The 56,601-nt window shown below is 72.0% G+C and carries 51 protein-coding genes, 1 rRNA gene and 1 pseudogene (1 of these 53 only partly in view); 38 read left to right on the forward strand and 15 right to left on the reverse strand.

The genetic code is table 11. From position 1 onward, the window contains the following. Both rrf and ACWCPI_RS31900 read left to right on the forward strand, forming a co-directional pair. Positions 1-93, forward strand: a 5S ribosomal RNA gene (gene rrf, locus ACWCPI_RS31895); the annotation flags it as partial. Between the two features lie 1,116 nt (positions 94-1,209). Next, a complete protein-coding gene (locus ACWCPI_RS31900; protein ID WP_451041551.1) occupies positions 1,210-1,968 on the forward strand; it encodes a hypothetical protein in 759 nt (252 codons plus the stop codon). A gap of 55 nt (positions 1,969-2,023) precedes the next feature. On the opposite strand, the gene ACWCPI_RS31905 is transcribed toward ACWCPI_RS31900, so the two are convergent. Continuing rightward, positions 2,024-3,316 carry a DUF1015 domain-containing protein gene (locus tag ACWCPI_RS31905; RefSeq protein WP_451041427.1) on the reverse strand — a complete coding sequence of 431 codons (1,293 nt, stop codon included), beginning with the start codon at positions 3,314-3,316 and terminating at the stop codon, positions 2,024-2,026. 71 nt (positions 3,317-3,387) lie between these two features. Between ACWCPI_RS31905 and ACWCPI_RS31910 the strand changes: the two genes are divergently transcribed. The 4 genes from ACWCPI_RS31910 (at position 3,388) to ACWCPI_RS31925 (ending at position 7,604) form a co-directional block, all read left to right on the forward strand. Beyond that, positions 3,388-4,416 carry an HAD hydrolase-like protein gene (locus ACWCPI_RS31910; RefSeq protein ID WP_451041428.1) on the forward strand — a complete coding sequence of 343 codons (1,029 nt, stop codon included), beginning with the start codon at positions 3,388-3,390 and terminating at the stop codon, positions 4,414-4,416. Between the two features lie 97 nt (positions 4,417-4,513). Continuing rightward, on the forward strand, positions 4,514-5,557 hold the full coding sequence (locus ACWCPI_RS31915; protein ID WP_451041429.1) for a FecCD family ABC transporter permease: 1,044 nt from the start codon (positions 4,514-4,516) through the stop codon (positions 5,555-5,557). Between the two features lie 116 nt (positions 5,558-5,673). Further along, positions 5,674-6,720 carry a FecCD family ABC transporter permease gene (locus ACWCPI_RS31920; protein WP_451041552.1) on the forward strand — a complete coding sequence of 349 codons (1,047 nt, stop codon included), beginning with the start codon at positions 5,674-5,676 and terminating at the stop codon, positions 6,718-6,720. After that, positions 6,717-7,604, forward strand: coding sequence for an ABC transporter ATP-binding protein (locus tag ACWCPI_RS31925; protein WP_451041430.1), 888 nt, complete (start codon positions 6,717-6,719; stop codon positions 7,602-7,604). The genes ACWCPI_RS31920 and ACWCPI_RS31925 overlap by 4 nt, the downstream gene beginning before the upstream one ends. On the opposite strand, the gene ACWCPI_RS31930 is transcribed toward ACWCPI_RS31925, so the two are convergent. Continuing rightward, on the reverse strand, positions 7,588-7,935 hold the full coding sequence (locus tag ACWCPI_RS31930) for a sterol-binding protein (protein ID WP_451041431.1): 348 nt from the start codon (positions 7,933-7,935) through the stop codon (positions 7,588-7,590). The genes ACWCPI_RS31925 and ACWCPI_RS31930 overlap by 17 nt on opposite strands. A 42-nt stretch (positions 7,936-7,977) precedes the next feature. Between ACWCPI_RS31930 and ACWCPI_RS31935 the strand changes: the two genes are divergently transcribed. The 6 genes from ACWCPI_RS31935 (at position 7,978) to ACWCPI_RS31960 (ending at position 14,232) form a co-directional block, all read left to right on the forward strand. Continuing rightward, positions 7,978-8,325, forward strand: coding sequence for a hypothetical protein (locus ACWCPI_RS31935; RefSeq protein WP_451041432.1), 348 nt, complete (start codon positions 7,978-7,980; stop codon positions 8,323-8,325). A gap of 54 nt (positions 8,326-8,379) precedes the next feature. Continuing rightward, on the forward strand, positions 8,380-9,195 hold the full coding sequence (locus ACWCPI_RS31940) for a TlyA family RNA methyltransferase (RefSeq protein WP_451041433.1): 816 nt from the start codon (positions 8,380-8,382) through the stop codon (positions 9,193-9,195). Beyond that, positions 9,192-10,097 carry an NAD kinase gene (locus ACWCPI_RS31945; protein ID WP_451041434.1) on the forward strand — a complete coding sequence of 302 codons (906 nt, stop codon included), beginning with the start codon at positions 9,192-9,194 and terminating at the stop codon, positions 10,095-10,097. The genes ACWCPI_RS31940 and ACWCPI_RS31945 overlap by 4 nt, the downstream gene beginning before the upstream one ends. Positions 10,098-10,329: 232 nt before the next feature. Beyond that, complete coding sequence (gene recN / locus ACWCPI_RS31950; protein WP_451041553.1) at positions 10,330-12,048, forward strand: DNA repair protein RecN; 1,719 nt, start codon at positions 10,330-10,332, stop codon at positions 12,046-12,048. A 34-nt stretch (positions 12,049-12,082) separates the two neighbouring features. Then, positions 12,083-12,847 carry a hypothetical protein gene (locus tag ACWCPI_RS31955; protein WP_451041435.1) on the forward strand — a complete coding sequence of 255 codons (765 nt, stop codon included), beginning with the start codon at positions 12,083-12,085 and terminating at the stop codon, positions 12,845-12,847. Between the two features lie 248 nt (positions 12,848-13,095). Then, on the forward strand, positions 13,096-14,232 hold the full coding sequence (locus ACWCPI_RS31960) for a glycosyltransferase family 4 protein (RefSeq protein ID WP_451041436.1): 1,137 nt from the start codon (positions 13,096-13,098) through the stop codon (positions 14,230-14,232). Between the two features lie 31 nt (positions 14,233-14,263). Here the strand turns inward: ACWCPI_RS31960 and ACWCPI_RS31965 are convergent, their stop codons facing one another. The 3 genes from ACWCPI_RS31965 to ACWCPI_RS31975 all read right to left on the reverse strand — a co-directional run bounded on the left by ACWCPI_RS31965 (position 14,264) and on the right by ACWCPI_RS31975 (position 19,448). Continuing rightward, positions 14,264-15,925 (reverse strand): PucR family transcriptional regulator, encoded by a 1,662-nt coding sequence (locus tag ACWCPI_RS31965; RefSeq protein WP_451041437.1) that lies wholly within the window; start codon positions 15,923-15,925, stop codon positions 14,264-14,266. A 239-nt stretch (positions 15,926-16,164) separates the two neighbouring features. Next, positions 16,165-17,547 carry an FAD-binding oxidoreductase gene (locus tag ACWCPI_RS31970; protein ID WP_451041438.1) on the reverse strand — a complete coding sequence of 461 codons (1,383 nt, stop codon included), beginning with the start codon at positions 17,545-17,547 and terminating at the stop codon, positions 16,165-16,167. 98 nt (positions 17,548-17,645) lie between these two features. Next, positions 17,646-19,448: a glycoside hydrolase family 15 protein gene (locus ACWCPI_RS31975; protein WP_388812851.1), complete on the reverse strand. Its 1,803-nt coding sequence runs from the start codon at positions 19,446-19,448 to the stop codon at positions 17,646-17,648. Positions 19,449-19,941: 493 nt separating this feature from the next. Here ACWCPI_RS31975 and ACWCPI_RS31980 point away from each other — a divergent pair, with 493 nt between their 5' ends. The 13 genes from ACWCPI_RS31980 to ACWCPI_RS32040 all read left to right on the forward strand — a co-directional run bounded on the left by ACWCPI_RS31980 (position 19,942) and on the right by ACWCPI_RS32040 (position 34,201). Beyond that, entirely contained in the window at positions 19,942-21,630 is a 1,689-nt protein-coding gene (locus ACWCPI_RS31980; RefSeq protein ID WP_451041554.1) for a CTP synthase, read from the forward strand. Between the two features lie 83 nt (positions 21,631-21,713). Then, positions 21,714-22,340: an NUDIX domain-containing protein gene (locus tag ACWCPI_RS31985; protein ID WP_451041439.1), complete on the forward strand. Its 627-nt coding sequence runs from the start codon at positions 21,714-21,716 to the stop codon at positions 22,338-22,340. Between the two features lie 196 nt (positions 22,341-22,536). Beyond that, positions 22,537-24,624 carry a tetratricopeptide repeat protein gene (locus ACWCPI_RS31990; RefSeq protein WP_451041440.1) on the forward strand — a complete coding sequence of 696 codons (2,088 nt, stop codon included), beginning with the start codon at positions 22,537-22,539 and terminating at the stop codon, positions 24,622-24,624. A gap of 134 nt (positions 24,625-24,758) precedes the next feature. Then, the gene (gene ald / locus ACWCPI_RS31995; RefSeq protein WP_451041441.1) at positions 24,759-25,883 is read left to right on the forward strand and encodes an alanine dehydrogenase; all 1,125 of its coding nucleotides are present in this window, start codon (positions 24,759-24,761) and stop codon (positions 25,881-25,883) included. Between the two features lie 400 nt (positions 25,884-26,283). Further along, on the forward strand, positions 26,284-27,420 hold the full coding sequence (locus tag ACWCPI_RS32000; RefSeq protein WP_078504310.1) for a ParA family protein: 1,137 nt from the start codon (positions 26,284-26,286) through the stop codon (positions 27,418-27,420). Further along, positions 27,405-28,004 carry a hypothetical protein gene (locus ACWCPI_RS32005; protein WP_451041442.1) on the forward strand — a complete coding sequence of 200 codons (600 nt, stop codon included), beginning with the start codon at positions 27,405-27,407 and terminating at the stop codon, positions 28,002-28,004. The genes ACWCPI_RS32000 and ACWCPI_RS32005 overlap by 16 nt, the downstream gene beginning before the upstream one ends. A gap of 18 nt (positions 28,005-28,022) precedes the next feature. Then, entirely contained in the window at positions 28,023-29,165 is a 1,143-nt protein-coding gene (locus ACWCPI_RS32010) for a segregation/condensation protein A (RefSeq protein ID WP_451041443.1), read from the forward strand. Then, entirely contained in the window at positions 29,162-29,815 is a 654-nt protein-coding gene (gene scpB, locus ACWCPI_RS32015) for an SMC-Scp complex subunit ScpB (protein ID WP_451041444.1), read from the forward strand. The genes ACWCPI_RS32010 and scpB overlap by 4 nt, the downstream gene beginning before the upstream one ends. Beyond that, positions 29,815-30,942: a pseudouridine synthase gene (locus ACWCPI_RS32020; protein ID WP_451041445.1), complete on the forward strand. Its 1,128-nt coding sequence runs from the start codon at positions 29,815-29,817 to the stop codon at positions 30,940-30,942. Before scpB ends, ACWCPI_RS32020 begins: the two co-directional genes overlap by 1 nt. Before the next feature lie 109 nt (positions 30,943-31,051). Further along, a complete protein-coding gene (locus tag ACWCPI_RS32025; RefSeq protein WP_451041446.1) occupies positions 31,052-31,615 on the forward strand; it encodes a TIGR03086 family metal-binding protein in 564 nt (187 codons plus the stop codon). A 91-nt stretch (positions 31,616-31,706) separates the two neighbouring features. Continuing rightward, a complete protein-coding gene (locus tag ACWCPI_RS32030) occupies positions 31,707-32,429 on the forward strand; it encodes an NUDIX hydrolase (RefSeq protein ID WP_451041447.1) in 723 nt (240 codons plus the stop codon). Next, positions 32,426-33,448 carry an ADP-ribosylglycohydrolase family protein gene (locus ACWCPI_RS32035; protein WP_451041448.1) on the forward strand — a complete coding sequence of 341 codons (1,023 nt, stop codon included), beginning with the start codon at positions 32,426-32,428 and terminating at the stop codon, positions 33,446-33,448. Before ACWCPI_RS32030 ends, ACWCPI_RS32035 begins: the two co-directional genes overlap by 4 nt. A 3-nt stretch (positions 33,449-33,451) precedes the next feature. Continuing rightward, positions 33,452-34,201 carry a nucleotidyltransferase domain-containing protein gene (locus ACWCPI_RS32040; RefSeq protein WP_388812761.1) on the forward strand — a complete coding sequence of 250 codons (750 nt, stop codon included), beginning with the start codon at positions 33,452-33,454 and terminating at the stop codon, positions 34,199-34,201. Here ACWCPI_RS32040 and ACWCPI_RS32045 read toward each other — a convergent pair. Together ACWCPI_RS32045 and ACWCPI_RS32050 are read right to left on the reverse strand one after the other, a co-directional pair. Then, on the reverse strand, positions 34,127-34,870 hold the full coding sequence (locus tag ACWCPI_RS32045; protein WP_451041449.1) for a nucleotidyltransferase domain-containing protein: 744 nt from the start codon (positions 34,868-34,870) through the stop codon (positions 34,127-34,129). The genes ACWCPI_RS32040 and ACWCPI_RS32045 overlap by 75 nt on opposite strands. 21 nt (positions 34,871-34,891) lie before the next feature. Next, complete coding sequence (locus ACWCPI_RS32050; protein ID WP_451041450.1) at positions 34,892-35,314, reverse strand: Rieske (2Fe-2S) protein; 423 nt, start codon at positions 35,312-35,314, stop codon at positions 34,892-34,894. Positions 35,315-35,538: 224 nt separating this feature from the next. On the opposite strand from ACWCPI_RS32050, the gene aroH reads away from it, so the two are divergent. From aroH to der, 5 genes are all read left to right on the forward strand, one after another. Then, on the forward strand, positions 35,539-35,901 hold the full coding sequence (gene aroH / locus ACWCPI_RS32055; protein WP_451041451.1) for a chorismate mutase: 363 nt from the start codon (positions 35,539-35,541) through the stop codon (positions 35,899-35,901). Further along, positions 35,898-36,983 (forward strand): prephenate dehydrogenase, encoded by a 1,086-nt coding sequence (locus ACWCPI_RS32060; RefSeq protein ID WP_451041452.1) that lies wholly within the window; start codon positions 35,898-35,900, stop codon positions 36,981-36,983. The genes aroH and ACWCPI_RS32060 overlap by 4 nt, the downstream gene beginning before the upstream one ends. A gap of 137 nt (positions 36,984-37,120) precedes the next feature. Then, the gene (cmk, locus tag ACWCPI_RS32065; protein ID WP_451041453.1) at positions 37,121-37,807 is read left to right on the forward strand and encodes a (d)CMP kinase; all 687 of its coding nucleotides are present in this window, start codon (positions 37,121-37,123) and stop codon (positions 37,805-37,807) included. 56 nt (positions 37,808-37,863) lie between these two features. Next, complete coding sequence (locus ACWCPI_RS32070) at positions 37,864-38,451, forward strand: lysophospholipid acyltransferase family protein (protein WP_451041555.1); 588 nt, start codon at positions 37,864-37,866, stop codon at positions 38,449-38,451. Positions 38,452-38,532: 81 nt separating this feature from the next. Further along, positions 38,533-40,011, forward strand: a complete 1,479-nt coding sequence (der, locus tag ACWCPI_RS32075) for a ribosome biogenesis GTPase Der (protein ID WP_451041454.1) — start codon at positions 38,533-38,535, stop codon at positions 40,009-40,011. A gap of 48 nt (positions 40,012-40,059) precedes the next feature. Here der and ACWCPI_RS32080 read toward each other — a convergent pair whose 3' ends face one another. Both ACWCPI_RS32080 and ACWCPI_RS32085 read right to left on the reverse strand, forming a co-directional pair. Continuing rightward, positions 40,060-40,410 carry a hypothetical protein gene (locus ACWCPI_RS32080; RefSeq protein ID WP_388812782.1) on the reverse strand — a complete coding sequence of 117 codons (351 nt, stop codon included), beginning with the start codon at positions 40,408-40,410 and terminating at the stop codon, positions 40,060-40,062. Positions 40,411-40,500: 90 nt separating this feature from the next. Beyond that, complete coding sequence (locus tag ACWCPI_RS32085) at positions 40,501-41,283, reverse strand: hypothetical protein (protein WP_451041455.1); 783 nt, start codon at positions 41,281-41,283, stop codon at positions 40,501-40,503. 540 nt (positions 41,284-41,823) lie between these two features. On the opposite strand from ACWCPI_RS32085, the gene ACWCPI_RS32090 reads away from it, so the two are divergent. Further along, on the forward strand, positions 41,824-42,501 hold the full coding sequence (locus ACWCPI_RS32090; protein ID WP_451041456.1) for a LysM peptidoglycan-binding domain-containing protein: 678 nt from the start codon (positions 41,824-41,826) through the stop codon (positions 42,499-42,501). A gap of 102 nt (positions 42,502-42,603) precedes the next feature. Further along, positions 42,604-43,158: a transglycosylase family protein gene (locus ACWCPI_RS32095; RefSeq protein WP_451041457.1), complete on the forward strand. Its 555-nt coding sequence runs from the start codon at positions 42,604-42,606 to the stop codon at positions 43,156-43,158. Here the strand turns inward: ACWCPI_RS32095 and ACWCPI_RS32100 are convergent. From ACWCPI_RS32100 to ACWCPI_RS32110, 3 genes are read right to left on the reverse strand one after another with little or no spacing between them, the layout of a single operon-like run. Beyond that, positions 43,094-43,768 carry an ABC transporter ATP-binding protein gene (locus ACWCPI_RS32100; RefSeq protein WP_451041458.1) on the reverse strand — a complete coding sequence of 225 codons (675 nt, stop codon included), beginning with the start codon at positions 43,766-43,768 and terminating at the stop codon, positions 43,094-43,096. The genes ACWCPI_RS32095 and ACWCPI_RS32100 overlap by 65 nt on opposite strands. Beyond that, positions 43,765-46,566, reverse strand: a complete 2,802-nt coding sequence (locus tag ACWCPI_RS32105; RefSeq protein ID WP_451041459.1) for an ABC transporter permease subunit — start codon at positions 46,564-46,566, stop codon at positions 43,765-43,767. The genes ACWCPI_RS32100 and ACWCPI_RS32105 overlap by 4 nt, the downstream gene beginning before the upstream one ends. Continuing rightward, positions 46,566-47,042, reverse strand: coding sequence for a hypothetical protein (locus tag ACWCPI_RS32110; protein WP_451041460.1), 477 nt, complete (start codon positions 47,040-47,042; stop codon positions 46,566-46,568). The genes ACWCPI_RS32105 and ACWCPI_RS32110 overlap by 1 nt, the downstream gene beginning before the upstream one ends. Before the next feature lie 164 nt (positions 47,043-47,206). On the opposite strand from ACWCPI_RS32110, the gene ACWCPI_RS32115 reads away from it, so the two are divergent. From ACWCPI_RS32115 to ACWCPI_RS32130, 4 genes are all read left to right on the forward strand, one after another. Further along, positions 47,207-47,776: a hypothetical protein gene (locus tag ACWCPI_RS32115; protein WP_451041461.1), complete on the forward strand. Its 570-nt coding sequence runs from the start codon at positions 47,207-47,209 to the stop codon at positions 47,774-47,776. Next, the gene (locus ACWCPI_RS32120; protein WP_451041462.1) at positions 47,751-49,046 is read left to right on the forward strand and encodes an ABC transporter substrate-binding protein; all 1,296 of its coding nucleotides are present in this window, start codon (positions 47,751-47,753) and stop codon (positions 49,044-49,046) included. Before ACWCPI_RS32115 ends, ACWCPI_RS32120 begins: the two co-directional genes overlap by 26 nt. A gap of 71 nt (positions 49,047-49,117) precedes the next feature. After that, a complete protein-coding gene (locus ACWCPI_RS32125) occupies positions 49,118-49,561 on the forward strand; it encodes a hypothetical protein (RefSeq protein ID WP_451041463.1) in 444 nt (147 codons plus the stop codon). Positions 49,562-49,568: 7 nt separating this feature from the next. Beyond that, entirely contained in the window at positions 49,569-50,609 is a 1,041-nt protein-coding gene (locus ACWCPI_RS32130; RefSeq protein WP_451041464.1) for a helix-turn-helix transcriptional regulator, read from the forward strand. Here ACWCPI_RS32130 and ctaD read toward each other — a convergent pair. Beyond that, positions 50,608-52,182: pseudogene (gene ctaD, locus ACWCPI_RS32135) on the reverse strand (aa3-type cytochrome oxidase subunit I); the annotation flags it as partial. The gene ACWCPI_RS32130 and the pseudogene ctaD overlap by 2 nt on opposite strands. Positions 52,183-52,627: 445 nt before the next feature. Between ctaD and ACWCPI_RS32140 the strand changes: the two are divergent. After that, positions 52,628-52,843: an I78 family peptidase inhibitor gene (locus tag ACWCPI_RS32140; RefSeq protein ID WP_451041465.1), complete on the forward strand. Its 216-nt coding sequence runs from the start codon at positions 52,628-52,630 to the stop codon at positions 52,841-52,843. A gap of 89 nt (positions 52,844-52,932) precedes the next feature. On the opposite strand, the gene ACWCPI_RS32145 is transcribed toward ACWCPI_RS32140, so the two are convergent. Together ACWCPI_RS32145 and ACWCPI_RS32150 are read right to left on the reverse strand one after the other, a co-directional pair. Next, positions 52,933-53,943 carry a phosphatase PAP2 family protein gene (locus tag ACWCPI_RS32145; protein ID WP_451041466.1) on the reverse strand — a complete coding sequence of 337 codons (1,011 nt, stop codon included), beginning with the start codon at positions 53,941-53,943 and terminating at the stop codon, positions 52,933-52,935. Positions 53,944-54,180: 237 nt separating this feature from the next. Continuing rightward, positions 54,181-55,371, reverse strand: coding sequence for a mannosyltransferase family protein (locus ACWCPI_RS32150; RefSeq protein WP_451041467.1), 1,191 nt, complete (start codon positions 55,369-55,371; stop codon positions 54,181-54,183). A 262-nt stretch (positions 55,372-55,633) separates the two neighbouring features. Here ACWCPI_RS32150 and ACWCPI_RS32155 point away from each other — a divergent pair, with 262 nt between their 5' ends. After that, positions 55,634-56,601, forward strand: partial view of an MFS transporter gene (locus tag ACWCPI_RS32155; RefSeq protein ID WP_451041468.1) — the 5' portion only. 634 nt of this gene lie beyond the right edge of the window; only the first 968 of its 1,602 coding nucleotides appear in the window; it begins with the start codon at positions 55,634-55,636; its stop codon lies beyond the right edge, outside the window.

The following is a 56,601-nucleotide window of genomic DNA, read 5'->3' on the forward strand; positions in this document are numbered from 1 at the left end:
ACGCCCGGTTACATTCCGAACCCGGAAGCTAAGCCTTACAGCGCCGATGGTACTGCAGGGGGGACCCTGTGGGAGAGTAGGACACCGCCGAACAATCTTTGGGAAGGACCCCTGGTCACCAGCGTTCAGCTGGGACCAGGGGTCCTTTCGTTTTTACAATGCTTGCGGTACCGAAGACAGGAGCCACCGATGTCCACCAACTCTCCCGACGACCGACCGGAGCGCGACCAGCGGCGACGGGACAGTGGTGACCGCGACAACCGCGGCGACCGGGGTGATCGAGGCGGTTTCCGCCGCGACAACGACCGCGGTGGCTACGGCCGTCGTGATGACCGCCGTGGTGATGACCGCCGTGGTGACGATCGTCGTGGTGGCGACCGTGGTGGATTCCGTCGCGATGACCGCCGTGACGATCGTCGTGACGACCGCCGCGATGGTCGCCGTGACGATCGTCGTGGTGACGAGCGTGGTGGCTTCCGGCGGGATGACAACCGGGGTGGCGGCTACGGCCGGCGTGACGACCGGGGCGGCGACCGACGTGAAGGCGATCGTGGGTCCCGTCCGGCGTTCCGCAGGGACGACCGTTCCGGTGGGCCGCGCCGTGACGATCGCGACCGTGGCTTCCGGCGTGAGGGCGACCGTCCGTCCTTCCGCCGCGATGACCGCCGCGATGACCGCCGTGACGATCGTCGTGGTGACGAGCGTGGTGGCTTCCGGCGTGACGACACCCGGGGTGGCGGCTACGGCCGGCGTGATGACCGTCGTGACGACCGCCGAAGTGATGAGCGCCGTGACGGCGACCGCGGTGGCTTCCGCCGTGACGACCGGGACCGTGGGTTCCGTGGTGATGACCGCGAGCGGGGCTTCCGTCGTGACGACCGCGACCGTGGGTTCCGCCGCGAGGGCGACCGTCCGTCGTTCTCTCGCGACGACCGTGGGGAGCGTCGTGACGACGGGCGCGGTGGATTCCGTCGCGATGACCGCCGTGACGACCGCCGTGACGACCGTGGCGGGTTCCGGCGGGACGACAACCGGGGCGAACGCGGGGGCTTCCGGGGGCGGGACGACCGTGGCGGTCGTGGGCCCCGTCGCGATGACCGAGGTGGGCGTCCCGGCGGGTTCCGTGGGCGTGACGACCGTCGGGACGACCGGCGCGGTGGTGGCCGGTTCCGTGACGAGCGGGACCGGGATCGCGAGCCGATCAAGCGGCTGCCGATCCCCGAGGACGTCACGGGCGACGAGATCGACAAGGACGTACGGCAGGAGCTGCAGAGCCTGCCCAAGACGCTCGCGGAGGACGTCGCCAGGAACCTGGTGATGGTCGCGCGGCTCATCGACGAGGACCCCGAGGGCGCTTACGGCTACTCCAAGGTGGCGCTGCGGCTGGCGTCGCGTGTCGCGGCCGTGCGAGAGGCGGCCGGGTTCGCGGCGTACGCGAACCAGAAGTACGGGGAGGCGCTCGCCGAGTTCAGGGCAGCTCGGCGGATGACCGGCAACACCGAGCTGTGGCCCGTCATGGCCGACTGCGAGCGCGGGCTCGGGCGTCCGGAGAAGGCGCTGGACATGGCCGGGGCGCCCGAGGTGCACAAGCTGGACAAGGCCGGGCAGGTCGAGATGCGGCTCGTCGCGGCCGGTGCCCGGCGTGATCTTGGGCAGCTGGACGCGGCCATCGTGACGCTGCAGAGCCCCGAGCTCGCCTCCAACGCCGTACAGCCGTGGACCGCGCGGCTGCGATACGCCTACGCCGACGCGCTGCTTGCCGCCGGGCGTGAGGGTGAGGCGCGTGAGTGGTTCGCCAAGGCCGTCGAGGCCGACAAGGACGGCAGCACGGATGCCTCCGACCGGCTCGCCGAGCTGGACGGTGTCGAGTTCGTCGACGCCCTCTCCGAGGACGAGGGCGAGGACAAGGGCAGCGGTGACGGTGCCGCTGAGGTTCAGGACGGCCCGGCCGAGGGTGACAGGGACTGAGCGACGCTTCAGGTGAGGGGCGGGATCCCGGGCAGGGGTCCCGCCCCTTCTGCGTTCACAGGTCCAGCGTGCGCAGCACCAGGCCGGAGGCCGGCTTGGGGCCGAACGAGGTCGACTTGCGGGGCATGGTGACACCTTGCCGTGCGAGGTCGCGTACGACGTCTTCGCGGACCGGGTGCATCAGGACGGCCGTACCGCCGTCGCGTTCGGCCTTGCGTACGGTGGCCGCCGTGTCGTGGATGTAGGCGATGCGCGTGGGATCGTCCTCGGGGATGTGCCAGATGTGGGCGAGGAGCGCGGAGTGCAGGACCGTCGCGTCCAGGGTACGCCAGGCGGCGGGACGGCCGGCCGGGACCGTGCGGGCGAGGAGGGCCGGGTCCGGGCGGTCGATCAGGTGGAAGGCGCCGTCTCCGGCGAGGAGGTAGGCGTTGCCGGCGCAGGCCGCGTCGGCCAGCGTCTCCAGGGCCTTGCCCAGGGGGACTTCGAGGCGCTGTATGCGAAACAGGCCGTCGAGGGCGGCCAGGGCCTCCGGCACCGGCAGGCCGTGCAGGAGACGGTGGATCGCGCGGACACGGAGGGGGTAGCGGGCCGTGTCGACCAGGAGGACCAGGCCGTGGTCCCAGGGGCCGGGCGAGGGGTGCTCCGCGCGTAGACGCAGATAAGTGGCCCAGCGGTGGTGGCCGTCGGCGATCAGGGCCTGGCGGCGGCTCAGGTCCGACCGGATGTGGGCCAGGTCGGTGGGGTCGGTGATCGACCACAGGCGGTGGCTGAAGCCGTCCTCGGTGGTCGTGGCCAGGAGCGGAGGGGCCTCGACCGTGCGCTCGATGACGGCGGTCGTGTCGGCCGCCGTGCCGTCGCCGCGGTATGTGAGGAGCAGTGGTTCGAGGTTCGCGGACGTGGCGCGCATCAGGGCGGCCCGGTCGGCGACCACGTGCGGCATGACGTCCTCGTGCGGGAGGACCAGGCCCTCCGACGGTTCCGAGACGCGCAGGGCGCCGATGACCCCGCGCTGCAGCATGCCGTCGCCGTCGCGCTGCTCGTAGACGTAGAGGCAGGGCTCCGGGTCGGCGGCCAGGACGCCTTCGGAGAGCCAGCGGCGCAGGGTGGTGGCCGCCTGCTCGTTGCGGGCGCTGGGCGTGGCCGCCTGGGGGAGGATCAGGCGGACGATGTTGTACGGGTCCGCGTCCTGGAGATGGTGCAGGCCGTCGGGGCGGACGACGACGTCGTACGGAGGGGATGTGACGGCGGCCAGGCTGCCGACCCGGTCGGGGTCGTAGCGAAGCCCTCGGAACGGGGTGAGTTCGAGGCCTCGGCGCGCCGTTGCTTCCGGGTGACCTGCTGTGTTCATCCCGGCATCGTACGGGTGTCGGTGGCATGGGGGATGATCGGGTGAAGCCGTCGAACGAGGAGCGATGCCGAATGAGCCAGAGCGTCAGGACGAGGCCGGAGGGCAGTGGCAGGGCCCTGAGCGAGGCGTACGACACGGCGCTGCTCGACCTCGACGGTGTGGTGTACGCGGGCGGCAGCGCCATCGCTCATGCCGTGGAGTCGCTCGCGGTCGCCCGTGAGGGCGGGATGCATCTCGCGTACGTCACGAACAACGCCTTGCGGACCCCGGACGTCGTGGCCGGGCATCTGACGGAGCTGGGGATACCGACGGGGGCGGACGACGTCATCACCTCGGCGCAGGCGGTCGCGCGGCTGATCAGCGAGCAGGTGCCGGCCGGGGCACGGGTCCTGGTGATCGGCGGGGAGGGGCTGCGGGTGGCGCTGCGGGAGCGCGGGCTGGAGCCGGTGGAGTCGGCGGACGACGACCCGGCCGCGGTCGTCCAGGGGTACGGCGGGCCCGAGCTGCCGTGGGGGCGGTTCGCCGAGGCGTCTTATGCCGTGGCGCGCGGGGTGCCGTGGTTCGCCTCCAACACCGATCTGACGATTCCGAGCGGGCGTGGGATCGCGCCGGGCAACGGGGCGGCGGTGGAGGTGGTGCGGATAGCCACCGGTGCCGAGCCGCAGGTGGCGGGCAAGCCGTTGCCTCCCATGCACCGGGAGACGATCCTGCGGACCGGGGCCGAGCGTCCGCTGGTGGTCGGCGACCGGCTGGACACGGACATCGAAGGGGCGTTCAACGGCGGTGTCGACTCCCTTCTGGTGCTGACCGGCGTGACCGACGGTGCCCGGCTGCTGGCCGCGCCGCCGCAGCACCGGCCGACGTATGTCGACGCCGATCTGCGCGGGTTGCTCACCGGGCAGCCGGAGGTCGTCGCGGACGGGGAGGGGTTCCGGTGCGGTGGCTGGACGGCGACCGCCGGTGCCGAGCGGCTCGAACTCGACGGTGAGGGGGAGAGCTTGGACGGGCTGCGGGCGTTGTGTGCGGCGGCCTGGAGCGCGGCCCGTGAGGGTGTGTGCGCGTCGGAAACCGGGAAGGCGCTGGCTCGGCTGGGGTTGTGAGCGGTCCGTGTGCCCGCGGCCAAGGCGATGACCTGCGCCTTGGGGCGGGTGCGGAGCGGGATCGTGCCGGATTGGCAGGGTAGGCTAACCTAACTGCGTGTTGGTCGACAGTCCCCCCGAAGAGCGCGCGGAGTCCGTGTCCGCGCCCCCAACCCGACGGCTCGTACGTGCCGTTGGGCTGCTTGTCTCTGTCCTGATCCTGGTGGTCGTCGCGTTGGCGAGCATCGCGATCGGGGCGAAACAGCTGTCCATCGGGGAGGTCTGGCACGGACTGTTCGACGCCTCGGGGACGTACGGCGACGTGGTGGTCGACGACCGGATCTCGCGTACCCTCCTCGGGCTGCTGGCCGGGGCCGCCCTCGGTCTCGCCGGGTCCGTGCTGCAGGCCCTCACCCGGAACCCGCTCGCCGATCCCGGACTGCTCGGCATCAACGCGGGCGCGTCGGCCGCGGTCGTCACCGCCATCACCTACTTCGGTGTCACGAGCCTGAGCGGGTACGTCTGGTTCGCCTTCCTCGGCGCGGCCGCGGTCGGCGCCATGGTGTGGTTCCTCGGCGGCAGCCGGGGCGCCACACCGGTACGGCTCGCGCTCGCGGGTACGGCGATCAGCGCGGCCCTCTACGGCTATCTCCAGGCCGTGATGATCATGGACAACGCGGCGCTGAACAAGATGCGCTTCTGGACGGTCGGGTCGCTGTCCTCGGCGACGGACGCGACCATCGAGCAGGTGCTGCCGTTCCTCGGGGTCGGCATGATCCTCGCGCTCGCCCTCGCCCGGCCGCTGAACGCCATGGAGATGGGCGACGACACGGCCAAGGCGCTCGGGGCCGACCTGAACCGGACCCGGGTGCTGTCCATGCTCACGGCGACCGTGCTGTGCGGGGCCGCGACCGCCGCCTGCGGGCCGATCGTGTTCGTCGGTCTCATGGTGCCGCACGTCGTGCGTTCCTTCACCGGGCCCGACCTGCGCTGGATCCTGCCGTACGCGGCCGTCCTGTCGCCGGTGCTGCTGCTCGGTGCCGATGTCCTCGGCCGGCTCGTCGCCCGGCCTTCCGAGCTCCAGGTCGGCATCGTCACCGCGATCCTCGGCGGCCCGGTCTTCATCTTTCTCGTACGACGGCGGAGGACGGCCCAACTGTGAGGACCGTACGCAGGAGCGAGGCGGAGAACGAGGCGGAGAACGGGGCGCGGAGCGACGTGAAGGCCGACGTGAAAGCCGATGTGAAGAGCCGGCGGAAGGGTGAGGCCGGGACCGTGGTGAAGGCCGCCCGGCGCGGTCGTGCCGTACGGACCCCGGGCGGGTTGTCCGTCCGGCTGGACGTCCGGGCCCTGATCGCCGTCGTCCTGCTGCTCGTCGCCGCGCTCGGCGCGAGTGTCGTGCTGATCGGCACCGGCGACTTCCCGATCCCGGCGGGCGACGTACTCAGGACGCTGGCCGGCGACGGCAACGCGGGACAGGAGTTCATCGTCAACGAGCTGCGGCTGCCGCGTGTGCTCGTCGGGCTCCTGGTCGGTGCCTCCCTCGGCCTGGGCGGCGCGCTGTTCCAGGCGCTGTCCCGCAACCCGCTGGGCAGCCCCGACATCCTCGGCCTCGGGCAGGGAGCCACGGCCGGGGCGCTCGTGGTGATCGTGGTGTTCTCCGGCAACGCCACCCAGGTCACCACCGGAGCACTCGTGGGCGGACTCGCCACCGGGTTCGCCATCTATCTGCTCGCCTGGAAGCGAGGCGTGCACGGCTATCGGCTGGTCCTGGTCGGCATCGGCATGTCCGCGATCATGACGGCGGTCAACGGCTATCTGCTGACCAAGGCCGACCTGGTCGACGCGGCCCGCGCGGTGGTGTGGATGACCGGGTCCCTCAGTGGCCGGGACTGGGCCCAGGTCTGGCCGCTGCTCGCCCTGTGCGCCGTCCTCGTACCGCTCGTCCTCGGCAACGCGCGCGGGCTGCGGATGATGGAGATGGGCGACGACATCTCGTACGCCCTCGGCGTGCGCGTCGAGCGCACACGGCTGCTGCTGATGCTGGCCGCCGTGCTGCTCACCGCGGCCGCCACCGCCGCCGCCGGCCCCGTCAGCTTCGTGGCGCTGACCGCGCCGCAGCTCGCCCGTCGCCTGACCCGCTCACCCGGCCCCAACCTGCTGCCCTCGCTGTGCATGGGCGCCGCCCTCCTCGTCACCGCCGACTGGATCTCCCAGCGGGTCTTCGGCGCCGACCAGTTGCCCGTCGGCGTGGTCACGGGCGTACTCGGCGGTGTCTATCTGCTCTGGTTGCTGGTCACCGAGCGCAGGGCGGGCCGCATATGAGCGCCGGCAGCCGCACGAACAGCGGGCCGAAGACCGGGCTGAACCATCGAAGGAGCACTGTGAACCGCCTGTCCGCCGACAACGTCACCCTCGCCTACGACCAGCGGGTCATCGCCGAGCAGTTGTCGGTGGAGATACCCGACAACTCCTTCACGGTGATCGTCGGTCCGAACGCGTGCGGCAAGTCCACGCTGCTGCGGGCGCTGTCGCGGATGCTCAAGCCCAGTCAGGGGCGGGTTCTGCTGGACGGGCAGGTCATCCAGTCGATGCCGGCGAAGAAGGTCGCCCGCACCCTGGGTCTGCTGCCGCAGTCCTCCATCGCACCGGACGGGATCACGGTCGCCGATCTCGTCGGCCGCGGCCGGTACCCGCACCAGGGGATCCTGCGGCAGTGGTCGACCGAGGACGAGCGGGTCGTCCAGGAGTCGATGGAGCAGACCGGGGTCGCGGAGCTCGCGGATCGCTATGTCGACGAACTGTCGGGCGGTCAGCGCCAGCGGGTGTGGATCGCGATGGCGCTCGCCCAGCAGACCCCGCTGCTGCTGCTCGACGAGCCGACGACCTACCTCGACATCCAGCACCAGATCGACGTCCTCGACCTGTGTGCCGAGCTGCACGAGCAGCAGGGCCGCACGCTGGTCGCCGTGCTGCACGACCTCAACCACGCCGCCCGGTACGCCACCCACCTCATCGCCCTGCGCGGCGGCACCGTCATCGCCGAGGGCGCGCCCGACGACATCGTCACGGCCGAGCTGGTCGAAGAGGTCTTCGGGCTGCGGTGCCAGGTGATCGACGACCCGGAGACGGGCACGCCGCTGGTGGTGCCGGCGGCGCGGCAGGCCCGCAGAGAGGTCGAGAAGGTCGCGGCTACAGAAGCTTCCTGAGGGCCAGCAGGTCGCGTACGCCCGCGTGCAGCTTCACCCGGCCCGCACCCCAGGCCCTGGCGAAGTGCAGCTCACCGGCGACCAGGGCCACCAGGTCGTCGCCGGTCATGCCGAGCCTGATCTGGGCCTTCTCGCGGGGCGGGCCCTGGAGCGTGTCGTGGACGTGGATCCGGCCGCCCGACATGCGGCCGGCGAACGTGACGTCCAGGTCCGTGATGTGGCAGCTCACCGAGCGGTCCAGGGCCGCGGCCGCCCCGACGTCCCCTTCGGCGTGCTGCATGTTCTCCGAGAGCTTTTCGAGTGCGGCGCGGCACTCCTCGATCGTGGCCATCGCGATCGACGGTACCCCAGCGGTTCGGGGTAGCGTCTGGGCATGAGCGACACGGTTCCGGAGACGGAGATCCCGCAGGCGGCGGCCGAGGCCGAAGCGGCGGCCGGGCCCGCGGCCGATGCGGCCGACGGGGTGGAGACGGTCGACGCGGTGGAACCCGAGTACGACCCCGCCGCCCCCGCCCCGCTGAACGTCCCCCGCACGCCCACCGGCAACGCCGTCGTCGACGCCCAGCTGGAGAGGCTGGGTGATGCCGACCACCTGGCCACCGACGGGCATGTCGAGGTGTACGAGGATGTACACCGGGGGCTGCGTGACGCGCTCACAGCACTCGACGCCCGCCCGGGACCACCGGCGCCCGCCCGCCACCCGGCCACCACCCCACCGTGAGACCCTTCGGGTCGCACCCATCGATGCCGTACGGGAACAGGAGCTGAACCGAAAGTGGCAGGAGTCGCACGCCGTCGTCTCGACGCGGAGCTGGTCCGCCGGAAGCTCGCGCGCTCGCGTGAGCACGCCAGCCAGCTGATCGCCGCCGGGCGGGTCTCCGTCGGCAAGACCGTCGCGACCAAGCCGGCCACGCAGGTGGAGACCGCGGCGGCGATCGTGGTGGCGTCCGACGACAGCGATCCCATGTACGTGTCGCGGGGCGGCCACAAGCTCGCGGGCGCGCTGGCGGCCTTCGTACCCCGGGGGCTGGTGGTGGAAGGGCGCCGGGCGCTGGACGCCGGGGCGTCCACCGGGGGTTTCACCGACGTCCTGCTGCGGTCGGGGGCCGCGCACGTGGTCGCCGTCGACGTCGGGTACGGGCAACTCGCCTGGACTCTCCGCAGCGATGAACGCGTCACCGTCAAGGACCGTACGAACGTACGCGAGTTGACGCTCGAAGCGATCGATGGGGAACCAGTGGATCTTGTCGTGGGGGATCTGTCCTTCATCCCGCTCGGACTGGTGCTGCCCGCCCTTGTGCGGTGTGTGAAGCCGGACGCCGACCTGGTGATGATGGTCAAGCCGCAGTTCGAGGTGGGGAAGGAACGTCTGGGCAGCGGTGGAGTGGTCCGCAGCGCCCAGTTGCGGGCCGAGGCCGTGCGCGGCGTGGCCGAGAGGGCGTGGGAGCTCGGGCTCGGGGTGAAGGGGGTCACGGCCAGTCCGTTGCCCGGTCCCTCCGGGAATGTCGAGTATTTTCTGTGGCTGCGTGCCGGGGCGCCCGCCCTGGACCCGGCCGACGTTGACCGTGCAGTGGCGGAGGGGCCGCGTTGACACAGGACCGAGCTCGTACTGTTTTCCTGCTCGCCCACACCGGGCGGCCCGCGGCCATTCGCAGCGCCGAGCTGGTGGTCAAGGGACTGCTGCGGTCGGGGATCGGCGTGCGTGTCCTGCAGGCGGAGGCCGAGGACCTGCCGCTGCCGGACGAGGTGCAGCTGGTCAAGGAGGCGACTCCGCAATGCCTCGACGGGTGCGAGCTGCTCATCGTGCTGGGCGGTGACGGGACGCTGCTGCGGGGCGCCGAGTTCGCGCGGGCGTCCGGGGTGCCGATGCTCGGGGTCAACCTCGGGCGGGTCGGGTTCCTCGCGGAGGCCGAGCGGGACGATCTCGACAAGGTTGTCGACCGCGTGGTGTCCAAGGCCTACGAGGTCGAGGAGCGGATGACCGTCGACGTCGTCGTGCACCGCAACGGCGACATCGTGCACACCGACTGGGCGCTGAACGAGGCGGCCGTGCAGAAGGCCGGCGCCGAGAAGCTGCTCGAAGTCGTGCTGGAGATCGACGGGCGGCCGGTGACGGGGTTCGGCTGCGACGGGATCGTGCTGTCCACGCCGACCGGGTCCACCGCCTACGCCTTCTCCGCGGGCGGGCCGGTGGTGTGGCCCGAGGTGGAGGCGTTGCTGATGGTGCCGATCAGCGCGCACGCCCTGTTCGCGAAGCCGCTGGTGACCTCGCCGGACTCGGTGCTCGCGGTGGAGGTGCTGCCGCACATTCCGCCGGGCGTGCTGTGGTGCGACGGACGGCGGACGGTGGAGCTGCCGCCGGGGGCGCGGGTCGAGGTGCGGCGGGGAGCCGTGCCCGTGCGGCTGGCCCGGTTGCACCACGCCTCCTTCACGGATCGGTTGGTGGCGAAGTTCGCGTTGCCCGTCTCCGGGTGGCGCGGGGCGCCGCACTAGCGGGTGTCTCCAAGGCCCTGAGCGGTGCCCGGTCCGGCGGGAGCGTGTGCCGGGCGCCGTGGGTGCTGTGCGGGACCTTGGCATCACCCCTCGGCCCCTGAGAACGTTGCACTCGCCTGGGTGACATGTGAAGCCGATCCGTATTCGTCACCAGGAGCTTCACCCGACTGGGACCGGGGGGCGTCGCACTCCCGGCTCCTGACCTCGTAAGGTCGTGTCCGTGTTGGAGGAGATGCGGATACGGTCGCTCGGAGTCATCGACGACGCGGTTGTCGAGCTGTCGCCCGGATTCACCGCCGTCACGGGTGAGACGGGTGCGGGCAAGACCATGGTGGTCACCAGCCTGGGCCTGCTGCTCGGCGGGCGGGCGGACCCGGCGCTCGTGCGGATCGGGGCGAAGAGCGCGGTCGTGGAGGGGCGGATCACCGTCGCCGCGGACGCGTCCGCCGTGGTGCGGGCCGAGGAGGCGGGGGCCGAGCTGGACGACGGCGCGCTGCTGATCAGCCGTACCGTTTCCGCCGAGGGGCGCTCCCGGGCGCATCTCGGCGGGCGCAGCGTGCCGGTCGGACTGCTCGCCGAACTCGCCGACGACCTGGTGGCCGTGCACGGGCAGACCGACCAGCAGGGCCTGCTGAAGCTGTCCCGGCAACGCCAGGCCCTCGACCGGTACGCGGGGGACTCCGTCACCGTGCCGCTGGCCAAGTACACCGAGGCGTACCGGCGGCTGCGGGCCGTCTCCGCCGAACTCGACGAGATCGTCACGCGCGCGCGTGAGCGGGCCCAGGAAGCCGACATGCTGCGGTTCGGGCTGGAGGAGATCGCCGGTGTCGAGCCGCGGGCCGGGGAGGACGTGGAGCTCGCGGAGGAGGCGGAGCGGCTCGGGCACGCCGAGGCACTGTCGTCGGCCGCCACGGCCGCTCACGCCGCCCTCGCCGGCAACCCGGAGGACCCCGAGGGCATCGACGCGGCGACGCTCGTCGCGGGCGCGCAGCGGGCCCTGGAGGCCGTGCGCTCGCACGACCCGGCGCTGGCCGCCCTGGCCGACCGGATCGGGGAGATCGGGATCCTGCTGGGCGACGTCGCAGGAGAGTTGGCGGGGTACGCCGACGATCTGGACGCCGACCCCTTGCGGCTCACGGCCGTCGAGGAACGGCGGGCCGCGCTGACCGCACTCACGCGCAAGTACGGCGAGAACGTCACCGCCGTGCTCTCCTGGGCCGAGGAGAGCGCCGCGCGGCTGACCGAGCTGGACGGCGACGACGAGCGGATCGAGGAGCTGACCGCCGAGCGGGACGCGCTGCGTGCCGAGTTGGGCGGGCTGGCGCAGGCGCTGACCGACGCGCGGGCGGAGGCCGCAGAGCGGTTCGCCGCCGCCGTGACGGCGGAGCTGGCCTCGCTCGCCATGCCGCACGCGCGCGTGTCCTTCGACATCCGGCAGACCGAGGACCCTCAGGGCGTGGAGGTCGGCGGGCGGACGGTCGCCTACGGTCCTTCCGGCGTGGACGAGGTCGAGCTGCTGCTCGCGCCGCACCCCGGAGCGCCGCCCCGGCCGATCGCCAAGGGAGCGTCCGGCGGTGAGCTCTCGCGCGTGATGCTCGCCGTCGAGGTCGTGTTCGCCGGGACCGATCCCGTGCCGACGTACCTCTTCGACGAGGTCGACGCCGGCGTCGGCGGCAAGGCGGCGGTGGAGATCGGGCGGCGGCTGGCCCGGCTGGCGAAGAGCGCGCAGGTCGTGGTCGTGACCCACCTGCCGCAGGTCGCCGCTTTCGCGGACCGGCAGTTGCTGGTCGAGAAGACCAACGACGGGTCGGTCACCCGGTCCGGTGTGAAGGTCCTGGAGGGCGAGGAGCGGATCCGGGAGCTGTCCCGGATGCTCGCCGGCCAGGAGGACTCCGAGACCGCGCGGGCCCATGCGGAGGAGTTGCTGGAGGCGGCTCGGGCGGACGCGTAGGGGGCCGGCCGGGGGCCGGTCGTAGGGTGGCCGCATGATCCGACGCGCCCCCGGGACCACCGCCTTCGCCCTTTCCGCCGGCTTCACCCGTGCCGCCGTCTTCGCCCTGCGTGCCAAGACTCCCGGTGGCCGTGACCGCTGGGAGCGGAAGAACTACGCCGGTCGGACCGTGGAGTTGTACGCCGGTGCCGCCGCCGCCCTGTCGGCCGCGGTGGGCGCGGGGCGGGCACGGCCGGCCGCCGGGCTCGCCGTCGCCGTCGCGGGAGCCTGCGGGGCGTACGACGATGTCGCCGGGGCCGGTGACCCCCGGCGTGGGTTCCGGGCGCACCTGACCGCCCTGCGGGACGGCGAAGTCACCAGCGGGGCGGTCAAGTTGCTCGGGATCTCCGCCGCCGGGCTCGTCGCGGGCGCCTTCCTGAAGGAACGGCCCGTGGACCGGGTGCTCGCGGGCGTGGTGATCGCCGGGGCCGCGCACTTCGTCAACCTCGTGGACGTACGCCCGGGCAGGGCCGCGGCGGCGGTGCTCGGGCTCGGGGCGCCGGGGCTGCTGCGTCCCGGGTCCGGTGCCGCGATCGCCGCCACCGCCATGGGTGCCGCGGCGGCCGTGCTGCCCGATGACCTCGGTGAGCGGGCGATGCTCGGCGACACCGGTGCCCATGCGCTCGGCGCGGCCCTGGGCGCCGCCGTCGTCGCCGGGAACGGGCGGGCCGGGCTGGCCGCGCACGCCACCGCCCTCGTGGCCGCCGCGGTGTACGGCGACAAAGTGAGCGAGGCGGCGCGGGCGCTGGGCGGACGGTGACGGCCGCGACCGTTCTCCCCGTTCGAACGGAACCCGGCGATCTTCACCCACGTGGGTGACACCCCGCGTGGTACCGCCCGTCTCCCGCCCGCTTCCCGCCCTCCCGCGGTTCCCGGAAGGACCGCGGCTCCTGGCATCCTTGGCGTTGAGACGTCGTACGCGGGGGGATTTCCGCGGTACACCCCCTCCGCCCGATCCTTCTGTACGTTCTTCGTGACCGCCCGACCCGAACCAGGAGCCCCGGCCACGTGACCCCCGTGAGCAGCCACTCACCGCACGGCCAGTCCTCGCTGCGCACCGTGCAGGTGCTGGGCGGCGGCAACGCCGGCAGCAGCGCGCATGTGCGGTCGCTGGCCTCCGGGCTGGTCGCGCGGGGCGTGCGGGTCACCGTGTGCGCCCCTGCGGAGGCCGATCACCTCTACGACTTCACGGGCGCCGGCGCCGAACACGTGCATGTTCCGCGCAGCAGCGATCCTGCCTCCGTGGCCGCGCTGCGGGCCGCGTGCGCGGACGCCGACCTGGTGCACGCGCACGGGCTGCACGCCTCCTTCCGTACGGTGCTCGCGCTCAGCGGGCGACGTACCCCGCTCGTCGTCACCTGGCACGACCGCGCGCATGCCGAGGGCGCCCGAGCCCATCTCGTACGGCTGTTGGAGCGGCGGGTCGTCAAAACCGCCTCCGTCGTGCTCGGGACCACCTCGACGCTCGTGGACCGGGCCCGTCGGACCGGTGCCCGCGACGCGCGCCTCGCCGCGGTGGCGATGCCCGCGCCCCGCGGTGTCGTCGAGGACGACGACCCCGACCGGCTGCGGCCCAAGATCCGCGCCGAACTCGGGGCCACCGGACGCCCGTTGCTGATCGCCGTCGGCTCGCTGGAGCGGCATCGCGGGTACGACGTGCTGCTGGACGCCTCGCGCGCGTGGCTGCGGCTGGATCCCGTGCCGTTGGTCGTGATCGCGGGGGAGGGGACGCTGCGGGCGGCCCTTCAGCGCCGGATCGAGGACGAGGGGCTGCCCGTGCGGCTCATCGGACGGCGCGACGACGTCTTCGAGCTGCTCGCCGCCGCCGACACCGCGCTCCTGCCCAGCAGTTGGGAGTCGCGTTCGGTGCTGGCCCAGGAGGCCCTGCGTGCGCGCGTGCCGCTCGTCGCCACCGACGTGGGCGGTATGCCGGAGCTCGTCGGCGACGCCGCCGAACTCGTCCCCTACGGCGACCCGCAGGCCCTCGCCGAGGCCGTCGTACGGCTGATCGGCGATCCCGAGCGCCAGGAACTGCTCAGGGAGCGGGGCACGCGGCAGGCGGCCACCTGGCCCACGGAGGACGAGACCGTCGCCCAAGTGCTCAGTGTGTACGACGAGTTGACGCAGCCGCAGCCCATGATCTGAACGGCGTCCGACGACGACCGCCCGCCCCCGGCTACGGCACGTGCCGCCGGGCCCGCAGAGCCAGGCTCAACGCCAGTACCGTCTGCGGGTCGTCGAGGTCCGTGCCGAGCAACTCGCCGATGCGGGCGAGGCGGTTGTAGAGCGTCTGCCGGTTGAGGTGCAGCTCGCGGGCCGTCTCCGCCTTGCGGCCCGCGTGCGCCAGGTATGTCTCCAGGGTGGGCAGCAGAGGCGGTCTGGAACGGTCGTCGTGGTCGCGGAGGGGGCCGATCGCCCGGTCCACGAAGGCGGCGAGGTCCGGGTGGTCGCGCAACCGCCACAGCAGCAGGTCGATGTCCAGACGCCGGGCGTCGTACCACGGGCGGTCCGACAGGCCCTGTGCCGCCGTCGCCGTCTCCGACGCGTGCCTGAGACCCGCCGAGGCCGCCGCCCAGCCCCCGGCCACCCCGACGACCACGACCGGCGGCTGCGCCCCGGGCCGCTGGATCCCGGCGCGCTCCACACCCGCCCGCAGCGCCGCCGCGACCCGGTCCGCGACCGTCGGCCGCTCCGACTCCGCGCGCAGGCCCAGCAGCACCAGGACACGGCCCTCCACCGGTCGTACGCCCAGCAGCACCGGGACCCCGACCGAGGACAGCTCCTCCGCGACGGCGCGCGCCAGCACCGCCCAGCCCCCACCCGGCGACAGCACGTCCCCGAGCCGCATCACCACCGGCAGCAGAGGGCTGTTGCCCGGCTTGAAGCCCAGGACGCGCGCCTGGGCCGGGGCGTCCTCGGCGGTGACGCGGCCCTCCGCGAGGTCGGTGAGGAAGTCGCCGCGCCCGCGTGCCGCGAGCTCCTCCTCCTGCCGCGCCTGCATCAGCACCACGGCCAGGATGCCCGCCGCCCGCTCGGCGGCCATCCGGTGGACGGGCGCGAGCGGCCCCCGCACCGGAAGGAGCACGAGCCGTGCCCGCACCGAGCCCGCGCCAGGGCCGCCCCCCGGCACCTCGACCAGGACCGACCCGGCAGGCGGCGGTGCGTCCTTGTGCTGCCCTCTGAGCCCCTCCCACACCTGCAGCGGATCGGCGCCCTCGGGGCCCGCCCCGGCGGCGTACAGCAGCAGGCCGTCGGTCGTCTCCAGGAAGACCGGGTTGCCGCAGAAGTCGGCGAGGATGCCCAGCACCTGGGGCACACCGCCACCGCCGAGCAGGGCCTGCGTGCACCGGCGGTGCACCTCCTCCGCCCGTTGCAGCAGCGCGTAGTGGCCGTTGACGATCTCGGTGTGGATCTCCTCGGTGACCGTCACGAAGGGCACCTCGCGGTGCAGCTGGACCAGTGGCAGGCCCGCCGTGCGGGCGGTGTCGACCAGTGCGGCGGGCAGACGTGCGAAGCGGGGACCGAGCTCCACGACGAGGGCCGCGATACCGCGCTCGGCCAGGGTGCGTACGAACGCCCGCTGGTCGGCGGGGCGGGTGCCGAGGCCGTATCCCGTGGTCAGCAGCAGCTCGCCGCCCTTCAGCAGGGAGGCGATGTGGGGAACCTCGCCCGCGTGCACCCAGCGCACGGTACGCCCCAGCCGGTCGGCGCCCGCCAGGACCTCGGGGAGCCCGCTGCGCAGACCGGGCAGCTCCAGCGCCCGCCGCACGGTGATCCCCGCTCCCTGGCTGCCGAATCCGCTGTCAGTGCCGCCCGTACCGCCCGTACCGCTGTCCATGAGGCGGACGCTACCCGCGGGCGTGCTGCCACGACATCTCCGGAGGGCCCGGGAAGAGGATCACCGGCTGCCGCGGGCGCGGTGGCCGCGGTCCCGGCCCGTTCGCCGGGGTAGCGGCGCCGGCATGGACCGTGGGCGGGTGAGGGGCCGACCCGGGGCTCCTTCGTGCTCGCCTCGGCGATCGGGCGGCCCGCCGAGCGGCGTCCGGCGGTCCCGGCGGGGAGCGACGCCGACGGCGCTCAGGCCGGCCTGATGTTGTGGTTGAACCGGAAGACGTTGTCCGGGTCCCACCGCCGCTTCAGATCCGCCAGCCGCCGGGTGTTCTCCGGTCCCAGACCGGCCACCACGCGTTCCGCGCCCTCGTCGCCGATGAAGTTCAGATACACCGCGCCGGTGCTCCACGGCCGCACGTCGGCACGAACGGAACGGACCCACCGGACGCACCGCTCGTCGTCCGCGGGGTCCTGCCACATGCCGTAGGGATGGATCGCCCAGGGCGCGTCCCGGTAGGGCACCGGGTACTCGTGCGGTCCGGCGGCGATCGCGCCGCCCTGCGGGAAGAGGACGTGCTGGGTGCCGGTCGGAACCGGCATGGACCGGGCCTCGGTGCAGTAGACGTCCACGAACTCGTCCGGGGCGCTCGCCAGGTACTCGGCCGACCAGTAGTGCCGCATGCCGGGCGGATCGTCGATCATGCACTGGACCTCGGCGTACGGCATCGCGCCGACGATCTCGGCCTCGTGCGTCAGGGCCAGCAGAGGTTCGGCGTACTTGCGCATGACCTGCTCGGCGCCGGCGTACGTCAGCAGTACACCGCACACCAGGGAGCCGACCAGGGACGGCGGTACGAAGTCCTCGGGCGGCCCGGTGAAGTGCAGGACGCCGCCGCCCACCTCGTCGGGGCCCGACTCGATCACGTCGCGGAAGGTGCGGACGGCCTCGGGCGCGAGGTCCGGCCGGTACAGCACCATGGCGATGGCGAACTCGGGCAGTTCGTGCAGCTTCAGGGTGAGCGCGGTGGCGATGCCGAAGTTGCCGCCGCCGCCGTGCAGGGCCCAGAACAGCTCGGGGTTCTCGTCCGCGTTCGCGTGGACGCGCTCGCCCTCGGCGGTGACCAGCTCCACACCGAGCAGATTGTCCACCGCGAGGCCGCAGCAGCGGTCCAGCCAGCCGGTGCCGCCGCCGAGGACGAAACCGCCGACGCCCGTGGTGGAGGCCCGGCCGCCGGTCGTGGCGAGGCCGTACGGCTGGGTGGCGCGGTCCAGGTCGCTCATCGTGGCGCCGCCCGCGACCCGTACCGCCTCGGCCGCCGGGTCGACGGTGACCGCACGCATGTGCCGCAGGTCGACGACCAGGCCGTTGTCGTTCAGCGCCATGCCCGCGACACTGTGCCCGCCGCCGCGCACCGCGATGGTGAGGTCCAGATCCCGGCCGAACCGCACGGCCCGTACGACGTCGGCCTCGTCCACGCACTGCGCGATCACCGCGGGTCGCCGGTCGATCATGGCGTTGAAGACGCCCCGGGCGTCGTCGTAACCGAAATCCCCCGGGGCGAACACATCACCGGAGAGATCCTCGCGCAGCGCGGCGAGGGCCGCGCCCGCCTTCGAGCGGGAAGCCATGGCCGCCCCCTTCCGACAAGCGGCAGGGCAAGGGGCAATCTGCTTCCAGGCTAGGCGGGCGCCTCACGTCCGTCCTGCCGAGCGCGGTGGTGGCCCGCTCAGCCGCCGTACGCCCCGGACGCCGTCAGCCGCAGGGCGGTGTCGATCAGCGGGACGTGGCTGAAGGCCTGCGGGAAGTTCCCGACCTGGCGCTGACGGACCGGGTCCCACTCCTCCGCGAGCAGACCGAGGTCGTTGCGCAGCGACAGCAGCTTCTCGAACAGCTTGCGGGCCTCGTCGACGCGGCCGATCATCGCCAGGTCGTCGGCCATCCAGAACGAGCAGGCCAGGAAGGCGCCCTCATCGCCGGGGAGCCCGTCGACGCCCTCGTCCTCGCCCTCCGTCGGGTAGCGCAGGATGAAGCCGTCCGTGGTGGACAGCTCGCGCTGGATCGCCTCGATCGTGCCGATGACCCGCTTGTCGTCCGGCGGCAGGAAGCCCATCTGCGGGATCAGCAGCAGGGACGCGTCCAGCTCCTTCGAGCCGTACGACTGCGTGAAGGTGTTGCGCTCCTTGTCGTAGCCCTTCTCGCACACGTCCCGGTGGATCTCGTCGCGCAGTTCCTTCCAGCGCTCCAGCGGGCCGTCCGCGTCACCGGACTCGATGAGCTTGATCGTCCGGTCCACGGCGACCCAGGCCATCACCTTGGAGTGCACGAAGTGGCGGCGCGGGCCGCGCACCTCCCAGATGCCCTCGTCCGGCTCCTGCCAGTGGTCCTCCAGGTAGCGGATCAGCTTCAGCTGGAGCAGCGAGGCGTAGTCGTTGCGGGCCAGGCCGGTCATGTGGGCCAGGTGCAGGGCCTCGGTGACCTCGCCGTACACGTCCAGCTGGAGCTGGTGCGCGGCGCCGTTGCCGACCCTGACCGGCGCGGAGTTCTCGTAGCCGGGCAGCCAGTCCAGCTCGGCCTCGCCCAGCTCGCGCTCACCGGCGATGCCGTACATGATCTGCAGGTTCTCCGGGTCGCCCGCGACCGCCCGCAGCAGCCACTCCCGCCAGGCGCGCGCCTCCTCGCGGTAGCCGGTGCGCAGCAGCGAGGACAGGGTGATCGCCGCGTCACGCAGCCAGGTGTAGCGGTAGTCCCAGTTGCGGACGCCGCCGATGTCCTCGGGCAGGGAGGTGGTGGGCGCCGCGACGATGCCGCCCGTCGGGGCGTACGTCAGCGCCTTCAGGGTGATCAGCGAGCGGATGACCGCCTCGCGGTAGGGGCCGTGGTACGTACAGTGCTCGACCCACTCGCGCCAGAAGTCCTCGGTCGCCACCAGCGACTGCTCCGGCTCGGGCAGCGCCGGCGGCTGCTTGTGCGACGGCTCCCAGGAGATGGTGAACGCGATGCGCTCACCCGGGGCGATGGTGAAGTCGGAGTACGTCGTCAGCGACTTGCCGTAGGTCTCGGCCTCCGTGTCGAACCACACCGAGTCCGGGCCGGCGACCGCGACGGTGCGCCCCTCGTGCTTGTGCACCCACGGCACGACCCGGCCGTACGAGAACCGCATCCTGAGCGCCGAGCGCATCGGCACCCGGCCCGAGACGCCCTCCACGATCCGGATCAGCTGGGGAGCGCCGTCACGCGGGGGCATGAAGTCGGTCACACGGACCGTGCCGCGGGGCGTGTCCCACTCGGACTCCAGGATCAGCGAGTCGCCGCGGTAGCTGCGCCGGGCCGCGGTGGGCGGCGGGGAGTCGGAGGCGTGCGCGGGGCCGAGCCGCCAGAAACCGTGCTCCTCGGTGCCCAGCAGGCCGGCGAAGATGGCATGCGAGTCGAAGCGGGGCAGGCACAGCCAGTCCACTGTGCCGTCCCGGCAGACCAGTGCGGCGGTCTGCATGTCTCCGATGAGTGCGTAGTCTTCGATGCGCCCGGCCACGTGCAACTCCAGTCGAACGGCCACGTCACCCCCTCAAGACAAGGGGGCTCTCGCTAGTGCGGTCAAGGGGTGGTTGTAATGCGTCGTTGAGCCGTGAAGCAAAGCAGTCGCCTGAGCCGTGAGGCAAAACGACAGTCTCTTCTTGACAATCTCTGCTCAACGAACTGACGAGCTCTCGTTGTTCCGGTGTGACGGGCGGGGGTGGTGCCGTGTTTGCCGGCCGGGCTCGGCAGCGAATGTCCGAGCAGGATACGACGCACGTAGATGATCTGCGTGCCGCTCCGGACAACCCGGGTAAGCCGAACGGGTGAGCAAGGGGTGACCGATGCGCGGGAAACCGGTGAAGCGTGCGGATCCGTGGCGAGTCGTGTGCGGAGCGTGGCCGGAAGCCATCGGTCGTAGTCGCTGATACCCTGGTAGCCCGTGGACCGGTGGGCGTGAAGACCCCCGAACCGCACTTCAAGATCGCGACCACGGGAGCCCCCTCTTGGCCATGCCGCCCGCTGCTTTTCGAAACAGCACAGCCACGACGACCAAGCACATCTTCGTCACCGGGGGTGTCGCCTCCTCGCTCGGCAAGGGCCTGACGGCCTCCAGCCTCGGCATGCTGCTCAAGGCGCGGGGCCTGCGCGTCGTCATGCAGAAGCTGGACCCCTACCTCAATGTCGACCCTGGCACGATGAACCCGTTCCAGCACGGTGAGGTGTTCGTCACCAACGACGGCGCCGAGACCGACCTGGACATCGGCCACTACGAGCGCTTCCTCGACCGCGACCTGGACGGATCGGCGAACGTCACCACCGGCCAGGTGTACTCCACGGTGATCGCCAAGGAGCGCCGGGGCGAGTACCTGGGCGACACCGTGCAGGTCATCCCGCACATCACCAACGAGATCAAGCACCGCATCCGCCGCATGGCGACCGATGAGGTCGACGTCGTGATCACGGAGGTCGGCGGCACGGTCGGCGACATCGAGTCGCTGCCGTTCCTGGAGACCGTCCGGCAGGTCCGTCACGAGGTCGGCCGTGACAACGTCTTCGTGGTCCACATCTCGCTCCTGCCGTACATCGGCCCCTCGGGTGAGCTGAAGACGAAGCCGACCCAGCACTCGGTTGCGGCTCTGCGCAACATCGGTATCCAGCCGGATGCGATCGTGCTGCGCTGCGACCGCGAGGTACCGACCGCGATCAAGCGCAAGATCTCCCTGATGTGCGACGTCGACGAGGCGGCCGTGGTCGCCTGCCCCGACGCCCGCTCGATCTACGACATCCCCAAGACGGTGCACGGCGAGGGCCTGGACGCCTATGTCGTCCGCAAGCTGGACCTGCCGTTCCGTGATGTCGACTGGACGACCTGGGACGACCTGCTCGACCGCGTCCACAACCCCGACCACGAGATCACCCTCGCGCTGGTCGGCAAGTACATCGACCTGCCCGACGCCTACCTCTCGGTCACCGAGGCGCTGCGCGCCGGCGGCTTCGCCAACCGCGCCCGCGTGAAGATCAAGTGGGTCACGTCCGACGACTGCAAGACCCCGGCCGGGGCCAGGCAGCAGCTGGCCGACGTGGACGGCATCTGCATCCCGGGCGGCTTCGGCGACCGCGGTGTGCTCGGCAAGGTCGGCGCGATCAAGTACGCCCGGGAGAACAAGATCCCGCTGCTCGGCCTGTGCCTGGGTCTGCAGTGCATCGTGATCGAGGCGGCCCGCAACCTCGCCGGCATCTCCGACGCCAACTCCACCGAGTTCGACCCGGCCACCGGCCACCCGGTCATCTCCACCATGGCCGAGCAGCTCGACATCGTCGCCGGTGAGGGCGACATGGGCGGCACCATGCGGCTGGGCATGTACCCGGCGAAGCTGGCCGAGGGCTCGATCGTGCGCGAGGTGTACGACGGCAAGGAGTACGTCGAGGAGCGGCACCGCCACCGGTACGAGGTCAACAACTCCTACCGCGCGGAGCTGGAGAAGCAGGCGGGCATCGTGTTCTCGGGGACGTCGCCCGACGGCAAGCTCGTCGAGTACGTGGAGTACCCGCGGGACGTCCACCCCTACCTGGTGGCCACCCAGGCCCACCCCGAGCTGCGCTCCCGCCCCACGCGCCCGCACCCGCTGTTCGCCGGGCTGGTGAAGGCGGCCGTCGAACGCCAGCAGGCCGAGGGCACGCACAAGAACTCGAAGTAACACGAGAGTTGTACGGTGACCGGGGTGCAAACCTTCAAAGGTGGGCACCCCGGTTTTTCTTTGCGCACGTGGAAAGGCAGGGCATGACGATCAAGGACACCCCGCAGGAGTGGGAGATCCGGGCGACGAAGACCCCCTTCGTGGGCAACAAGACCTCCGTGCGCACGGACGACGTGGTCATGCCGGACGGCTCCGTGGTCCGCCGCGACTACCAGGTCCACCCCGGTTCCGTGGCCGTCCTCGCCCTCGACGCCGAGGACCGGGTCCTGCTCATCAAGCAGTACCGCCACCCGGTGCGGCACAAGCTGTGGGAGATCCCGGCCGGTCTGCTCGACGTGCCCGGCGAGAACCCGCTGCACGCCGCCCAGCGCGAGCTGTACGAGGAGGCCCACGTCAAGGCCGGGGACTGGCGCGTCCTGACGGACGTGTACACGACTCCCGGCGGGTGTGACGAGGCCGTACGGATCTTCCTCGCCCGGGATCTGTCCGAGGCCGAGGGAGAGCGCTTCGAGGTGGAGGACGAGGAGGCCGACATGGAGCACGCGCGCGTGCCGGTCGACGAACTCGTCCGGGGTGTCCTCGCGGGCGAGCTGCACAACAACTGCCTCGTCGTGGGCGTGCTGTCCCTGGTCGCCGCGCGCAGCGGCGACGGCCTGGACGCGCTGCGCCCGGCGGAGGCGCCCTGGCCCGCACGCCCCTTCGAATCCTGAACCCACCCCTGCGACCGCACGTACCGACCGGACCCGCCGCAGATACACCCTCCGGTGTGAAGATCGGCTGTTCCGATCGGGGGATGCGTCCGCCGTGCTCCGCACGGAACGTAGCAGAGCGTGAACTAGGCTCTGAACACGCCCGAACCGGAGTCCCGGCGGGCCTTGCGTGTGCGGTGGGACGGGAGCGTGGCCCGTGGCGGACCAGGTGGTGGACACAGGCGGCGTACAGGTGTCGGCGCAGGCTTTCGTCGGCAACCGATTTCTGGGCCGCACGCGCGAGTTGAAGGAGCTGCGCGCCGACATCGAGCGTGCGGGGCTGGACACCCTTTCCGGTCGCAAGGCGCCACGCGCGCGCGTGCTGCTCATCGCGGGGCGCCCCGGCTCGGGCCGCACCGCGCTCGCCGAGGAACTCGTACGGCAGGTGGCGGACCGTTACGGCGACGGTGTGCTGCGCGCCCGTCTGAGCGAGCCCGACGGCACCCCCGTCCCGGTCGGACGGGTCGCCCGCGAACTGCTGGCCGCCCTGGACCGGCCGACCCCGCCCGGCGCCGCCGAGGACGACCTCACCGCCGCCCTGCGCAACGCCCTGGCCGGGCGCCGGGTGCTGCTCGTGCTGGACGACGCGGCAGAGGCCGAGCAGGTCGACGCCTTGCTGCCGGACAGCCCGGGATGCCTGGTCGTCGCCGTCTCGGGCGGGCCGCTGACCGGGATCGCGGACGTGCGGCCCTGCACCCTCGGCGGCCTCGACACCAAGTCGGCGGTGGCGCTGCTGTCCCGGCAGGCCGGCTCGGTCCGCATCACCGTCGACCCGCGGTCCGCCGAAGGGCTGGCCGAGGTGTGCCAGGGCCAGCCCGCCGCCCTCGTGCTGGCGGCCGGATGGCTCGCCGCCCACCCCAAGTCGGCCGTCGCCGACCTCGCCAAGCAACTGCGCGCCGAGGGCGACGAGGGCACGCCGCTCGGCCGGATCCTCCGGCTCGTCCACGCCTCCCTGCCCACCACGCCCGCCCGGATGCTGCGCCTGCTCTGCCTCGCCCCGGGCGGCCTCGTCGACCCGCACATCGCCTCCGCGCTCGCCGGCTCCTCGGTCGACGGAGCCCGCGGTGTCCTGGACGACCTGGTGGGGCTCGGCCTGCTGCACGCCGTCGACTCCCCGCTGCCGACGTACCAGGTCCCGGCCTGTCTGCACGCCCACCTCAAGGCGCTCACCGAGACCCAGGACCGCCCCGCCGAGCTGCAGCTCGCCCGCGCCCGGATGCTGGAGCGGACCGTCCGGCTGCTGCAGTCCTGCCGGGCGATCACCGAGACGGACAGCCCGCAGACCCGTCAGAAGCTCCTGGACATGCCCCGCGCCCTGCGCTTCCCCACCCCCAGGGCGGCCGCCGACTGGCTGAGCATCCGCAGGCCCGCCCTGCTGGCCTCGGCCCGTGCCGCGGTCGCCGACGGGGAGCTGGACACCCTCGCCCGGCGCCTGATGTCCCAGCTGGTCAGGGCGCTGGTCGTGCATGTCGGCACACAGACGGCCGCCGCTGACCTGTACGACATCCACGGCCTCGTCCTCGACGTGGCCGAGCGCCAGGACCTGCCCCGCGAGAAGGCCGCGGCCCTGCTGAACCTCGGGGACGTCGACGCCCGGACGGGCCGCCGGAGGGAGGCGCTGGCGCGGTACCGGGCCGCGCTGGACGCCGGACGGGAGGCGAACGACCCGTACGCGACCGGTCGCGCGATGGAATCCGTAGGCGGCGCCCATCTGGAGCTCGGCGACTACGACCGGGCCGCCGACTGGTTCGGCCGGGCGCTGGCCCAGCGGCTGGCCCGGGGCGAGCGCGCGGACGCCGCCCGGCTGTACGGGCGTATCGCCGCCGCGCACACCTACGCGGGCCGGTACGGCGAGGCGCTGCGCAACTGGCGGGCCGCGATCGCCGGGCACCGCAGGAACGGTGATGTCGCCGCGCACGCCCGGGCGTTGAGCGAGCTGGCGCGGGTCCAGGAGTACGCGGGCCGGCCCGAGGAGTCGCTGCGCACCTGCCAGGAGGCGGTGGAGTGGGCGCGGCGCGCGGAGGACCCCCGGCTGCACGCCGCGCTGTATCTGCGGCTCGCCGACACCCTGGAGCGCCTCGGCGATCCCGCGGCGGCGCAGCTGCACCGGAACGCGGCCCGGCGGATGCTGGGAGAGGAGCCCGAGGAGCCCGATGTGGCCGAGCCGGGGCCCGAGCAAGGCACTTTCGAGCCGGAACACGACGCTAACGCCTGCGAAATCCGTAGTACATCAGCTGAAGATTGATGCAATGAAAGGCTAGACAGCGGCAACACCTTCATTAGACTGGCTCTGCCGCACCTTCTCCTGCGGTGTCTCCCGGTGTGCCCTGCATGCCTGGGTATGTCATGTAATGCCCCACACCCTCTGAGCCAAGGACCGTGATCGACGTGAAGGTCGGCATCCCCCGCGAGGTCAAGAACAACGAGTTCCGGGTGGCCATCACCCCCGCCGGCGTGCTGGAGCTGGTGCGCCACGGTCACCAGGTCGTCATCGAGCAGGGCGCCGGTGTCGGCTCGTCGATCCCGGACAGCGAGTACATCGCCGCGGGCGCGCAGATCCTGCCCACCGCGGACGAGGTATGGGCCACCGCCGACCTGCTGCTCAAGGTCAAGGAGCCCATCGCCGAGGAGTACCACCGCCTGCGCAAGGACCAGACGCTCTTCACCTACCTGCACCTGGCCGCCTCCAAGGAGTGCACCGACGCGCTCGTCGAGTCCGGGACCACGGCGATCGCGTACGAGACGGTCGAGCTGCCCTCCCGGGCCCTGCCGCTGCTCGCCCCCATGTCCGAGGTCGCGGGCCGCCTCGCCCCGCAGGTCGGCGCCTACCACCTGATGCGCGCGGGCGGTGGCCGCGGCGTGCTGCCCGGTGGCGTCCCGGGTGTGCCGGCCGGCAAGGCCGTGATCATCGGCGGCGGAGTCTCCGGCTGGAACGCCGCACAGATCGCCATCGGCCTGGGCTTCCACGTGACCCTGCTCGACAAGGACATCAACAAGCTCAAGGAGGCGGACAAGATCTTCGGTACGAAGATCCAGACCGTCGTCTCCAACACCCTGGAGCTGGAGAAGGCCTGCCTGGAGGCGGACCTCGTCATCGGTGCCGTCCTCATCCCGGGCGCCAAGGCGCCGAAGCTCGTCACCAACGAGCTCGTCTCGCGGATGAAGCCGGGAAGTGTCCTTGTCGACATCGCGATCGACCAGGGCGGCTGCTTCGAGGACTCTCGCCCGACGACGCACGCCGAGCCGACCTTCCCGGTCCACGGCTCTGTCTTCTACTGCGTCGCCAACATGCCCGGCGCGGTGCCCAACACGTCCACCTACGCCCTCACCAACGCCACGCTGCCGTACATCGTCGAGCTCGCGAACAAGGGCTGGGTCGAGGCGCTGCGCCGTGACCCCGCGCTGGCCAAGGGCCTCAACACGCATGACGGCAAGGTCGTTTACCGCGAGGTGGCGGAGGCGCACGGCCTGGAGCACGTGGAGCTCGCCTCGCTGCTCGGCTGAGCCGTTCGCCCTAAGTCACTTTCTGGTAAAGGCGATACGTCAACACGAGTCGTCAACCGTACGCACCCGGCCGGACCTTGCCCGAAAAGGTCCGGCCGGATGTGTGTATGGTCACTTTGCGACTCTCGGTCAACTCGCCTCGAACGCAACCCTTCGACCGATTCGCACACCGGTGAAACCTGCTGTGCGACGGCCGTACGCCCTTGACAGCGGGATGTTTCATTGTCGACACATCTGCCCGGTCCGGTGGATTGTGTTGCTGCGGACCGCCGACACGCCATAGAGTCGCCAAACGTCGGCATGGTGCCACGCTGACCTGTCTAGAAGTTTCCTGGTCACCAAGGAGGTAAGACGACTTGTGAATGAGTCGACATTTTCTCCCGGGGGTGGTCAACCAGGAATGCCTGTACGGGGCCAGGGTCCCGCGGGATTCGAGGCTGTCGGCTCCGTCGCTGTCCGAACCTTCGCAGCCCACCAGAGCCAGACCAGCCCCCACACGGCTCTGTCAGCAAACCAGAGCATGGATGGCCATCACGTGAACGCCATGGCCGGCGACGGAAGTGGCGCGCCCCACAACCACTTCGCCGACTACGACGAACTGCCCGAAGGGCACTTCTACGATCCCGACGCGGAGTACGAGCCCGACCCCGAGTACGCGGCCACCCTCGCGCCCGACGCTGCCCGCCAGCGCCGTGAGCGCATCGGCCCGACCGGACGTCCGCTGCCGTACTTCCCGATCCCGGGTCCGCTGACCGACCACGGTCCCGCGAAGATCATCGCGATGTGCAACCAGAAGGGCGGCGTCGGCAAGACGACGTCGACCATCAACCTGGGTGCCGCGCTCGCGGAGTACGGACGCCGGGTCCTGCTCGTCGACTTCGACCCTCAGGGCGCGCTCTCGGTCGGTCTCGGCGTCAACCCGATGGAGCTCGACCTCACCGTCTACAACCTGCTCATGGAGCGGGGCATGTCGGCCGACGAGGTGCTCCTGAAGACGGCGGTCCCCAACATGGACCTGCTGCCCAGCAACATCGACCTGTCGGCCGCCGAGGTCCAGCTGGTCTCCGAGGTCGCGCGCGAGTCCACGCTCCAGCGCGCCCTGAAGCCGCTGCTGCCCGACTACGACTTCATCGTGATCGACTGTCAGCCCTCGCTCGGCCTGCTCACCGTCAACGCGCTGACGGCCGCGCACAAGGTGATCGTGCCGCTGGAGTGCGAGTTCTTCGCGCTGCGCGGTGTCGCGCTGCTGACCGAGACCATCGAGAAGGTCCAGGAACGGCTCAACCCGGAGCTGGAGCTCGACGGCATCCTCGCCACGATGTACGACTCGCGGACCGTGCACAGCCGAGAGGTGCTCGCGCGGGTCGTCGAGGCCTTCGACGACCACGTCTACCACACGGTCATCGGGCGCACGGTCCGCTTCCCGGAGACCACGGTCGCCGGTGAGCCGATCACCACGTACGCCTCCAACTCCGTCGGTGCCGCCGCCTACCGCCAGCTCGCCAGGGAGGTGCTCGCCCGGTGTCACGCCGAGTGAGTCTGCCGGGGGCCGACGAACTGTTCCGCACGACAGGGGGTATGGCGCTCCAGCCGTCCACTCCCCGGCGCCCGGCCAACGGCGAGGCCCGGGTGCCGGCTCCAGCGGGGGAGAGCGACGCCGCCGCGGCCGCCGAGGACGCGCCGCAGTCGGTGCCCGTGCAGGGCGGTGACGGCGACGGCGCCGAGCATGTGGCGGTCGACGCGGAGTCGGTCGACGCCGGCGAGTCGCGCAGCCGGGCCGCGGAGCGCTCCGCGCGGCGGCAGGGGGCGCAGGAAGGTTCTGGCAGCGCGTCCGCGGGCACCGCGGGCGGGCCTTCCGGGTCCACCGCCCAGCCGCGCAAGCGCGGGCGGGCGGCCACGCGCCGGCCCAGCGGTCGCGAACGGCACGACGAGAAGATCACCGTGTACGTCTCCGCCGAGGAACTGATGGATCTGGAGCACGCGCGTCTGGTGCTCCGCGGTGAGCACGGCCTGGCCGTGGACCGTGGGCGGATCGTCCGTGAGGCGGTGGCCGTGGTGCTCGCCGATCTGGAGACCCGCGGAGACGCCAGCATCCTCGTACGACGGCTTCGCGGGCGGTAGCGGTAGCCTGCGGGGGCTATGACCTCGAACAATGTTCCCGTCCCCGGCGCCGGTGCCTCCGGTGGGCGTCGGCGCGCGCTGGGACGGGGACCGGGTGCTTCGCCCGTCGCCCCTCCGGTGGAGGCGGTTCCCGAGGCGGTTCCGCAGTCCGTGGAGCCCGCCCCGGTCGTCGTTCCGGAGCCGGAACCCGAGGTCGTCGCGCCGGAACCCCAAGCCGTCGAGACCGCGCCTGACGCCGTCGAGACCGAACATGAGGTCGTCGGGCCCGAACCCGGGGCCGGGGCGCCCGAGCCCGCGGTGGCCGGGGTCTCGTCCGCCGAGCCCGAGGCGCCCGCTTCCGAGGAACCGGGCGACGGCGTCTTCAAGGTCCGTCTCTCCAACTTCGAGGGCCCCTTCGACCTCCTCCTGCAGCTGATCTCCCGGCACAAGCTCGACGTCACCGAAGTCGCCCTGTCCAAGGTGACCGACGAGTTCATGGCGCACATCCGGGCGATGGGGCCGGACTGGGACCTCGATGAGACGACCGAGTTCCTCGTGGTCGCCGCCACCCTGCTCGACCTCAAGGCGGCCCGGCTGCTGCCCGCCGCCGAAGTCGAGGACGAGGCCGACCTGGCCCTCCTCGAAGCCCGGGACCTGCTGTTCGCGCGGCTGCTGCAGTACCGCGCGTACAAGCAGATCGCCGACATCTTCAGCCGGCGACTCGACGACGAGGCCCGGCGCTACCCGCGGACCGTCGGACTGGAGCCGCAGCACGCCGAGTTGTTGCCCGAAGTCGTCATCAGCATCGGGGCGGAAGGTTTCGCCCGACTCGCGGTCAAGGCGATGCAGCCCAAGCCCAAGCCGCAGGTGTACGTCGACCACATCCACGCGCCCCTGGTGAGCGTGCAGGAGCAGGCCGGGATCGTCGTCGCGCGGCTCAGGGAACTCGGCGAGGCCAGCTTCCGGGCCCTCGTCGAGGACACCGACGACACCCTGACCGTCGTGGCACGGTTCCTCGCCCTGCTGGAGCTGTACCGCGAGAAGGCCGTGGCCGTCGACCAGGAGACCGCGCTCGGGGAGCTCCTCGTGCGGTGGACCGGCGGGGACGGCGACGAGACGCCCAAGGTGACCGACGAGTTCGACCGGCCGCCCGAGCCGCCCAAGGAGGAGAAGAAGGCGTGAGTGAGGACACCACCGAGCTGCCGGCCGGGCTGCGCACCGTCGCCGACCTCGACCTCAAGCCCGCACTGGAGGCGATGCTCATGGTCGTGGACGAGCCCGCGACCGAGGAGCGCCTCGCGAAGCTCCTGGAGCGGCCGCGCCGGCAGATCGCCGACGCCCTGCGGGAGCTGGCCGACGAGTACGCGGTGCAGGGGCGCGGCTTCGAGCTGCGGTTCGTCGCGGGCGGCTGGCGCTTCTACACCCGCCCCGAGTACGCGGCCGCCGTGGAACGCCTGGTGCTGGACGGCCAGACCGCGCGCCTCACCCAGGCCGCCCTGGAGACCCTCGCGGTCGTCGCGTACCGTCAGCCGGTCAGCCGCAGCCGCGTCTCCGCCGTACGCGGAGTCAACTGCGACGGTGTCATGCGGACCCTCCTGCAGCGCGGGCTGGTCGAGGAGGCGGGCACGGAACCCGAAACAGGTGCGATCCTGTACAGGACGACGAACTACTTCCTGGAGCGGATGGGCCTGCGCGGTCTGGACGAGCTCCCGGAGCTCGCGCCCTTCCTCCCGGAGGCGGAGGCGATCGAGGCCGAGACACTGGAAGGGGTCCCGTCGTTCGATCCGGACGCTCCGGATTCCGAGGACGCAGACGACAAGACGGAACTTTGATGCGAAGCAGCAGCGGCAGGAACAGCAGCGGAAACAACGGCGGGAGCCGTGGTGGCAACAGCGGCGGCCGCGGCGGGAGCAGCGGTGGCCGCGGTAACTACCGCGGCGCCGGTAACAACCGCGACGACAAGCAGGGCGGCCGGCCGAAGAAGCCGCGCCCGGAGGAGCGGCGCTACGACGTGGGGCCCGGCGCCACCCAGGACGGCCCGAAGTCGGGGCGTGGCGCCTCGGCGCGCGGCGGAGCCAAGGGCGGGCCCAAGCAGGGCCAGCAGCGCGGCACCGGCCGGGGCCGTTCGGCCCCGGCGACCTCCCGCGAGTACGACGCGCGCGCCGAGGAGCGCAACCGTGAGCGCTACGCGGGCAAGAAGGACGTCAGGCTGCCCAAGACCTTCCCGGGCGCCGAGCAGGAGGGCGAGCGTCTCCAGAAGGTGCTCGCGCGGGCCGGTTACGGCTCTCGGCGTGCCTGCGAGGAGCTGATCGAGCAGGCGCGGGTCGAGGTCAACGGCGAGATCGTGCTGGAGCAGGGCAAGCGGGTCGACCCGGAGAAGGACGAGGTCAAGGTCGACGGCCTGACCGTCGCCACGCAGTCCTACCAGTTCTTCTCGCTCAACAAGCCCGCGGGTGTCGTCTCCACGATGGAGGACCCCGAGGGCCGTCAGTGCCTCGGCGACTACGTCACCAACCGTGAGACCCGGCTCTTCCACGTCGGCCGGCTCGACACCGAGACCGAGGGCGTCATCCTGCTCACCAACCACGGCGAGCTGGCCCACCGCCTCACCCACCCCAAGTACGGGGTCAAGAAGACCTACCTCGCCGCCATCGTCGGCCCGATCCCGCGCGACCTGGGCAAGAAGCTCAAGGACGGCATCCAGCTGGAGGACGGCTACGCGCGCGCGGACCACTTCCGGGTCGTCGAGCAGACCGGCAAGAACTATCTGGTCGAGGTCACCCTGCACGAGGGCCGCAAGCACATCGTGCGCCGCATGCTGGCGGAGGCGGGCTTCCCCGTCGAGAAGCTGGTGCGCACCTCCTTCGGGCCGATCACCCTCGGCGACCAGAAGTCGGGCTGGCTGCGGCGGCTGTCGAACACCGAGGTCGGGATGCTGATGAAGGAAGTCGACCTGTAAGTCCCGTCCGTCTTCCCCGCGCGCACAGGCCGGTCCCGGATCCGATCCGGGGCCGGCCGATGCGTTTTCGCCGTGCTGCCGGTCTGTGTCCCTGACGGAGGGAGCGGGGATGGACACGACCACGGGCACGGACTGCGGGGAGTTGCTGGAGCGCGCGCTCGGCTATGCGCTCGGCAGCGTCACTGGGGTGCAGACCACGGGGCTGGGGCGCGGGACGCCCTGCGCCGAGTGGGATCTGGGGGAGCTGCTGCGTCATCTCGACGACTCGCTGGACGCCTTGTACGAGGGCCTGACCGGCGGGCGGATCGGGTGGTTTCCGCGCGCCGACCGCGTCTGCGGGTTCCGTACGCGCGCGTGCGCGGTCCTCGGTGCCTGGGTGTCCGGGCCGCCGGAGTCGGTGCTGGTGGGGGAGCGGCCGATGGATGTGCGGGTGATGGCCGCCGTGGGTGCCGTGGAGATCGCCGTGCACGGGTGGGACGTCGCCCAGGCGTGCGGGCGGCCCCGGCCCCTGCCCGGCGCGCTCGCCGCCGAGCTGCTCCCGATAGCGCGTTGCGCGGTCGCGCGGGGGGACCGGGGTGTGCGGTTCGGCGCGCCCGTCGCCGTGCCGGAGGGGGCCGGCCCCGATGTGCGGCTGCTGGCCTTCCTGGGGCGGCGGGCCGCCTGGGCGGAGTGACAGGGGCGCGGTTCTCCCGCACTGCCAGGGGGTTGCGGCTGCGCACCGCCCCTATTTATAGTCGTAGCGACTATTAAGGGGGTGGGTTCGCATGGACGCCGACTACGACAAGTACGCGCACGAACCCTTCGCCGTCACCGCCGACCTCGCCGTTCTCACCATCCGCGAGGGCGTCCTGCACGTCCTGCTCGTCGAACGCGGGCAGGAGCCGTACCGGGGCCGCTGGGCCCTGCCCGGCGGTTTCGTGCAGCCCGACGAGTCGGCGGAGGCGGCGGCCCGGCGTGAACTCGCCGAGGAGACCGGCCTGGCGGACGTCTCGGGGCTGCACCTGGAGCAGCTGCGGACCTACAGCGAGCCCGACCGGGACCCACGGATGCGGGTCGTGACCGTCGCCTTCACCGCCCTCCTGCCGCACCCGCCCGAGCCGCACGGCGGCAGCGACGCGGCGCAGGCGCGCTGGGTGCCGTACGAGGAGGCCGGGCCGCTCGCCTTCGATCACGACCGCATCCTGGCCGACGCCCATGACCGCGTCGGCGCCAAAATCGAGTACTCGAACCTCGCCACCGCCTTCTGCCCGCCCGAGTTCACGCTCGGCGAGCTCCAGCACGTCTACGAGGTGGTGTGGGGCACCACCCTCGACCGGCCCAACTTCCGCCGCAAGGTGCTCGCCACACCGGGCTTCGTCGAGCCCGTCCCCGGCGCCGCCCGCCTCACCGGCGGCCGCGGCAAACCGGCCGCGCTGTACCGCGCCGGCACCGCCACCACCCTCCACCCGCCCCTGCTCCGGCCCACCCCGGAAGGACGCCCCGCATGACCACGACCACCGTCCGCAAACGCGCCGCCACCGGCTCCCTGCTCGGCCTCGCCCTCGGGGACGCGCTCGGCTTCCCGACCGAATTCAACGACGTGCCGTCGATCCTCGCCAAGTGCGGGCCGTGGCGGGAGATGGAACTGCCGACGCCGGCGATCGTCACCGACGACACGCAGATGACGCTGGCACTGGGGAAGGGGCTGCGGACGGCCATGGACCTGGGCGTGCTCGGCCCCGAGGCGATGGTCGAGCCGGTGCGGCAGGAGTTCATCGCGTGGAATCGCTCGCCGGAGAACAACCGGGCGCCGGGCAACACCTGCCTCAGGGCCTGCGATCTGCTGGAGCACACCGAACGGCCCTGGCAGGACGCCAGCCAGATCGGCTCCAAGGGCTGCGGCGCCAACATGCGGGTCGCCCCGATCGGGCTCGTCCCCGGCCTGAGCGACGAACAGCGCGCGGGTGCCGCCCAGTTGCAGTCCGCCCTCACCCACGGGCATCCCACGGCGCTCGCCGCCTCCGACCTGACCGCCCACGCCGTACGCCTGCTCGCGCAGGGCGCCGAGCCGACCGGCCTGGTCGGGCTGCTGCGCTCGTACGCCTACGACAACCGCGCCCGGTACCACGAGCGCTGGCTCGGTGACCTGTGGACCCGCAGCCAGGACCCCACCCCCGAGCACTTCATCGCGCGCGGCTGGGACGAGTGCCTGGGGGCCCTGGACCGTCTCCAGGAGGCCGTGCGCTCGGTCTCGCCCGAGACCGACCCGTGCCTGGCCACCGGCGAGGGCTGGATCGCCGAAGAGGCCCTGGCCACCGGGTTGCTGAGCTTCCTGTGGTTCGTCGACGAGCCGCTGACGGCCCTGCGGCGGGCCGCCTGCACGGCCGGTGACTCGGACTCGATCGCCTGCCTGGCGGGCGCGTTCGCGGGCGCCTGGCACGGAGCCGACGCCTGGCCGACCGAGTGGGCGGACCGGATCGAGTACCGGGGTGATCTGCTGACCCTCGGAGCGCTCTGGGACGCTTGACCGATGATCGACACCCTGGATCTCGACCTCACGTCCGTCGTCGCCGAGCAGCCCGACCCGGTGCTGTTCGCGACCGTCTCAGGCGCCCACCTGTACGGCTTCCCGTCCCGCGACTCCGACGTGGACCTGCGCGGCGTGCACCTGCTGCCGGCCGCCGACCTCGTCGGGCTGCGGGAACCGGACGAGACACGGTCCCGGATGTGGGTGCGCGACGGCGTCGAGATGGACCTCGTCACCCACGACCTGCGCAAGTTCGTACGGCTGATGCTGCGCCGCAACGGCTATGTGCTGGAACAGCTCCTGTCTCCGCTGGTCGTCCACACCACGGACGCCCACCGGGAGCTGGCCGCGCTCGCGCCGGGCGTCCTGACCAGCCACCACGCCCATCACTACCGGGGGTTCGCCGGCACGCAGTGGCGGCTGTTCGAGAAGACCGGGGAGCTCAAGCCGCTGCTGTACACCTTCCGTGTGCTGCTCACCGGCGTCCACCTGATGCGCGGGGGAGAGGTGCAGGCCCATCTGCCCACCCTGCTGGAACTCGTGGACGCCCCGGCCTATCTGCCGGAGCTGATCGCGGCGAAGGCGGAGCAGGAGCACGGAGCCGCCGATGTCGACCACGCGCGCGTGCGGGCCGACGTCGAGCGGCTGCACGGGGCCCTGGACGAGGCCCAGACGGCCTCAGCGCTGCCCGACGCCCCGCGCGCCTACGACGCCCTGCACGCCTTCGTCGTCCGGACCCGGCTGGAGGGCTGAGGCGCGCCGGACGCGGATCAGGAAGTCCTCGACGCGCCGGCGGTCGGGCTCCGGCGGGAGGGGGCTGCGCCGGGACGCCTCCTCGGCCTCCTCCGCCAGACGGGCCATCCGGGACTCGACCTGCGGCCAGGGGACCTCGCCGCGCTTGACCGCCAGCAGCGGCTCGCGCCGGTCGCCCACGTCGATCGTCAGGCGGCCGGTGCGCAGCAGGTCGCGGGCGCTGATCAGCAGGCGCAGCAGGTGCATCGCGTGCTTCCAGCGGGGGGCGCCGTGGACCCGGACGTCGGCCTGAAGCTTCTTGCGCTGGCCGAGCGCGTAACGGGTGAAGGTCTCATGGGCCCGGCGGGACAAGAACGCCTCACGCAGGGCGAGCAGCTCCCGGCCCGTGTCGTCGGCGTACTCCACGAGCGGGGAGTGCAGACACTCCAGGATGTTCGGGTTGGCACGCAGGGCCAGCTCGCAGAACCGCTCCAGCTCCCAGCTGAACTGCTCCTCGCGAGGGCCCTCGATGTGCATCGGCGGCTTGTCGAAGCGCCAGAAGAGGGCAGTGGGCGCCAGGAAGACGCCCCGGCGGTCGGTGTCGCTGCCGTCCGTGGCCAGACCGAAGGCGCGTGAGCCCATCACGCAGGAGTAGACCGTGTGGTCGCGTATCAGGGCCTCGGGGTGCATGCCCGGAGCGTACGCGGCGGATCACGCCAGCCGGATCGAATTTCCGTCCACGACGATCTGCTTCTCGGGCAGCGGACGGGTCGCCGGAGGGTTGGCCACCGCCCCGTCCGTGATGCTGAACCTGCTGCCGTGGCAGGGGCAGTTGATGGTGCCGTCGGAGACGGTGCCGACCGTGCACCGCTGATGCGTGCAGATGGCGGAGAAGGCCTTGAACTCGCCCTCCTTCGGCTGGGTCACCACCACCTCCTCGGCCTTGAAGATCTTCCCGCCGCCCACCGGGATCTCGCCGGTGGTGGCCAGGTCCTGGCCGGGTTCGGCGGTGGTGGCCGAGGGCGCGGTCGAGTCGCCGCCGTCACCGGAATCGCCGCAGCCCGCGACGAGCGCCGCGGCGCCGGCCGCACCCGTCGCGATGAGGATCGTGCGCCGCGTCGGACTGTTGGTCATGTCGTCACTCCGAAGGTGCCGGGCAGTCGCTCCGGGCGGAGCACATGCATCTTTGCACCGAATATGCAGAAGAAGAAGCAACATGGGATCAGGTGTCATAACCAACTCATATGGTGCATTTCTCATGGGTGTCTCAGCCGGCGGGCGACGCGCGTCCGATGCACACGGGCTGACTAGGCTGGACAGCCGTAGAGCCGATGCATAGAGCAGCAAGGAGCAGTGCCGTGGCGGTACGAGCGGTCCGGGGGGCCGTCCAGCTGGAGCGGGACGAGGCCGGCCACATGGACGAGCAGGTGGGTGCCCTGCTCACCGCCGTCCTGGAGCGGAACGGTCTGAGCGCCGACGACCTGATCAGCATCTGGTTCACGGCCACACCCGACCTGCACAGCGACTTCCCGGCGGCGGCCGCCCGCAAGCTCGGGATCGTGGACGTCCCGCTGATCTGCGCCCAGGAGCTGGACATCGAGGGCGCCATGCCCCGGGTCGTACGTCTCCTCGCGCACATCGAGTCCGACCGGCCCCGCGCCGACATCGCGCACGTCTACCTCGGTGCCGCGGCCGCCCTGCGCAAGGACATCGCCCAGTGAGAACCGCACTCGTCATCGGCGCCGGCCTCATCGGCACGTCCGCCGCCCTCGCCCTGTCCCAGCGCGGTGTCGTCGTCCATCTCGCCGACCGCGACCCCGAGCAGGCCCGTACGGCGGCCGCGCTCGGCGCCGGCACCGACGAGGCGCCCGAGGGCCCGGTGGACCTCGCGATCGTCGCCGCCCCGCCCGCCCACGTCGCCGGGGTGCTCGCCGACGCCATGCGGCGTGGCGTGGCGCGCGGCTACCTCGACGTGGCCAGCGTCAAGGGCGGACCGCGCCGTGAGCTGGAGGCGCTCGGGCTCGACCTGTCGGCGTACATCGGCACCCATCCCATGTCGGGCCGCGAGAAGTCCGGCCCGCTGGCCGCGACCGGCGACCTCTTCGAAGGCCGGCCCTGGGTGCTGACACCGACCCGCGACACCGACACCGAGGTGCTGAACCTCGCCCTGGAACTGGTCTCCCACTGCCGTGCCGTGCCGGTGGTGATGGACGCCGACGCCCACGACCGGGCCGTCGCCCTCGTCTCCCACATGCCCCACCTGATCTCCAGCATGGTCGCCGCGCGGCTGGAGAACGCCGAGGAGGCGGCCGTACGGCTGTGCGGCCAGGGCATCCGGGACGTGACCCGGATCGCGGCCTCCGATCCGCGGATGTGGATCGACATCCTCTCCGCCAACCCCGGGCCCGTCGCCGACCTGCTCACCGACGTCGCCGCCGACCTGGAGGAGACGGTGCGGGCGCTACGGGCCCTGCAGTCGTCCGACGAGGCCAAGCGGCTGGCGGGGACGACCGGCGTCGAGGACGTGCTGCGGCGGGGGAACGCGGGGCAGGTCCGCGTCCCCGGCAAGCACGGGGCGGCCCCCCGGGCGTACGAGGTCGTGGCGGTGCTGATCGACGACCAGCCGGGGCAGCTGGCCCGGATCTTCGCGGACGCCGGACGGGCCGGGGTCAACATCGAGGACGTGCGGATCGAGCACGCGACGGGGCAGCAGGCCGGTCTGGTTCAGTTGATGGTGGAACCCAAGGCGGCGCCGGTGCTCACCGCCGCGCTGCGGGAGCGGGGCTGGGCGATCCGGCAGTAGGCCCCGCCCGCCGCCCGCCGGTGGAAGGCCGGCGGGCCCACGCGCGGCCGGACGAGTGACGCGTACCCAGTAACCTTGTGCGGGGCACGTTCGCGCCCCGCACATCCCGACACACCGCACCAGGAAGGTGTCCCCCCGTGGAAAACGGTGCCGCCAAGCCCGTGATTGTCGCCATCGACGGCCCCTCCGGCACGGGCAAGTCGAGCACGTCGAAGGCCGTCGCCGCGCAGCTCGGGCTGAGCTACCTCGACACCGGCGCCCAGTACCGGGCGATCACCTGGTGGATGGTGAGCAACGGCATCGACCTCGAGGACCCGTCCGCGATCGCCGCCGTGACCGGCAAGCCCGAGATCGTCTCCGGCACCGACCCGGACAACCCGACGATCACCGTCGACGGCACCGACGTCTCCGGCCCGATCCGCACCCACGAGGTCACCTCCAAGGTCAGCGCGGTCAGTGCCGTGCCGGAGGTGCGCACCCGGATCACCGAGCTGCAGCGCTCCCTGGCGTCGTCGGCGGAGAAGGGCATCGTCGTCGAGGGCCGTGACATCGGCACCACCGTGCTGCCCGACGCCGACCTGAAGATCTTCCTCACCGCCTCCCCGGAGGCCCGCGCCGCCCGCCGCAGCGGTGAGCTGAAGGGCGCCGACGTGCACACGACCCGCGAGGCGCTGCTCAAGCGCGACGCGGCCGACTCCAGCCGCAAGACCTCGCCGCTCGCCAAGGCGGACGACGCGGTCGAGGTGGACACCACCGACCTCACGCTGCAGCAGGTCATCGAGTGCGTCGTCACGCTCGTCGAGGAGAAGCGGGCCGCGAAGTGAGCGAGCTGCCTTCGGCGCGGGGCGCCGAGGTCGGACGGCGCATCGGCGTCGGCCTGATGTACGGGCTGTGGAAGCCGAGGGTGCTGGGTGCCTGGAAGGTGCCCGCCACCGGCCCGGTGATATTCGCCGTCAACCACTCCCACAACATCGACGGACCGATGGTCATGGGCGTGGCCCCCCGGCCGACGCACTTCCTGATCAAGAAGGAGGCGTTCGTCGGCCCGCTGGACCCCTTCCTGACCGGCATCGGCCAGGTGAAGGTCGACCGCGACACCACCGACCGCACGGCGATCACACGGGCGCTCGACGTGCTCGCCGCCGGCGGTGTCCTCGGCATCTTCCCGGAGGGCACCCGCGGCGAGGGCGACTTCGCCTCGCTGCGCGCGGGCCTCGCGTACTTCGCGGTACGCAGCGGCGCTCCGGTCGTGCCGGTCGCCGTGCTGGGAAGTTCCGAGCGGCACAGCCGGTTGACCAAGGCGCTGCCGCCGCTGCGCAGCCGTGTCGACGTCGTCTTCGGGGACCCCTTCGAGGCGGGCGACGGCAGCGGACGGCGTACCCGCAAGGCGCTGGACGAGGCGACCGAGCGCATCCAGAAGCAGCTCACCGCGCACCTGGAAAACGCCAGGCGACTGACCGGTCGCTAGGCGACACTGAGTAGTGGATCAGGCCGGTGCACAGGCTCCGGACGGTCCACCGATCACCACGATGAACGAGGTACGGACTTCATGAACGACCACATCCACTCCGACGGCTCGGGCGAGCAGCACGACCACGGAGAGCTTGGCGACGCCGAGTACGCGGAGTTCATGGAGCTCGCCGCGGAAGAGGGCTTCGACCTGGAGGACGTCGAGGGCGCCATCGAGGAGGCCGGGCACGGGCCGCTGCCGGTCCTGGCCGTCGTCGGACGCCCGAACGTCGGCAAGTCGACCCTGGTCAACCGGATCATCGGGCGGCGCGAGGCCGTGGTCGAGGACAAGCCCGGCGTCACCCGTGACCGCGTGACCTACGAGGCCGAGTGGGCGGGCCGCCGCTTCAAGGTCGTCGACACCGGCGGCTGGGAGCAGGACGTCTTCGGCATCGACGCCTCCGTGGCCGCGCAGGCCGAGTTCGCCATCGAGGCCGCCGACGCCGTGGTCTTCGTCGTCGACGCCAAGGTGGGCGCCACCGACACCGACGAGGCCGTCGTACGACTGCTGCGCAAGGCCGGCAAGCCCGTGGTGCTGTGTGCCAACAAGGTCGACGGTCCCAGCGGTGAGGCGGACGCCGCCTACCTCTGGTCCCTCGGCCTCGGTGAGCCCCACCCGGTCTCCGCGCTCCACGGCCGGGGCACCGGCGACATGCTGGACGCGGTCCTGGAGGCGTTGCCGGAGGCGCCCGCGCAGACCTTCGGCGGCGCCGGGGTCGGCGGCCCCCGCCGTATCGCGCTCATCGGCCGCCCGAACGTCGGCAAGTCCTCCCTGCTCAACAAGGTGGCCGGCGAGGAGCGCGTCGTCGTCGACGAGCTGGCCGGCACCACCCGTGACCCGGTCGACGAGCTGATCGAACTGGGCGGGGTGACCTGGAAGTTCGTCGACACGGCGGGCATCCGCAAGCGCGTCCACCTCCAGCAGGGCGCCGACTACTACGCCTCGCTGCGCACCGCGGCCGCCGTCGAGAAGGCCGAGGTGGCCGTCGTCCTGATCGACGCGGCCGAGAGCATCTCGGTGCAGGACCAGCGCATCGTCACCATGGCGGTGGAGGCGGGCCGCGCGATGGTGATCGCCTACAACAAGTGGGACACCCTCGACGAGGAGCGCCGCTACTACCTGGAGCGGGAGATCGAGACCGAGTTCGGCCAGGTGGCCTGGGCGCCGCGCGTCAATGTCTCGGCCCGCACCGGCCGGCACATGGAGAAGCTGGTCCCGGCGATCGAGACGGCCCTCGCGGGCTGGGAGACCCGGGTTCCGACCGGCCGTCTGAACGCCTTCCTCGGCGAGCTGGTCGCCGCCCACCCGCACCCGATCCGCGGCGGCAAGCAGCCCCGCATCCTCTTCGGCACCCAGGCCGGCACCAAGCCCCCGCGGTTCGTGCTCTTCGCCTCGGGCTTCATCGAGGCGGGCTACCGCCGCTTCATCGAGCGCCGGCTGCGTGAGGAGTTCGGCTTCGAGGGAACGCCGATCCACATCTCGGTGCGAGTGCGGGAGAAGCGCGGCAAGAAGAAGTAGGCACGGACAGCGAAAGGGCGGCCCGGCGCGGGCCGCCCTTTCGTGTGCTCAGCCTCTGCGTGCCGGTGGCAGTGCGGGGGGCACGTGATGCATCCCGCTGCCCTGCGGACCGATGTGTCCGACCCGTTGCCACTGAGGCTGCTGACCACCGCCGTGGCGGGCGCTGTGGGCGCCTGCGCTGTAGGCGGTGTACGAGCTGCTGAACGACCCCGGGCGGTGTCCGCCGTACGGGCCCGTACCGCGCGGGATGTTCCCGAACGCGGTGAACCCCAGATCCTCCTCGCCGCTGCGGTCACCCGGCAGTGAGCGGAAGGACTTGACGTACTCGGCGTAGAGCGCGTCGTAGATGGGCGTGGCCGATGGGCCGCCCTGAAGGCGGGGAACGTCGTATGCATGCACGTATGTCCAAACGACCCGGCACGGGAAGAGATGCGGCCGCTGTGAGGGATCGCCTGCTCAGCGGGGATGCGCTCGGCGTCCCCCGGGCGCTCAGGTCCCCGCGAGCGGCAGTGCCGCCGCGACCAGCTTCCCGTTGGCAGCCGCCTTGTCCAGAGCGTCCCGCAGCAGGTCCTCCCGGGGCTGGCGCCCGATCGACCCCACCGGCGCCGCGAACATCAGCACCTGCTGGTGCTTGTTCGCCGCGGTCCGCCATCCTTCGGTCACCTGGAGCGGCTGGTGCGCCTGCCACCACGCGACCTGCTGTACCCCGGACGGCCCCGGCTGCAGGACAGCGTGCAGCTGTCCCATGGCCAGCAGCACCGACCAGCCGTGCAGCACCGGCGGCACATCGGCCAGTTCCGACACCGGCATGAACCCCTGCTCGATGAGCAGCGGCAGGAAGTCGTCGCCGGCGCCGAACCCTCCGGGCCGCACGATGGGCCCGGTCGGCTCGACGACCAGCGCGGGGTGCAACTCCCCGGCGATCAGCACCAGTCCGCTGGTCACGCCGAGCACGGCCTGCTCCGGGACGATCGACTGCGGCTCCTGTTCGACCCTGTCACCGGTGATGGACTTCACCGCGCCCCGAAGCTGCTCCTCGGTGACCTGGACGACCTGCGAAGGCAGACAGGTGGCGTGGGCGAAGGCGAGGACGGCGGTCTCGTCCCCGATGAACAGGACGGTGCTGGTGCGCTCCTGTTCGGAGTCGCCCGGGGTGCGGCAGGAGGTGCAGTCGTAACTGCCGGGTGCGTTCTCTCCGGCGAGCAGCCGGTCGGCTTCCTCGTCGCCGATCTCGGCACGTACCTCGTCGCTGACGTCGAGCATGCGCGGCACGGGTGGCTCCCTCGGGATGTGGTGCGTGGCGGGGCCGGGTGGCTCCCGGCCCGTGAACCGGGCGGGTCCCGGGCTCATGAAGGAGACAACGGAGGATCTGTGGCGGGAGTCACGCACCACGCCGAACGGAATCGAACCATCCGACGCGCACGGTCACCGCGGGCACGGAACCGCCCACTCACCGTCAACTCGACGGAAAGGCAAGGCAGTTGGTTGCGTGAAGTGAGTCACAGATCGCCATGGCGGTGGGTCGACAAATCCTGAAATCAGCGAATGAAGTGGGTGGCTGAAAAAAGCCGATACCGAAGGTAACGGCGAACTGGCCTGGAACGACGAGGAGTTGGTTGATGCCGGTCCGCCGACCTCCCTACATTCCTCCGCCGTGTGCATCGAGCACCGCTCGGGTACGTCCGCCGCACGCACCGACCGGCAAGCACCGCACGGCCCCAGGCGGACGGGGCGAGCGCGACCCACGCGCCCCATGGCGCGGCGGGTGGCGTTCCGCCTCGGGGAACCCCGGGTCCTGCGAGAGGGAACTACATGTCCGAATGTGCCGATACCACTCACGACAACGTTCGTAGGGCGCCCAAGGCCCCGAACGGCAGCCGGACCCGTACCACCGCGGTCCTCGCCGGGGCGGTGCTCCTGGCCCCGCTCGGGCTGCTGGCCGCGACCGGCAACGCCGCGGCGGCGGACAGCGGAGTGTGGGACCGCATCGCACAGTGCGAGAGCGGCGGCAACTGGCACATCAACACCGGCAACGGCTACTACGGCGGGCTTCAGTTCGCCGCCTCGACCTGGCGCGCGTACGGCGGCACGGCCTACGCGCCGACGGCGGACCGGGCCACCAGGGCCCAGCAGATCGCGGTGGCCACCAAGGTCCAGCGCGCCCAGGGGTGGGGCGCGTGGCCGACCTGTTCGGCACGGGCCGGAGCAAGCGGTGGCGCACCCGCGGCACCCGCCACCGGCTCGGCGTCGCCCTCCACCGCCGACGCGGCCCCCGCGGCCCCCTCGGCGCCGTCACGGACGTCGGAGCGTTCGTCGGGCCACACCAACCGCAGTTCGTCCCGCGGTGACTACACCGTCCGCGTGGGCGACACGCTCAGCGGCATCGCCGACCGGCACGGGACCACCTGGCGGCAGCTCTACGCCGCCAACGCGTCGGTCATCGGCGGCGATCCCCACCTGATCGTTCCCGGGCAGCGGCTCGAGCTCTGAGCACCGCCACCCGCCCCACCCGGTCCGCCGACCGGGTGGGGCCCCGGCGTTCGTCGGACGTGCCTCGGCGGTCGGCCGCAACAAGCTGCCTAGCGTGCTCATATGAAATGCACACCGCTCACGATGACCCTCGTCGCCGCCCTGCTCACCGCTGTCGCGCCGGGCACGGCGCACGCGGCGCAGGCACCGCAGGCAGCGCACGCAACACGCTTGAGCCATATGGCGCCACCACGACCGGCCCCAGGACCGCCGCCCAAACCCGCCGGCCACGGCTGTGCCAAGGACCAGTGGCCCTGGGGCTGTGTCGCCAAGTGCGAGAGCGGCGGCAACTGGCGCATCAACACCGGCAACGGCCACTACGGCGGGCTCCAGTTCTCGCAGCAGACCTGGGTGGGGTACGGCGGGGCCAAGTACGCACCCCGCGCGGATCTCGCCAGCCGCAAGGAACAGATCGCCATCGCCCGCAAGGTGGTGGCCTCGCAGGGGTGGGGGGCCTGGCCGGTTTGCTCCGCACGGTACGGGCTCAAGGGCCGTATGGACCTGAGCAGGCCCAGCGTCACGGACCGGCTGAACTCCAGCACCTCACGGCTCTTCAGGAAGGGCTCCACCCGGTTCGGCGCGCTGCACGGCGCTCCCATTCGCCGCTCTCTCCGCTGAACACGACCGCGCCACGGCTCAGTTCGTGGACGAGTGCCGCCCGTGCGCGCAGTACGGGCGGCAGTCGTTGCTCCGCGATGACCACGCACGCGTCCAGGTCGCCCAGCAGTTCGTAGGTGCGGGCGGCGACCGCGGGTGACATGCCCTGCGCGGGTTCGTCGACGAGGACCACGCGCGCACCCGCCAACAGGGCACGGGAGAGGGCGAGCATGCGCTGCTCGCCGCCGGAGAGCGTGCCGGCCCGGCGTGCGAGGAGGGGTTCGAGCCGGGGATAGGCGTGCAGCGCGGTGTCGTACGAGGCAGCGGCGAGTTCGAGGTTCTCGCGCACGGTGAGGGAACCGAACACGGCCCGTCGCTCGGGGACCAGGCACAGCCCCCGGCGGGCCCTTTCGTGCGCCGGTACCCGCGTGACGTCGACGCCGTCCCACACCACCGCGCCGCCGGACAGGGCCACCGTCCCGGCCAGGGCGCGCAGGGCGGTCGTACGGCCGGATCCGTTGCGCCCCAGCAGGACGGTGAGACCGGGGCCGGCGGCGGCGAGGGTGACGCCGTGAAGGGCCTCCAGGGGCCCGTAGCGCACACGGGCGTGGCGCAGGGAGATCGTGGTCATGCGGGGGTCTCCTCGGGGCCCGTGGCGTGCAGGACCCGGCCGGGCGGGCCGGAGGCGACGATGCGGCCGGCCGCCATGACGTGCACGGTGTCGGCGAGGCCGGCCACCAGATCGAGGTCGTGCTCGACGACCAGGAGAGCCGTGCCGTCGGCGGCGAGGGCCTTCAGGACCCGGGTGAGCGCGATGACCTCCGCGGTGTCGAGACCGGCTGCGGGCTCGTCGAGCAGCAGCACACGCGGACCACCGACCAGGGCACGGGCCAACTCGACGCGGCGCAGGGTGCCGGTGGGCAGGCCGGCGGCGGGGCGGGCGCGCAGAGGGCCGTCCAGGCCCAGCAGCCGGAGCGTTCGCTCGACGGCTGACGGGTCGTGGACGCCGGCCTGGTCGGCGCCCACGCGGACGTTCTCCGCCACGGTCAGTGACGGGAAGACGGCCAGCTGCTGGAAGGTGCGGGCGATGCCGAGGCGCGAGCGGGTGTGGGCGGGCAGGCGGGTGATGTCCCGCGGGCCGAGGAGGACCTGGCCGTGACTGGGCCGGTGCGTGCCGGCCAGGCAGTGGAACAGGGTGCTCTTCCCGGCGCCGTTGGGACCGACGACCGCGGTGATGTGGGCCGCCGGGACGGTGAGCGTCACGTCGGACAGGGCGGTGAAGCCGTCGTAGCGCGCCTGCAGCCGGCGTGCGGAGAGGACCGGAGGGCGGGGCCGGCCACGCACCGCTGCCGCGTCGCCCCTTCCACTTTGACCACGCGAACCACGTGAACCATCCGAACCGCCGGGACCACCTGAACCACCCGTGCCGCCTTCACCGGCCCGCCCGCGGCGCACCCGACCGCCTTCCCGCGGCGGCGGTGTCCTCACGGGCCCGCCCCGCTCGCCCCGCCGGGCCGCCGCGAACCCGGACGCGGTCACCCCCGCCAGGACCGGTCGGGGCGCCGTCTCCCGCCCCAGCGACCGCAGACGGCGCCGCACCCGCGCCCCCGCCATCGTGAGCGTCACTCCCCGCCGCGAGCGCCGCCTCCCCGTCGCCGCCCGCCACACCTCGTACGGCCCGCCGGGGAACCGGCCCACCAGCACCGCCAGCACCCCGATCAGGGCCGCCGCCACACCGCCCCGCGCGCCCGCGTCCAGGCCGACCAGGAGAGCGGCCGCGGTCAGCGCGCCCAGGGTGCTGTCGGCGCCCAGCACCACCACCGCGGCGAACCAGAGGAGGCCGCGGACGGGGTCGTAGGCGGCCGGGTCGAAGGCGCGCAGGCCCATGCCGAGCATGCCGCCGCCCAGGGCCGCCAGGGCGGCGCCCGAGACGAAGGCCAGGAGCTTGAGGGAGGGCACCCGGACACCCGCCGCCGACGCCCCCGCCTCGTGGTCGCGCATCGCCGCCAGCGCCCGGCCCGTGCGGCCCCGGCGCAGCAGCCAGGTCGTCAGCAGAGCGGCTGCCAGGAGCGCCAGCTCCAGGACGTAGTACGCGCGGTCGCCCTCGAAGCCCGCCGGACGGCCGAGGGACAGGCCCGCGACCGCGTACGGCTGGGCGAAGACGAAGCGGCTCACGCCGACGCCCACCGCGAAGGTCGCCAGCGCCAGCGCGAGGCCGCGGCGGCTGATCGCCGGCCAGCCCGTCAGCAGCCCCAGCGGGGCCACGAGGACCACCGCCGTCGCCAGCGCCGCGAGCTCCGGCAGCCGGGGCAGGCCCGGGAAGCGGCCCGCCGCCAGCAGGGCCGTGAACAGGGCGCCCAGACCCGCGTACGCCGCCTGCCCCAGGGAGATCTGGCCGCCCCGGCCCGTGACGACCACCAGGGACAGCAGCACCACACCCAGCGCCGGCACCTGCACCGACGTATGCAGATCGGAGCCCGCGAAGCCGAGCGGGAGCAGGAACAGCACCGCCGCCACGATCCAGGCGCCCGGCGGGGTCGGCACGTGTGCGGTGGCCGCGCGCGGCAGGGCGTCGCGGGTACCGACGCCCGGGAGGGCCAGGGCGGCGACCAGCAGGGCCACGACGAAGAGGTTCGTACCGACGGCCTGGAGGAGGGGGGCGCCCCAGCCGGACGGGTGCAGGCGCGTCAGCTGACTCTGCGCCACCCCGATGGCCAGCGCCGCCGCCACCGCGACCGGCAGGCTCCGCATCCGCGCGGCCACGGCGACCGCCACCACCTCCATGACCAGCAGCGGCATGCCGTACGGGTCCAGCCGCACGTACGGCGCCAGCAGGACGCCCGTCAGGCCCGCCGTGAACGAGCCGAACGCCCAGCCCGCCGCCGCCACCCGGTCCGCGTCGATGCCCCCGAGCACGGCCAGCCGGCGGTCGTCCACCACCGCCCTCAGCTCCCGCCCGAAGCGCGTCCAGCGGATCACCGCCCCGACCCCGGCCGCCAGCAGCACGGCCACCGCCAACTGCCCCCAGGGCTCGGCGGACAGCAGCTCCGGCGCGTCGTCGCGCGCCCCCTGGCCCCACAGCAGGGCCGCGCCGCCCACCAGCAGCACGAACACGCCGATGGAGGCGACGAGGGTCTGCGCGGGATCGCCGCCCAGGACCGACAGAGGCCGGAAGACGAACCGTTCCAGCACCATCCCGATCCCGGGCGCGAGCAGCAGCAGCGTCACCGTCGCGCCCGCCCACAGCGGCCATCCCCACTCCACCACGCACTGCCGCAACGCGTACGCGCACACCATCGCGATCGCCCCGTGCGCGAAGTTCAGCACCCCGGTCGCGCGGTACGTCACGATCAAGCCGATCCCGGTGAGCGCGGCGGCGCTGCCGACCGACAGACCGGCCAGAGTGAGGTCGTACGTCAGAGTGGACATCAGTCGTCCGCTTCGGCCGGCTCACAGATGGGGCAGGGGCCCAGTTCGCCGCTCCTCACCTGCTTCGCGTCCACCGGCGTGGCCTCGACCTTGCCGGCCACCAGCGGGCAGTCCGCGCGATGCCAGAGGGTTCCGCCGGGCACCATCAGCAGGTCCGGGCTGACCGCGAGCGGCGCCGAGGCCGCCTGCCCGGACTCCGTGGCCTCGGCGGGCTCGGCGTCCACCAGGAGGCCGTACAGCTCCTCCACGCGCGCGGCCGCGAGCCCGCCCCGGCCGTGGGTCAGCAGCACCGACCCGGCGATGATCAGCGCGGCCCCGGGGACCGTGCAGGAGGCGAGATACGGCAGCTGCCGCTCGGCGAACCGCTCGCCGGAGACGCCGTACCAGCCGATGACGCACAGCACGGCGCCGGCCGCGAGCGCGGCCCAGCCGGCCCAGAGGACGGGGTGCACGGATCGCAGTCGGGCTGTCCGCATCGCTGGCTCCCACATGCCGGTTTTCACTGCACGCACATCTGTTTTCGGTGCATGTGCCTGGCCGTATTCCATGTCTGCCGATGGACTTGCACTATGCCCCTTGCAAGCTGACCCTGAAAGCACCGGGCGCACACCGCCCGGACCGACACCCGGTGGTGAGCCAGATGGTTCTCGGGAGCGACCTCAGGCGGAGCAAGGCACCCACGGTCCATGGCCCACGGGCGGCGGGACGGGGCACCGCGCTGGCGGCGGCCCTGCTCCTCTTCCTCGCCCCGGCCCTCGCGGCCTGCACCGACGACGAGGGAGGCGGCGGCGACGCCACGCCGCCCACACCGACCGTCGAGCGGACCGAGTCACCGGCCGCCTCCGCGCCCCCCGACGCCGGGGCGGCCGAGACGGAGATCAGGCAGAACTGGCAGAAGTTCTTCGACCCCGGCACTTCCTTGGAGGACAAGCAGACCGTCCTGGAGAACGGCGACCGGATGGGGCCCGTCCTGCGGGCGTTCAGCGGCGACGAGCGCGGCGGGCAGGTCCAGGCGAAGGTCTCCAAGGTGGAGTTCGCCTCGCCGACCGAGGCGAACGTGACCTACGACCTGACCCTGAAGGGCGCCACCGCCCTGCCCGGTGCCACCGGAACCGCCGTCGAACAGGACGGCACCTGGAAGGTGTCCGTCAAGACCCTGTGCGCGCTGGTGCAGATGAGCGGCAATGGGTCGCCGATCCCGGGGTGTTGAGGCGGCGATCGCCGTGCTGGTGCTGGCTCTGAGTACGGCGTGCGGCAGCAGGCTGCCGGAGAGCGACTTCGAGCACCGCGACCGGGGCACCTCCTCGGTGCCCGCCGGTGACCGCGCCCCGCTCCGCGTCGGCATCATCGCCAGCGCCACGAGCCCCGTGGGCGGCAACGCGTTCACCGGCCCCCGCGACGGCGCCAAAGCCTTCTTCGAGCGCCTCAACGCGCGCGGGGGCATCGACGGCCGCCGCGTCGAGGTGCGCGAGTGCGACGACGGCGGCAGCGGTGTGGGCAACAACGAGTGCGTGCACCGGCTGATCGACGAGGACGAGGTCGTCGCCCTCGTCGCCACCACCGCCCTGGACTACGCGGGCGCCTCCCGCGTCTCACGCGCGCGCGTGCCCGACATCGGCGGCCAGCCCATCGGGCCCGCCTACGACACCTACCCGCACCTGTACGGCATCTACGGCAGCCTCGCGCCCCGCGACGGCACGACCGGCTGGGACGGCGAGCAGTACGGCGGCACCGAGGTCTACCGGTACTTCGAACGCGAGCACGGCGCCCGCACGGCCGCCGTCGTCTCGTACAACCAGCCCGCGTCCGCCGCCTACGCCCGCCTCGTCGAGCGTGGCCTGAAGGCCGAGGGCTACAAGGTCGTCGCCGAGCAGGTCGACTTCGCGCTGCCCAACTTCCGCGCGGTGGCGGCCGACCTGAAGGAGCAGGGCGCGGACCTCGTCTTCGACGCCATCGACGGCCACGGCAACGCCCGGCTGTGCGAGGCGATGGACGACGTCGGCGCCGACGTCACCGCCAAGGTCACCAACGTGCAGAACTGGACGTCCACCGTCGCCGAGGACTACGAGGACGCCCCGCGCTGCCGCAACGCCCTGTGGGCGACCGGCTCCTCCCGCAACCACGAGGACACGGAGCATCACGCCGTTCGGGAGTTCCGGGACGCCACCGAGGGCCTGGAGACCCATTCCCAGTGGCAGCTGGAGGGGTGGGCGGCGGCGATGTGGTTCACGGACGCGGCGAAGTCGTGCCTCGACGAGGGCATCACGCGCGCCTGCGTCGACGACCACATGAACCGCAGCCAGGGGTACACCGCCGACGGCCTGCTCGTCCCCGTGCGCTTCGACCGCCTGGCCGAGCCGCCGCGGAGCCGCCGCAGTTGTCTGTCGGTGGCCCGCTGGGAGGACGGCCGGGGCTGGATCTCCCAGGGAGACATGAACGACACGTGCTTCGAGGTGCCGCAGTTGCCCTACCGGCCCTGACGGGCAACCACGGGGCCGTGCCGTCGGTCCAACCGACGAAGCACACAGAGCCGAGGGAGGAACCGCAGCGCATGACGTCCCCGTCGCACGCCGCACCGCTGCACGCCGACTGCATCGCGGACTCGGCCGGTGGACTGACCTTCGACGTCACCGCGACCGGGGCGACCGACACGGCCCGCCTCGTCCTGCGCCACCGCGAAGGCCCCGAGGAGGTCACCCTGCCCCTCGCCCCGGCGACCACGGGTCGCCTGCGCGCGGCCCTGCCCAGCAGCGTCGCCCTGCCCGAGGGCCACTGGGACGCGTACGCCAGCGTCGGGGACGAACACGCCGACCGCCTGGTGCCCGGCGCCATCGACGTCCACCCCTCGGCCTCCCGCGTCCCCTACGAGACCCGCCAGGGGAACCTCAGCGTCGAATGCCGGGTACCGGCCACCCCGTTAGGGCCGCGGGGAGGTGCGCGATCAACCATGATGGACCCGCACTCGCCCGTGAACCCCGCATTTCCGAGGTGTTAGGCACCCCATGCTCGACACGTCCGCCAGGCTTCTGCGGCTGCTCTCCCTCCTCCAGGCCCACCGCGAATGGTCCGGCGCCCAACTGGCCGAACGCCTCGGCGTGACCCCGCGCACGGTCCGCCGGGACGTCGACCGGCTGCGTGAGCTCGGCTACCCCGTCAACGCCAGCCCCGGCACCGGCGGCGGCTACCAGCTGGGAGCCGGCGCCGAACTGCCGCCCCTGCTGCTGGACGACGACGAGGCCGTCGCCGTCGCCGTCGGCCTGCGCACCGCGGCCGGTCACGGCGTCGAGGGCATCGGCGAGACCTCCGTACGGGCCCTCGCCAAGCTGGAGCAGGTCCTGCCGAACCGGCTGCGCCGCCGGGTCGGCGCCCTCAACGCCTTCACCGTGCCGATGCTGCGCGGCCCCCAGCCCTCCTCCGTGGACCCGGCCGTACTCACCGAACTCGCCCACCTGTGCCGGGACTCCGAGCGGCTGCGCTTCGAGTACCGCGACCACGAGGGCGCCGCCAGCCGCCGCAGCGTCGAACCGCACCGCCTCGTGTGCAGCGAGCGCCGCTGGTACCTGGTCGCCTGGGACCTCGACCGTGACGACTGGCGGACGTTCCGCGTCGACCGCATCACCCCCAGGCCCCCGCACGGCCCGCGTTTCACCCCGCGCACCCCGCCCGCCGAGGACCTCGCCGCATACGTCTCCCGAGGCGTCTCCACGCGCGCGTACGCCGCGCACGCCGTGGTCCGGCTGCTGGTGCCCCTGCACGAGGCCGCCGAGCGGATCTCGCCCTCGGCCGGGGTGCTGGAGGCCGACGGCGACGACGCCTGCATCCTGCGCACCGGGGCCGGCAGCCTGGAGGTGATGGTGATCCATGTGACGCTGATGGGCTTCGAGTTCGAGGTGCTGGAGCCACCGGAGCTGATCGAGGAGATCAGGAGGGCTCACGACCTGCTTGCTCGCTCTTTGGCTCGGGCTGCGACGTCAGTGCCGCGTACCGCGGATGGTGCAGGTCGAACGCCGGAGACTCGGAGCGTACCTTCGGGAGCGTCGTGAAGTTGTGCCGCGGGGGCGGGCAGGAGGTCGCCCACTCCAGGGACCGGCCGAAGCCCCAGGGGTCGTCGACCTCGACCTTCTTGCCGTACTTGGCCGTCTTCCAGACGTTGTAGAGGAACGGCAGCGTCGACAGGCCGAGCAGGAACGCGCCGATCGTCGAGACCGTGTTCAGCGCCGTGAAGCCGTCGGCGGCGAGATAGTCGGCGTAGCGGCGGGGCATGCCCTCCGCGCCCAGCCAGTGCTGCACCAGGAACGTGGTGTGGAAGCCGATGAACAGCGTCCAGAACTGGATCTTGCCGAGCCGCTCGTCGAGCATCTTGCCGGTGAACTTCGGCCACCAGAAGAAGAAGCCGGCGAAGATCGCGAACACGACCGTGCCGAAGACGACGTAGTGGAAGTGCGCGACCACGAAGTACGTGTCCGTGACGTGGAAGTCCAGGGGCGGCGACGCCAGGATCACCCCGGTCAGGCCGCCGAAAAGGAAGGTCACCAGGAAGCCCGTCGACCACAGCATGGGGGTCTCGAAGGACAGCGAGCCCTTGATCATGGTGCCGGTCCAGTTGAAGAACTTCACTCCCGTCGGGACCGCGATCAGGAAGCTCATGAAGGAGAAGAACGGCAGCAGCACCGCGCCCGTGGCGAACATGTGGTGCGCCCACACCACCACCGACAGACCGGTGATCGCCATCGTCGCCGCGACCAGCGTGAGATAGCCGAACAGCGGCTTGCGGGAGAAGACCGGGATGATCTCGGTGATGATGCCGAAGAACGGCAGCGCGATGATGTACACCTCGGGATGCCCGAAGAACCAGAACAGGTGCTGCCACAGGATCGCCCCGCCGTTCGCCGCGTCGAAGACCTGCGAGCCGAACCGCCGGTCCGCCTCCAGCACCAGCAGCGCCGCCGCGAGCACCGGGAACGCCATCAGGATCAGGATCGACGTGAAGAGCGTGTTCCAGGTGAACAGCGGCATCCGGAACATCGTCATCCCGGGGGCGCGCATCCCGATGATCGTGGTGATGAAGTTGACCGCGCCGAGGATCGTGCCGAAGCCGGCCAGCGCCAGCCCCATGATCCACAGATCGGGTCCGACACCCGGTGAGCGCTCCAGGCTGTTCAGCGGCGCGTAGGCGAACCAGCCGAAGGACGCCGGGCCGTTCGGCACGATCAGTGAGCCCATCACGATCAGGCCGCCGAACAGGAACAACCAGTACGAGAACATGTTCAGCCGTGGGAAGGCGACGTCCGGGGCGCCGATCTGCAGCGGCATCAGCTCGTTGGCGAAACCCGCGAAGCTGGGGGTCGCGAACAGCAGCAGCATGATCGTGCCGTGCATGGTGAACATCTGGTTGAACTGCTCGTTGCTCAGCAGCTGCAGCCCCGGCCGGGCGAGCTCGGCACGCATCAGCAGGGCCATCACACCGCCGGTCAGGAAGAACACGAACGACGTGATCAGGTAGAGATGGCCGATCTTCTTGTGGTCGGTGGTGGTCAGCCAGTCGACGACCACGCGGCCGCCGGGCAGTCTGCTCCCCCTGGGCCGTGCCGTCGCCTGTACGGTCTGCGTCCCCATCGCTCGCTCGCCCCTTCGCTCGTCGCGCCCCGGGCCCGCACCACCCGCGCCGCACGCGTCGACGCGAGCTCAGGCCATGATGCTCGCGGCGGCGACGCTCCGACAGGGGGCGTGCGCAGGCCATGTGCCGGAACCATGTTTTTCCTGTGCGGCACCGGCTTCCGCGGCCCGCGCGAAATGGGAGGGAAAAGGGGTCCGGGGATCGTTCTCAGGGAACTTTTCCGCCGGGCTGGAGGCGGGGCCGTCGCGACACGCGGAAATTACGATCGAATGCCCGCGGAAGGCCTATGGAACCGCTCGTCCGTGTGACGGAGTGGAGTCGAAACGCGTGTCGTGATCCTGTGACAAAAGCGTGACCGGAGGGGGATGTGTGACCCGGATGGCCGCTACAAGGTTCCCCGCCCGGCTCTGGCCCGATCCTTCCCGCAGGCCCTAGCGTGGCGGCATGGCACCCATTCCGAATCCCCCTGCCGAACCCCAGGACAGCCCGGACTCCTACGTCGGACTCGATGCCGACCGGGCCGAGCGACGTGCCCGAGAGCGAGGGTGGTCCACGGTGCGCTCGCTGCCGCCGGGGGCGATCATCACCATGGAATACCGGAGCGGTCGCCTGAACTTCGAGGTCGAGGACGGCCACGTGGCGAAGGCCTGGAAGGGCTGACACAGCGGGACGGCCCCGGCTCCTGCGAAGCAGCCGGGGCCGTCGTGGTGCGGGCGTGATGTGCGTACCGGCCCGCGAGCCGAAGTCGCTCAGCCCCCCGGGATGAAGCGGGCCTTCGGGGCCGTGCCGCGGGCGATGCGGTCCGGATGCGGGGGGCGGCGGCCGCCGACCGGGGTGCGCTCGGTGCGGGCCGTGTGCGGGCCGGGAGCCAGATGGACGGGAGGCCGGGGCGAGCGGGCCGTATCGCATGCCGCCACCTCGTCGTCGGTGGCCGCGGGACGCGTCGTGAGCAGCACCGGAGCCTGGACCGGTGTGGCGGTGGGCGCGGCGACCGAGCCGGCCCGGCGCTCGCGCCAGCGGTCGCGCAGGTCGAAGATCCAGGCCTCGGAGCGGGCGATCAGCGGCTCGAACCACGGCAGGGCGAGCAGGATCAGCAGTCCGGCGGCCCAGCCGAGCAGTACGTCGCTCAGCCAGTGCGTACCGAGATACACGGTGGACAGGCCGACGCCCAGCGAGGTCACCGCCGACAGGGCCGACAGCCAGCGGCGCGCTCTCGGGGTCGAGGCCAGGTAGGCCAGGATTCCCCAGGTCACCACGGCGTTGGCGGTGTGGCCGCTGGGGAATATATCGCCGCCCAGCCACATCTCGTTGGAGCCGACGGTCGTCGCGTAGTGCGGTCCGAGGCGGCCCATGCCGATCTTGGCGGCGCCGACCGTGACGTTCAGCAGCAGCAGCGAGACGCCGAGCGCGAGCAGCGGACGCAGTGTGTGCTGCCGCCAGGAACGCCAGCCCAGCCAGGCCGCGACCATCACGGCGGTCGGGCCGCGCTGGCCGAGCACCACGTAGTAGTCGACGAAGGCGTGGATCTCTGCCCACTGCTGGTACGGCCGGAAGAACATGACCTGCCAGTCGAGCCGGACCAGCCACGAGGTGATGACGACGGCCCACACGATCGCCACGTAGAAGGCCAGGGTCGCGCCGAAGAGCACGATCCGGTGTCGGCTCATCTCCGGCACGGTGATGTGGGCCGGTCGTTCCGGCTCACGATCGAGTCTGGCGAACACCCGGTCCAGACGGGTGGGCTTCCGTTCGGTACGCACCCAATCGACGTTACAGCGAGTGAGCTCAGATCCTCGTCGATTCACCGGGTTTGTGATGACGATGTGATGTGGGATTCCTCTCAGTGGAAGGTTTATTTCCACCGAATCCGTAATCGAAGAGGGCCTTGGCCTTCAATTCTTTTGATCATTCCGGGCGGGCGTTTTTTCGTGCTTTTGAGTTCGTTTACCGTTTCCTCATACGGAATTCTCCCGGCGCACACTCGGAGTGACCGGCGGTCAGGGCGGACCGCTGCCGTTCAGCCAGAACGCCCCGTACACGGCCGACCCCGCGGCCACGGCCCCCACCAGCAGCGCCGCCCCCCGCGTACGCAGCCGGGCGAGGGGCTGGGCGAGCGGCAGGAGCAGCGGGAAAGCGGGGAGCAGCAGCCGCGGTTTCGAGCCGAAGTAGCTCGACGCGCACAGGGCCAGCGCGGTGACGACTCCCGCGTACACCAGGAGCGGCAGCGGCTGGCGTTGCCGTACGCACACGACGTACAGCCGGACCACCAGGCCGACGCCGACCAGCAGCCCGACCCCGGCGAGGGCCGAGGGGAACGAGGTGAACTTCTCGGCGACGAACCGGGCGAAGGCGTAACCGCCGTCGAAGCCGTTGCGCCAGCCCGCCTGGACGTCCAGATAGCCCAGCGGGCCCCTGCCGGTGCGGTGGCCGACCCACAGGACGTACCCGGCCGCGCCGAGCGGGGCGAGCAGCATGCCGACGACGAGACGCACCGGGGTGCCGGGGGCCCGGACCGGGGCGTCCGCGTCCGGCAACCGGCCCGGACCGCGGTCCCGTACGAACGCGGCGACGCCCGCCGCCCACACCGCCGCGACCACGGCCAGCCCGACCGGACGGGTCAGCCCGGCCAGCAGCGCCAGGGCGCCCGCAGTGAGCCAGCGGCCGGTCAGGAGCGCGTACAGCGACCAGGCGGCCAGCGCGGTGAACAGCGACTCGCTGTACGCCATCGACTGCACGATCCCGACGGGCAGCACGGCCCACAGCAGAACCGCGCACACCCCGACGCGACGGCCGTACACATGGTCCGCCACCGCGAAGATCCCCCAGGCCGCCGCGAGCGAGGCGAGCAGGCTGACGGCGAAGCCGCCGTCGGCGTACGACAGCGGCGAGACCTCCGCCACCAGCCGCTCCAGCCAGGGCAGCAGCGGGAAGAACGCGAGGTTGGAGTGCACGTCCCCGTTGGGCAGGCGCACCTCATAGCCGTAGCCGAGTTCGGCGACCCGGGTGTACCAGAGCGCGTCCCAGCGTGCGGTCAGCAGGGTGTACGCGTCCTTGCCGCGCGCCGCGCTCCACAGGGTCAGGGCGAGCAGGCCGAGAGCGCGCACGGCCACGTACCCGAGGAGCGCCGGGGCCGCCCGGCGCAGCGTCTCGGAACGGGCCGGGGCCACACGCATCGCAAGATCGGTCACGGGCCCGATTATCGGCCCGGCGCCGGCCGGAGGGTCGGCCGGACCGCGAACCGCAGGGGATGAGAGTGGCATACGCCACAGTTGTCCGCCGGACGTGTGAGAGGTCCGCCACTCGGCACCGCCGGGAACTCGCGTACCCTGACGAGTCACTCGCCCATTTCGTTGCGCGGGCCGGAGACCACCGCTCCTCTCCGGCCGGGTCACGGGGAGTCCCCACCCCGTGTGACCGCCGAGAGCGAGGGAACATCTGGGAGGTACGTACATGTCCGGGACGACCACGGCTGCCGCTGCGCTGCGCCGTAGGGCGGCCGGGGCCGGTGCCAACCGCTGGGTCGTGCTCGTCGTCCTCTGCGTCAGCCTGCTGCTCGTCGCGGTCGACGCGACCGTCCTGCACGTGGCGGTGCCCGCCGTCACCGAGGACCTCAGGCCCGGCGCGATAGAACTGCTCTGGATCGTCGACATCTACCCGCTGGTGTGCGCCTCGCTGCTGATCCTCTTCGGCACGCTCGGCGACCGGGTGGGCCGCAGACGGGTCCTGCTCCTCGGCTACGGCCTCTTCGGCCTCGCCTCCGGCCTCGCGGCCCTCGCGCACGACCCCCAGGTGCTGATCCTGGCCCGCGCCCTGCTCGGCGTCGGCGGCGCGATGATCATGCCCGCGACCCTGTCCATCCTGCGCCAGGTCTTCCCCGACCGGCGCGAGCGTGCCCTCGCGATCGGCATCTGGAGCGCCGTCGCCGCGGTGGGCGCGGCGGTCGGGCCGCTGATCGGCGGATTCCTCCTGGAGCACTTCTGGTGGGGCTCGGTCTTCCTCGTCAACATCCCGCTGATGCTGATCAGCCTTCCGGTGGGACGCCTGCTGCTGCCCGAGTCGAAGGGGGACGGCAAGGGGCCCTGGGACGTGGTCGGGGCGCTGCTGGCGGCGGCCGGGCTGTTCGGTGTGGTGCTGGGCGTGAAGCGGCTCGGCGGCGGGGAGACCGTGGTGAGCCTGCTCACACTGGCACCGTTGGTGATCGGCGTGACGCTGCTGGTCCTGTTCGTGCGGCGGCAGCGGCGCCGGGCGTATCCGCTGGTGGACCTCAAGATGTTCGCGCGACCGGCGTTCAGTACGTCCGTCGGGTGCATCGTGCTGGCGATGCTCGCGCTGGTCGGGCTGGAACTGATCGCGGCGCAGTATCTCCAGCTCGTGCTGGGCCTTTCGCCGCTGGAGACGGGACTGCGGCTGCTGCCGCT

It is taken from the genome of Streptomyces sp. NPDC001920 (assembly GCF_053594495.1).

What these genes read in the sequence shown, in the direction of transcription:
- ACWCPI_RS31905 (WP_451041427.1), bottom strand. Translation starts at nt 3,316, where the DNA reads ATGAACACAGCAGGTCACCCGGAAGCAACGGCGCGCCGAGGCCTCGAA.
- ACWCPI_RS31910 (WP_451041428.1), top strand. Translation starts at nt 3,388, where the DNA reads ATGAGCCAGAGCGTCAGGACGAGGCCGGAGGGCAGTGGCAGGGCCCTG.
- ACWCPI_RS31925 (WP_451041430.1), top strand. Translation starts at nt 6,717, where the DNA reads ATGAGCGCCGGCAGCCGCACGAACAGCGGGCCGAAGACCGGGCTGAAC.
- ACWCPI_RS31930 (WP_451041431.1), bottom strand. Translation starts at nt 7,935, where the DNA reads ATGGCCACGATCGAGGAGTGCCGCGCCGCACTCGAAAAGCTCTCGGAG.
- ACWCPI_RS31935 (WP_451041432.1), top strand. Translation starts at nt 7,978, where the DNA reads ATGAGCGACACGGTTCCGGAGACGGAGATCCCGCAGGCGGCGGCCGAG.
- recN (WP_451041553.1), top strand. Translation starts at nt 10,330, where the DNA reads ATGCGGATACGGTCGCTCGGAGTCATCGACGACGCGGTTGTCGAGCTG.
- ACWCPI_RS31955 (WP_451041435.1), top strand. Translation starts at nt 12,083, where the DNA reads ATGATCCGACGCGCCCCCGGGACCACCGCCTTCGCCCTTTCCGCCGGC.
- ACWCPI_RS31965 (WP_451041437.1), bottom strand. Translation starts at nt 15,925, where the DNA reads ATGGACAGCGGTACGGGCGGTACGGGCGGCACTGACAGCGGATTCGGC.
- ACWCPI_RS31970 (WP_451041438.1), bottom strand. Translation starts at nt 17,547, where the DNA reads ATGGCTTCCCGCTCGAAGGCGGGCGCGGCCCTCGCCGCGCTGCGCGAG.
- ACWCPI_RS31980 (WP_451041554.1), top strand. Translation starts at nt 19,942, where the DNA reads ATGCCGCCCGCTGCTTTTCGAAACAGCACAGCCACGACGACCAAGCAC.
- ACWCPI_RS31985 (WP_451041439.1), top strand. Translation starts at nt 21,714, where the DNA reads ATGACGATCAAGGACACCCCGCAGGAGTGGGAGATCCGGGCGACGAAG.
- ACWCPI_RS32000 (WP_078504310.1), top strand. Translation starts at nt 26,284, where the DNA reads ATGCCTGTACGGGGCCAGGGTCCCGCGGGATTCGAGGCTGTCGGCTCC.
- ACWCPI_RS32010 (WP_451041443.1), top strand. Translation starts at nt 28,023, where the DNA reads ATGACCTCGAACAATGTTCCCGTCCCCGGCGCCGGTGCCTCCGGTGGG.
- ACWCPI_RS32020 (WP_451041445.1), top strand. Translation starts at nt 29,815, where the DNA reads ATGCGAAGCAGCAGCGGCAGGAACAGCAGCGGAAACAACGGCGGGAGC.
- ACWCPI_RS32025 (WP_451041446.1), top strand. Translation starts at nt 31,052, where the DNA reads ATGGACACGACCACGGGCACGGACTGCGGGGAGTTGCTGGAGCGCGCG.
- ACWCPI_RS32030 (WP_451041447.1), top strand. Translation starts at nt 31,707, where the DNA reads ATGGACGCCGACTACGACAAGTACGCGCACGAACCCTTCGCCGTCACC.
- ACWCPI_RS32035 (WP_451041448.1), top strand. Translation starts at nt 32,426, where the DNA reads ATGACCACGACCACCGTCCGCAAACGCGCCGCCACCGGCTCCCTGCTC.
- ACWCPI_RS32040 (WP_388812761.1), top strand. Translation starts at nt 33,452, where the DNA reads ATGATCGACACCCTGGATCTCGACCTCACGTCCGTCGTCGCCGAGCAG.
- ACWCPI_RS32045 (WP_451041449.1), bottom strand. Translation starts at nt 34,870, where the DNA reads ATGCACCCCGAGGCCCTGATACGCGACCACACGGTCTACTCCTGCGTG.
- ACWCPI_RS32050 (WP_451041450.1), bottom strand. Translation starts at nt 35,314, where the DNA reads ATGACCAACAGTCCGACGCGGCGCACGATCCTCATCGCGACGGGTGCG.
- ACWCPI_RS32070 (WP_451041555.1), top strand. Translation starts at nt 37,864, where the DNA reads ATGTACGGGCTGTGGAAGCCGAGGGTGCTGGGTGCCTGGAAGGTGCCC.
- der (WP_451041454.1), top strand. Translation starts at nt 38,533, where the DNA reads ATGAACGACCACATCCACTCCGACGGCTCGGGCGAGCAGCACGACCAC.
- ACWCPI_RS32090 (WP_451041456.1), top strand. Translation starts at nt 41,824, where the DNA reads ATGTCCGAATGTGCCGATACCACTCACGACAACGTTCGTAGGGCGCCC.
- ACWCPI_RS32095 (WP_451041457.1), top strand. Translation starts at nt 42,604, where the DNA reads ATGAAATGCACACCGCTCACGATGACCCTCGTCGCCGCCCTGCTCACC.
- ACWCPI_RS32100 (WP_451041458.1), bottom strand. Translation starts at nt 43,768, where the DNA reads ATGACCACGATCTCCCTGCGCCACGCCCGTGTGCGCTACGGGCCCCTG.
- ACWCPI_RS32105 (WP_451041459.1), bottom strand. Translation starts at nt 46,566, where the DNA reads ATGTCCACTCTGACGTACGACCTCACTCTGGCCGGTCTGTCGGTCGGC.
- ACWCPI_RS32110 (WP_451041460.1), bottom strand. Translation starts at nt 47,042, where the DNA reads ATGCGGACAGCCCGACTGCGATCCGTGCACCCCGTCCTCTGGGCCGGC.
- ACWCPI_RS32115 (WP_451041461.1), top strand. Translation starts at nt 47,207, where the DNA reads ATGGTTCTCGGGAGCGACCTCAGGCGGAGCAAGGCACCCACGGTCCAT.
- ACWCPI_RS32120 (WP_451041462.1), top strand. Translation starts at nt 47,751, where the DNA reads ATGGGTCGCCGATCCCGGGGTGTTGAGGCGGCGATCGCCGTGCTGGTG.
- ACWCPI_RS32125 (WP_451041463.1), top strand. Translation starts at nt 49,118, where the DNA reads ATGACGTCCCCGTCGCACGCCGCACCGCTGCACGCCGACTGCATCGCG.
- ACWCPI_RS32130 (WP_451041464.1), top strand. Translation starts at nt 49,569, where the DNA reads ATGCTCGACACGTCCGCCAGGCTTCTGCGGCTGCTCTCCCTCCTCCAG.
- ACWCPI_RS32140 (WP_451041465.1), top strand. Translation starts at nt 52,628, where the DNA reads ATGGCACCCATTCCGAATCCCCCTGCCGAACCCCAGGACAGCCCGGAC.